Source organism: Pseudofrankia asymbiotica (assembly GCF_001983105.1).
GTDB classification, from domain to species: domain Bacteria; phylum Actinomycetota; class Actinomycetes; order Frankiales; family Frankiaceae; genus Pseudofrankia; species Pseudofrankia asymbiotica.
Genome location: NZ_MOMC01000024.1, coordinates 1 through 57,671, shown reverse-complemented (window position 1 = coordinate 57,671; position 57,671 = coordinate 1). Strand labels below are relative to the sequence as shown.

At 72.5% G+C, this 57,671-nt stretch carries 39 protein-coding genes, 1 tRNA gene and 1 pseudogene (1 of these 41 running past the window's edge); 20 read left to right on the top strand and 21 right to left on the bottom strand.

Annotated elements, in window-relative coordinates; genetic code table 11:
• Both BL253_RS12895 and ahcY read left to right on the top strand, forming a co-directional pair.
• Positions 1-1,931, top strand: the 3' portion of a protein-coding gene (locus BL253_RS12895; RefSeq protein ID WP_076816688.1) for an efflux RND transporter permease subunit. The gene continues 622 nt to the left of window position 1, outside the view; the window shows 1,931 of its 2,553 coding nt (coding positions 623-2,553); the start codon falls outside the window, past its left edge; it ends in the stop codon at positions 1,929-1,931.
• A 164-nt stretch (positions 1,932-2,095) separates the two neighbouring features.
• Positions 2,096-3,532 carry an adenosylhomocysteinase gene (ahcY, locus tag BL253_RS12890; protein ID WP_076816686.1) on the top strand — a complete coding sequence of 479 codons (1,437 nt, stop codon included), beginning with the start codon at positions 2,096-2,098 and terminating at the stop codon, positions 3,530-3,532.
• Between the two features lie 109 nt (positions 3,533-3,641).
• Here the strand turns inward: ahcY and BL253_RS12885 are convergent, their stop codons facing one another.
• Positions 3,642-3,842 (bottom strand): DUF1918 domain-containing protein, encoded by a 201-nt coding sequence (locus BL253_RS12885; RefSeq protein ID WP_076816684.1) that lies wholly within the window; start codon positions 3,840-3,842, stop codon positions 3,642-3,644.
• A 709-nt stretch (positions 3,843-4,551) separates the two neighbouring features.
• On the opposite strand from BL253_RS12885, the gene BL253_RS12880 reads away from it, so the two are divergent.
• Positions 4,552-5,691, top strand: coding sequence for a phosphatase PAP2 family protein (locus tag BL253_RS12880; protein ID WP_420801652.1), 1,140 nt, complete (start codon positions 4,552-4,554; stop codon positions 5,689-5,691).
• Positions 5,692-6,098: 407 nt separating this feature from the next.
• Here BL253_RS12880 and BL253_RS12875 read toward each other — a convergent pair whose 3' ends face one another.
• On the bottom strand, positions 6,099-7,319 hold the full coding sequence (locus BL253_RS12875) for an acetyl-CoA C-acetyltransferase (RefSeq protein ID WP_076816681.1): 1,221 nt from the start codon (positions 7,317-7,319) through the stop codon (positions 6,099-6,101).
• 400 nt (positions 7,320-7,719) lie between these two features.
• On the opposite strand from BL253_RS12875, the gene BL253_RS12870 reads away from it, so the two are divergent.
• The gene (locus BL253_RS12870; RefSeq protein WP_076816843.1) at positions 7,720-9,903 is read left to right on the top strand and encodes a C2 family cysteine protease; all 2,184 of its coding nucleotides are present in this window, start codon (positions 7,720-7,722) and stop codon (positions 9,901-9,903) included.
• 365 nt (positions 9,904-10,268) lie between these two features.
• Here BL253_RS12870 and BL253_RS12865 read toward each other — a convergent pair whose 3' ends face one another.
• Complete coding sequence (locus BL253_RS12865; protein ID WP_076816679.1) at positions 10,269-11,033, bottom strand: alpha-ketoglutarate-dependent dioxygenase AlkB; 765 nt, start codon at positions 11,031-11,033, stop codon at positions 10,269-10,271.
• A 576-nt stretch (positions 11,034-11,609) separates the two neighbouring features.
• Between BL253_RS12865 and BL253_RS12860 the strand changes: the two genes are divergently transcribed.
• Both BL253_RS12860 and BL253_RS12855 read left to right on the top strand, forming a co-directional pair.
• Positions 11,610-13,379, top strand: coding sequence for a hypothetical protein (locus tag BL253_RS12860; RefSeq protein WP_131831486.1), 1,770 nt, complete (start codon positions 11,610-11,612; stop codon positions 13,377-13,379).
• 52 nt (positions 13,380-13,431) lie between these two features.
• Complete coding sequence (locus tag BL253_RS12855; protein WP_116438852.1) at positions 13,432-15,354, top strand: FAD-dependent oxidoreductase; 1,923 nt, start codon at positions 13,432-13,434, stop codon at positions 15,352-15,354.
• A gap of 93 nt (positions 15,355-15,447) precedes the next feature.
• On the opposite strand, the gene BL253_RS12850 is transcribed toward BL253_RS12855, so the two are convergent.
• A complete protein-coding gene (locus BL253_RS12850; protein WP_131831485.1) occupies positions 15,448-16,932 on the bottom strand; it encodes a hypothetical protein in 1,485 nt (494 codons plus the stop codon).
• An 818-nt stretch (positions 16,933-17,750) separates the two neighbouring features.
• On the opposite strand from BL253_RS12850, the gene BL253_RS12845 reads away from it, so the two are divergent.
• Both BL253_RS12845 and BL253_RS43695 read left to right on the top strand, forming a co-directional pair.
• Positions 17,751-18,278 carry a peptidylprolyl isomerase gene (locus BL253_RS12845; protein ID WP_076816674.1) on the top strand — a complete coding sequence of 176 codons (528 nt, stop codon included), beginning with the start codon at positions 17,751-17,753 and terminating at the stop codon, positions 18,276-18,278.
• A gap of 209 nt (positions 18,279-18,487) precedes the next feature.
• Complete coding sequence (locus BL253_RS43695) at positions 18,488-19,750, top strand: rhomboid family intramembrane serine protease (protein WP_081438276.1); 1,263 nt, start codon at positions 18,488-18,490, stop codon at positions 19,748-19,750.
• Between the two features lie 84 nt (positions 19,751-19,834).
• Here the strand turns inward: BL253_RS43695 and BL253_RS12835 are convergent, their stop codons facing one another.
• Positions 19,835-20,965: an SAM-dependent methyltransferase gene (locus tag BL253_RS12835; protein WP_076816838.1), complete on the bottom strand. Its 1,131-nt coding sequence runs from the start codon at positions 20,963-20,965 to the stop codon at positions 19,835-19,837.
• A gap of 665 nt (positions 20,966-21,630) precedes the next feature.
• On the opposite strand from BL253_RS12835, the gene BL253_RS12830 reads away from it, so the two are divergent.
• Entirely contained in the window at positions 21,631-23,535 is a 1,905-nt protein-coding gene (locus BL253_RS12830; RefSeq protein ID WP_076816836.1) for a glycoside hydrolase family 15 protein, read from the top strand.
• Between the two features lie 303 nt (positions 23,536-23,838).
• Positions 23,839-24,216, top strand: a complete 378-nt coding sequence (locus BL253_RS12825; protein WP_076816672.1) for a hypothetical protein — start codon at positions 23,839-23,841, stop codon at positions 24,214-24,216.
• 151 nt (positions 24,217-24,367) lie between these two features.
• On the opposite strand, the gene BL253_RS12820 is transcribed toward BL253_RS12825, so the two are convergent.
• On the bottom strand, positions 24,368-24,631 hold the full coding sequence (locus tag BL253_RS12820) for a cell division protein CrgA (protein ID WP_071053310.1): 264 nt from the start codon (positions 24,629-24,631) through the stop codon (positions 24,368-24,370).
• 306 nt (positions 24,632-24,937) lie between these two features.
• Here BL253_RS12820 and BL253_RS12815 point away from each other — a divergent pair, with 306 nt between their 5' ends.
• A complete protein-coding gene (locus BL253_RS12815; protein WP_076816670.1) occupies positions 24,938-25,741 on the top strand; it encodes a DUF881 domain-containing protein in 804 nt (267 codons plus the stop codon).
• A gap of 113 nt (positions 25,742-25,854) precedes the next feature.
• On the opposite strand, the gene BL253_RS12810 is transcribed toward BL253_RS12815, so the two are convergent.
• From BL253_RS12810 to BL253_RS12775, 8 genes are all read right to left on the bottom strand, one after another.
• Positions 25,855-26,505 (bottom strand): aminodeoxychorismate/anthranilate synthase component II, encoded by a 651-nt coding sequence (locus BL253_RS12810; RefSeq protein WP_076816834.1) that lies wholly within the window; start codon positions 26,503-26,505, stop codon positions 25,855-25,857.
• 97 nt (positions 26,506-26,602) lie between these two features.
• Positions 26,603-28,729, bottom strand: a complete 2,127-nt coding sequence (pknB, locus tag BL253_RS12805; RefSeq protein ID WP_076816669.1) for a Stk1 family PASTA domain-containing Ser/Thr kinase — start codon at positions 28,727-28,729, stop codon at positions 26,603-26,605.
• On the bottom strand, positions 28,722-30,467 hold the full coding sequence (locus tag BL253_RS12800; RefSeq protein WP_076816667.1) for a serine/threonine-protein kinase: 1,746 nt from the start codon (positions 30,465-30,467) through the stop codon (positions 28,722-28,724). The genes pknB and BL253_RS12800 overlap by 8 nt, the downstream gene beginning before the upstream one ends.
• Entirely contained in the window at positions 30,464-31,915 is a 1,452-nt protein-coding gene (locus tag BL253_RS12795) for a peptidoglycan D,D-transpeptidase FtsI family protein (protein ID WP_076816665.1), read from the bottom strand. Before BL253_RS12795 ends, BL253_RS12800 begins: the two co-directional genes overlap by 4 nt.
• A 46-nt stretch (positions 31,916-31,961) precedes the next feature.
• Positions 31,962-33,620 carry an FtsW/RodA/SpoVE family cell cycle protein gene (locus BL253_RS12790; protein WP_076816663.1) on the bottom strand — a complete coding sequence of 553 codons (1,659 nt, stop codon included), beginning with the start codon at positions 33,618-33,620 and terminating at the stop codon, positions 31,962-31,964.
• Complete coding sequence (locus tag BL253_RS12785) at positions 33,617-34,990, bottom strand: PP2C family protein-serine/threonine phosphatase (protein ID WP_076816662.1); 1,374 nt, start codon at positions 34,988-34,990, stop codon at positions 33,617-33,619. Before BL253_RS12785 ends, BL253_RS12790 begins: the two co-directional genes overlap by 4 nt.
• Positions 34,987-35,535 carry an FHA domain-containing protein FhaB/FipA gene (locus tag BL253_RS12780; protein WP_076816660.1) on the bottom strand — a complete coding sequence of 183 codons (549 nt, stop codon included), beginning with the start codon at positions 35,533-35,535 and terminating at the stop codon, positions 34,987-34,989. The genes BL253_RS12785 and BL253_RS12780 overlap by 4 nt, the downstream gene beginning before the upstream one ends.
• Positions 35,536-35,541: 6 nt before the next feature.
• The gene (locus BL253_RS12775) at positions 35,542-37,161 is read right to left on the bottom strand and encodes an FhaA domain-containing protein (RefSeq protein WP_076816658.1); all 1,620 of its coding nucleotides are present in this window, start codon (positions 37,159-37,161) and stop codon (positions 35,542-35,544) included.
• A gap of 511 nt (positions 37,162-37,672) precedes the next feature.
• Between BL253_RS12775 and BL253_RS12770 the strand changes: the two genes are divergently transcribed.
• A tRNA-Leu gene (locus tag BL253_RS12770) sits at positions 37,673-37,755 on the top strand.
• Between the two features lie 1,243 nt (positions 37,756-38,998).
• Here BL253_RS12770 and BL253_RS12765 read toward each other — a convergent pair.
• Positions 38,999-39,751, bottom strand: a complete 753-nt coding sequence (locus BL253_RS12765; RefSeq protein ID WP_076816656.1) for an HNH endonuclease family protein — start codon at positions 39,749-39,751, stop codon at positions 38,999-39,001.
• A 248-nt stretch (positions 39,752-39,999) separates the two neighbouring features.
• Here BL253_RS12765 and BL253_RS12760 point away from each other — a divergent pair, with 248 nt between their 5' ends.
• Positions 40,000-40,641, top strand: a complete 642-nt coding sequence (locus BL253_RS12760) for a TetR/AcrR family transcriptional regulator (RefSeq protein WP_241834741.1) — start codon at positions 40,000-40,002, stop codon at positions 40,639-40,641.
• Between the two features lie 68 nt (positions 40,642-40,709).
• On the opposite strand, the gene BL253_RS12755 is transcribed toward BL253_RS12760, so the two are convergent.
• Both BL253_RS12755 and BL253_RS12750 read right to left on the bottom strand, forming a co-directional pair.
• Positions 40,710-41,054: a rhodanese-like domain-containing protein gene (locus BL253_RS12755; RefSeq protein WP_076816653.1), complete on the bottom strand. Its 345-nt coding sequence runs from the start codon at positions 41,052-41,054 to the stop codon at positions 40,710-40,712.
• Between the two features lie 104 nt (positions 41,055-41,158).
• Entirely contained in the window at positions 41,159-42,037 is an 879-nt protein-coding gene (locus BL253_RS12750; RefSeq protein ID WP_076816651.1) for a DNA-formamidopyrimidine glycosylase family protein, read from the bottom strand.
• Positions 42,038-42,594: 557 nt separating this feature from the next.
• On the opposite strand from BL253_RS12750, the gene BL253_RS12740 reads away from it, so the two are divergent.
• The 3 genes from BL253_RS12740 (at position 42,595) to BL253_RS12730 (ending at position 46,575) form a co-directional block, all read left to right on the top strand.
• Entirely contained in the window at positions 42,595-44,433 is a 1,839-nt protein-coding gene (locus tag BL253_RS12740; protein WP_076816647.1) for a serine/threonine-protein kinase, read from the top strand.
• Positions 44,434-44,507: 74 nt separating this feature from the next.
• Complete coding sequence (gene larE, locus BL253_RS12735; RefSeq protein ID WP_081438263.1) at positions 44,508-45,944, top strand: ATP-dependent sacrificial sulfur transferase LarE; 1,437 nt, start codon at positions 44,508-44,510, stop codon at positions 45,942-45,944.
• 235 nt (positions 45,945-46,179) lie between these two features.
• The gene (locus BL253_RS12730; protein WP_076816645.1) at positions 46,180-46,575 is read left to right on the top strand and encodes a cold-shock protein; all 396 of its coding nucleotides are present in this window, start codon (positions 46,180-46,182) and stop codon (positions 46,573-46,575) included.
• A 54-nt stretch (positions 46,576-46,629) separates the two neighbouring features.
• Here the strand turns inward: BL253_RS12730 and BL253_RS12725 are convergent, their stop codons facing one another.
• The 3 genes from BL253_RS12725 to BL253_RS43690 all read right to left on the bottom strand — a co-directional run bounded on the left by BL253_RS12725 (position 46,630) and on the right by BL253_RS43690 (position 50,886).
• Positions 46,630-47,571: a 1,4-dihydroxy-6-naphtoate synthase gene (locus BL253_RS12725; RefSeq protein WP_076816830.1), complete on the bottom strand. Its 942-nt coding sequence runs from the start codon at positions 47,569-47,571 to the stop codon at positions 46,630-46,632.
• 135 nt (positions 47,572-47,706) lie between these two features.
• The gene (mqnB, locus tag BL253_RS12720; protein WP_076816643.1) at positions 47,707-48,606 is read right to left on the bottom strand and encodes a futalosine hydrolase; all 900 of its coding nucleotides are present in this window, start codon (positions 48,604-48,606) and stop codon (positions 47,707-47,709) included.
• A gap of 741 nt (positions 48,607-49,347) precedes the next feature.
• Complete coding sequence (locus tag BL253_RS43690) at positions 49,348-50,886, bottom strand: DUF3027 domain-containing protein (protein WP_076816642.1); 1,539 nt, start codon at positions 50,884-50,886, stop codon at positions 49,348-49,350.
• Positions 50,887-51,015: 129 nt separating this feature from the next.
• Here BL253_RS43690 and BL253_RS12710 point away from each other — a divergent pair, with 129 nt between their 5' ends.
• On the top strand, positions 51,016-52,626 hold the full coding sequence (locus BL253_RS12710) for an MFS transporter (RefSeq protein ID WP_076816640.1): 1,611 nt from the start codon (positions 51,016-51,018) through the stop codon (positions 52,624-52,626).
• A 138-nt stretch (positions 52,627-52,764) separates the two neighbouring features.
• Here BL253_RS12710 and BL253_RS12705 read toward each other — a convergent pair whose 3' ends face one another.
• Positions 52,765-53,796, bottom strand: coding sequence for an ABC transporter substrate-binding protein (locus tag BL253_RS12705; RefSeq protein ID WP_241834740.1), 1,032 nt, complete (start codon positions 53,794-53,796; stop codon positions 52,765-52,767).
• Positions 53,797-54,164: 368 nt separating this feature from the next.
• On the opposite strand from BL253_RS12705, the gene larB reads away from it, so the two are divergent.
• The 3 genes and pseudogenes from larB to BL253_RS12690 form a co-directional block, all read left to right on the top strand.
• Positions 54,165-55,082 (top strand): nickel pincer cofactor biosynthesis protein LarB, encoded by a 918-nt coding sequence (larB, locus tag BL253_RS12700; RefSeq protein ID WP_076816638.1) that lies wholly within the window; start codon positions 54,165-54,167, stop codon positions 55,080-55,082.
• Positions 55,079-56,677, top strand: a complete 1,599-nt coding sequence (larC, locus tag BL253_RS12695; protein ID WP_076816636.1) for a nickel pincer cofactor biosynthesis protein LarC — start codon at positions 55,079-55,081, stop codon at positions 56,675-56,677. Before larB ends, larC begins: the two co-directional genes overlap by 4 nt.
• A 410-nt stretch (positions 56,678-57,087) precedes the next feature.
• A pseudogene (locus BL253_RS12690) lies at positions 57,088-57,671 on the top strand (hypothetical protein); the annotation flags it as partial.

Below are 57,671 nucleotides of genomic sequence, written 5' to 3'. Positions count from 1 at the left end.
GCGGCAAGGTCCGTACCTCGCTGCTGCCGTTCTTCCCGAACGATGACAACGCCCAGATGGTCGTGCGGCTCGCCGGCAACGCGGACATCAAGACCGCGGGCGGCGCGGCCACCCTCGTAGAGGACGCGATGGGGGCGCGGCACTTCGACAACGCGCACGTCGTAACTACGGGCGCCACGGTGCTGCTGCGCGACATCAACGACTACCTGCGCGGAGGGTTCCTCACCCTCGGCGCGATCGCCGCGGCGCTGATGATCGGCCTGCTGCTGGTGGCGTTCGCCGTGCGCTGGCGGCTGCTGCCGCTGGGCGTCGTCGTCATCGGCCAGGTCTGGGCGTTCGGCCTCGCGGGTTACGTGGGCCTACCGCTGAACGTCGTGACGATCAGCGGACTGCCCGTACTGCTCGGCGTGGGCATCGACTTCGCCGTCCAGCTGCACAGCCGGGTCGAGGAGGAGGCGCAGCTCGACCGGGCCGACAACCCGGTCGCCGAGGCGCTGCGCCGGCTGGTGCCGGGCCTGGCGCTCGCGACCGTCGCCGCCGTCGTCGCCTTCCTCGCGCTGGAGTTCAGCGCGGTGCCGATGATCCGCGACTTCGGCACGCTGCTGGCCATCGGCCTCCCGGTGATCGTCATCGCGACCATCCTGCTCACGTCCGCGTCGCTGGCGTGGCGCGAGCAGCGCAGCCCGACGCCCGCCAAGGACTACACTCGCGGGCCGCTGGGGCGCGCCACTGTCACGCTCGGCTCGCTCCCGCGCGCCGCGGCCATTCCCCTGGTCGTCATCGCGATCGCGCTGTTCGCCGGTGGCGCGGCCACCGAGGRCAAGCTCAAGGTGYAGACGGACCCGCAGAAGTGGGTCAACCAGAACAGCCAGGTCGTCAAGGACCTCGACTACCTGAGCGACCACACGGGCACGACCAGCGAGCTCGGCGTCTTCATCCAGTCGAACAACGTCTTCGACGACCAGACGGTGGCCTTCGTCGACGGCCTTGCCCGCGAGCAGCTCGCGAAGCACCACGAGGACCTCACCAACGCCTCGAGCCTGGTCACGACCGTCGGCTTCCTGCTCGACGTCCCGGGCGCGAAGACGGTGCCGCCGACCGGCGAGGACGTCCGCGCCGCCTACCGGGTCGCCCCCGAGGCGATCAAGCGCAGCACGGTGAACCTCGCCAGCGCGAACGGCGACGCCGGCGCGCTCAACCTGATCTTCCAGACCGGTCCGCGCACGCTGGAGCAGCGCGCGGTCGTCGTCAAGGACATCAGGGCGACGGTGAACCCGCCGGAGGGCGTGCGCGCCACTCCGTCAGGTCTCGCGGTGGTCGGCACCGGGCTGCTGGACAACATCAACGAGAACCGGGTCGAGCTCACCTACTACGCGCTGCTGGGCGTCTTCCTGGTGCTGCTGCTGCGTTACCGCGGACCGGTCAAGGCGCTGCTGTCGGTGGTGCCGGTCCTGATCGCGGTGGGGCTCACCACGCTGATCGCCTGGCTGTCCGGTCTGGAGCTCTCGCCGCTGACCGTCGTCAGTGGCCCGCTGGTCATCGCGCTGTGCACCGAGTTCACGACGCTGATCGTGCAGCGTCATCTCGAGGAGCGGGCCCGCGGGCGCTCACCCCGCGCGGCGGTCGACGAGGCGGCGGCGCGCACAGGGCGGGCGTTCCTCGTGTCGGCGGCCGCGGCCGTCATCGGCGTCGTGGTGCTGGCGTTCAGCTCGTTGCCGCTGCTGCGGGACTTCGGCCTGCTCGTCGCGCTCAACGTGGCGGTGGCGTTGCTGTCCGCCCTGGTCGTGCTCCCGCCGCTGCTGGTGTGGATGGACGACCGCGGCTGGGTCTACCGGCCCAGGGGCACCGGCCCGCGGGTGCCGGACCAGCCACCGACAGGCGGCGAGACCCTGACGCAGGGTTCGCCGGTCGCCGGGGACGCGCGCTCCTAGGCGGGTCTGAGCGGCGAATGTGAGGCGAGGCGCCGCGCGCCCGAGGGCGTGGCGCCCAGTGCCACCCAGTACCGTATGCGGTACGGCACGGGCACGGTTTACCCGCGCTCGCGCGCGCCCTGACTCCCGGAGTCAGGGCGCGCTTCGAGCGCTGAAGGAGAGAGATGAGCTTCGACTTCAAGGTCGCGGACCTTGCGCTGGCCGAGTTCGGCCGCAAGGAGATCCGACTGGCCGAGCACGAGATGCCGGGCTTGATGGCGACCCGTGCCGAATACGCCGCGAGCCAGCCGCTCAAGGGCGCGCGGATCATGGGATCGCTGCACATGACGATCCAGACCGCCGTGCTCATCGAGACGCTCGTCGCGCTCGGCGCCGACGTCCGCTGGGTCTCGTGCAACATCTTCTCCACCCAGGACCATGCCGCCGCCGCGGTCGTCGTCGGCGCGAACGGGACCAAGGACGCTCCGGCGGGTGTGCCGGTGTTCGCCTGGAAGGGCGAGACGCTGGAGGAGTACTGGTGGTGCACCGACCAGGCGCTGGCCTGGCCGGACGGCGGTGCCCCCAACATGATCCTCGACGACGGCGGTGACGCGACGCTGCTCGTCCACAAGGGCGCCGAGTTCGAGAAGGCGGGCGCCGTGCCGGCGACCGACCCCTCGGACTCCGAGGAGTACGCGATCGTCCTCGACACGCTGCGCAGCACGATCGCCGCGAAGCCCGGCCGCTGGACCGCGGCCGCCGAGGCGATCAAGGGCGTCACCGAGGAGACCACCACCGGCGTGCATCGCCTCTACGAGATGCACAAGGGCGGCTCGCTGCTCTTCCCGGCGATCAACGTCAACGACTCGGTCACCAAGAGCAAGTTCGACAACAAGTACGGCTGCCGCCACTCCGTCATCGACGGCCTCAACCGGGCGACCGACGTGCTCATCGGCGGCAAGGTCGCGGTCGTCGCCGGTTACGGCGACGTCGGCAAGGGCTGCGCGGACGCGCTGCGTGGCCAGGGCGCCCGGGTCATCGTCACCGAGATCGACCCGATCTGCGCGCTGCAGGCCGCGATGGACGGCTACCAGGTCACCGTGCTCGAGGACGTCGTCAAGATCGCCGACATCTTCGTCTCGACCACCGGTAACYTCAACATCATCACCGCCGACCACATGGCGTCGATGAAGCACCAGGCGATCGTGTCCAACATCGGCCACTTCGACAACGAGATCGACATGGCCGGCCTGGGCAAGATCGCGGGCATCGAGAAGATCAACATCAAGCCGCAGRTCGACGAGTGGGTCTTCCCGGACGGCCACTCGGTCATCGTGCTGGCCGAGGGCCGGCTGATGAACCTCGGCTGCGCCACCGGCCACCCGAGCTTCGTGATGTCGAACAGCTTCACCAACCAGGTGATCGCGCAGATCGAGCTGTTCACGAAGACCGACCAGTACCCGATCGGCGTCTACACGCTGCTCAAGCACCTCGACGAGAAGGTCGCCCGGCTGCACCTGGACGCCCTCGGCGTGAAGCTCACCAAGCTCACCAAGGCCCAGGCGGAGTACATCGGCGTCGACGTCGACGGCCCCTACAAGGCCGACCACTACCGTTATTGATCGCTGGTCGGCCGCCGTCACCGACGGCGGCCGACAAGCCGCACGACACGAGGGCCGCTCCCGCTACCGGGAGCGGCCCTCGCCGCGTGCGGGCCACGCTGGCTGGTTCTCAGACGCCGGCGTGCTGGGAGGCGAAGAGCTCCAGGACCGAGTCGGGGCCCGGGAAGAACATCACCTCGTGGCCGTCGTCCCAGCGGATCATGTAGGGCGGCCCGTTCTCGCCGCGGACGTCCAGGATGACTCCGTGCCGTTCGGGCTGGCCGACGATGCGGCTGTGGACGCATACGCGGTCGCCGGTCTTCGCGTGCATCGCGATCCTCCTCGGCTTTGGCGGTGAACGGTGTCCGTTCGGGCGATCACGACAAATAGTTACCCCGATGTTTCTTTAAGTAACGTCCGCGCGGCGGCAGGTGGGAAGGGGCGTGGACACTGTCCCTTCTGGGCGGTATGTCGATCCGACGCTCGTAGGTCGTGGCGTGGCCTACCCGTCGCCCTTTGCCGCAGGGCCGGGTCGTTATGTCACTCGCCGTGCCGATGATCGGGGTGTCGTCGTGGCATGGAGTGCTGGTCCACCTGTCTCTGGGCGTCAGCTGGTGCGTGGGYACGGCCGGAGGATGGCCGCTGGATGGCCGGTCGGTGACGGACATGGCCGCGAGTAGATGAACGTTCAGGACATCTGGTGGAAATAGTTGCCCCACGTTTGCTGTTGAGTCATGTCGATCCGGCGGTGAGCGACGCGAACATCGTTACGTATTGTGTTCGCATCGTTCGCTTTTGTTGTCATTGTCGAATGGCGAGGCGTGGATGACACCGTTGCTCGACCGATATGTGTCGATTCAACTCCTGAGTGTTACTCCGTCGGCGTCGTTTCGTCGCATAGGGCGACCAGCTGGTTCGACTCGGAGCCGAGAGATGTGTCACCAACCCACCTGTTGTGCTTACCTGTCGGTTAGTAGGACGGTGTAGAGCGGGTCCCCAGGGGGGTGGGGAGGTGTTCTGATGCGTAGGGGTGCGATGTGGTGAGCATTCCGTGTCCATCTGGCCCGCGAGCGGGTGATGGCGTTCGGTTCCGCGGGCCGGCCGAGGTTGTCGGCTCCGAGCGTCCCCCGCCATCGCGAGCGCGCCGCGCGTTCCTGACGTCCTTCTACTTTCTCGGCCAGATCGCCCTGCTGGGCGGGCTGTTCATGGTCTACCGGCTGGGCAGGACCCTGGCGGACGSCCGGCGGGTCGAGGCGCTGCGGCACGCGCTGGCGGTCTGGCACTTCGAGCGGCTGCTGGACCTGCCCGACGAGTCATCGATCCAGCGGCTCGCGCTGCGCTCCACCGATCTGCTGGAGTTCGCGAACCGCTTCTACATAACTGTGCACTTCCCGGCCGCCATCGCGTTCCTGCTCTGGGTCATGATTTTCCAGCGGACGCACTGGCGGCGGGTACGGAATGTGATCATGCTGTCGACGGGTGTCGCGCTCGTGATCCACATTTTCTACCCGCTGGCCCCGCCGCGGTTCCTGCCGGCCGTGAGCCCGAACATCCCCTTCGTCGACACCGGCGTCGTGATCGGCCCCTCGGCCTACAACGAGGTGGGTGCCGCTCAGGCGAACCAGTACGCGGCTATGCCGAGCCTGCATATCGGCTGGGCGATCCTGGAGGCCTGGGGAGTCATCACGATCCTGCGTTGGCGGGCGCGCTGGCTCGCCGTCGCCCACCCGGTCGTCACCGCGCTCGTCGTCGTGATCACGGCGAACCACTACTGGCTCGACGGCCTGATCGGCGGCGGCCTGGTCTGGGGCGCCATCGTCCTGACCCGGCAGCCTCGCTGGGACCGCATCACCACGGTCACCCTCGCCCCAGCCCGACGCGTCCGCGCCGCGCTGCGCTACCGCCAGCCGGCCGAACACCCGCCGGCTGGTCCGCCGTCGCTCGACCTGGTGCCCGCCATGGCGAGACCGGTCCCGCCGGCCCGTCAGGCGAGCAGCGGCACCGCCCCCTTCGCCCTCGCGCAGGCATCGGCCAGGATGCGGGCCAACCCCCAACCCGAGACCACCGAGAACAACCCGCAAACCAGTTCAGAGTCGGCCGCCCCAGCCCCAGCCCCAGCCCCCGCCCCCGCCCCCGCGCCCCGCCACGAGCGAAGCGACGCGACTCCCGGACCCCTCTAGAGGAGCAGGCCCGGAGTCTGGGCGAGTTGTGGTAGTCCACAGCCCGAGCTTCGAGGGCCCTGTCGCCACGCGAGACCCAAAAGCCCTCTGGACCGACCCGAGTCATGCCCTCCGGGGCCTGGCTCTCATCCGCCCATGGGGAGTGGTGGCCAGAACGACGGTCTTCGCCCCCACGGGCCATGGCCAGATCCCCTGGGGCACGACGGGCCAGGTCGGCCGGTCCCTGATCGTCCAACCCGCACCGGGAGCGAAGCGGCGGCTATGCGAACGCCGCGGCTTCGGGTTGGTGACGCCACAGCGGAGGTCGCCGCAGCGCCCGTGAGCGGAGGAGGACGGCGCGCGGAGGTCTCGTCCGCAGCGAAGCAAGGACGGGGCCGGAGCACGCCGCCCGGACGGAGCCGAACCAGCTAACTCAGCCGTTCCACGATCATCGCCATGCCCTGGCCACCACCGACGCACATGGTCTCGAGGCCGATGGTCTTGTCCTTGGTGCGCAGGCCATTGAGGAGCGTGGTCAGGATGCGGGCGCCGGTCGAGCCGAACGGGTGGCCGAGCGCGATGGCGCCGCCGTGCACGTTGAGCTTGTCGAAGTCGATGCCGAGTTCGCGAGCCGACGGCACGACCTGGGCGGCGAACGCCTCGTTGATCTCGACGAGGTCGATGTCGTCGATCGTCATGCCAGCGCGGCCAAGCACCTGGCGCACCGCCCCGATCGGCCCAAGGCCCATGACCTCCGGCGACAGGCCGGTCACGCCCGTCGCCACGATCCGGGCCAGGGGGGTCAGGCCGAGCTCGCGGGCCCTGGTGTCGCTCATGACGACCACCGCGGCGGCGCCGTCGTTGAGCGGGCAGGCGTTGCCGGCGGTCACCGTGCCGTCGGGGCGGAAGACCGGCTTCAGGCCGGCGAGCGCCTCGAGGGTGGTGCTCGGCCGCGGGCCGTCGTCCGCCCGGACGACCGTGCCGTCCGGCAGGGTGACCGGAATGATCTCCCGTTCGAAGAACCCGTCCGCGATGGCCTTGGCTGTGTTCTGCTGGGAGCGCAGCGCGAACTCGTCCTGGTCGGCCCGGGTGAGCCCGGTGTGCTGGACGACATTCTCGGCCGTCTGGCCCATCGCGATGTAGATGTCCGGTAGCACCCCGTCGATGCGCGGGTCGGTCCAGCTGGGGGCGCCGCCTTCGGCGCGGGCCTTCGTGCGGGCCTCGGCGTCGGCGTAGAGCGGGTTGTGGGTGTCGGGCAGGCCGTCGGCGTTGCCCTTCACGAACCGGCTGACCGTCTCGACGCCGGCCGAGATGAAGACGTCGCCCTCACCCGCCCTGATCGCGTGGAAGGCCATCCGGGTGGTCTGCAGCGACGAGGAGCAGTAGCGGTTCACCGTGGTTCCGGGCAGGAAGTCCATGCCCAGCTCGACGGCGACCGCGCGCGCCATGTTGAAGCCCTGTTCACCGGCCGGCTGTGCGCAGCCGAGCATGAGGTCGTCGATCGCCGTGGGATCGAGCTCGGGCAGCTTGTCGAGGACAGCCCGCACGAYGGTCGCGGCCAGGTCGTCCGGGCGCAGATCCTTGAGTGATCCCTTGTATGCACGGCCGATCGGGGACCGGCCGGTGGCGACGATGACGGCCTCGGGCACGTTGGGCTCCTTCCACGGTGTCCGGGCGTAGGGGCCGCACGGCCCGCCCCGGTGCTCTCCCGTAACGGCCCTGCCGGGCTCGCCCCGCGCCGGCCGGAACGGGCCTTCGCCGGGCAACGGGCACCTCGCCCAAGCTAGCGCAGTTCGCCCTCTCGAGCCCGCTATCCAACCCGGTCGTGATCATGCGGCCTCGCGACATCACCTCCACCGTGTCCTAGCCTGACCTCGATCGGCACAGCATGATCATTCCGCATGGTCACACCGACCGGCGCGTGGCGTGTGCGTCGTTGTCGACGTCATGCCGATGGCGTGGGCCGCGGGCCGGCGGCCATGGCCGTGCGGCCACCAGGAGGTCGGTGAGGCGATGCCTTCCGGATACGCGATGCCTTCCGGGTACGCGATGTCTTCCCTGTACGAGAGTGCCCTGGAACGGCGCGCTCCGGCCGCGCTCGGGAGCGCGGCCGCCGAGCTGCGGGCCGCGGCGGTCGAGCTGCGTGGGCTCGCCGTGACAGCCTCCGGCCTGCTTGGCCCCGTGCTGAGCCTGGACACCCCCGAGACCTGGTCGTCGCCGTGGCAGCGGCGCGCGACGGCGCGGGTCGACGGCTGGCTGCGAGCGCTGGGCGGCGGTGTCGAGGCGATGGCCGCCCGTGCCCGCTGGTACATCCGGGTCGCCGACGCGTTCGAGGCCGCCGCCGCGGTGGGGCCCACCGTCGCGGGAGCCGGCGGCGCGGCGGGAGCCGGCGGCGCGGCGGGAGCCGGTGGCGCGGCGGGGGAGGGCAACGCGGGCGGCGGGGCCGCCCCGCCGGGGGCTCCAGACGTCGGGCTCGTGCCACGCCTGCCGGAGATGCCTCCCGGCTGGGACATTCCCGACGCGGCACTGCTGCGCGAGCTGGCCACCGGCAGCGGTACCGGCACAGGTACAGGCTCGGCGGACCCGTTCCTTGCCGGGCCGCTGGGTGCCGGCGGCTGGCGGACCAGGCGCGCCTCGCCCTCGGCGGACGTCTGGGCCGGCGCGGGCGCCGCCGGCCGCGGCGTGGATGGCGGCGCCCGCGCCGGCGACCTGGGCGGAGGTGGTCCGGTCTCCCTTGACCTCGGCCCGCTCGGCGCGCTGGCCGGCAGGCTGCGCGCCGCGGGCACCGCCGCGGCCGAGCTCGCCACCGCCGTCGGGCGGACGGACGAGACAGCCCTGGACACGGTGGTCGCCGTTCTCGGCGCGGCGGCCGCGGCGACGGGTGGCGGCCTCGCCCAGGCACTGGGCGCCGCCGCGTCCGCGAGTCCGCCGGGCGCCTTGCGGCTGGCCGGCCTGCCCATGACGACCGACGTGCTCCGGCTGGGCGCGCACGCCGTCGCGGCCGGTGGGCCAGATCTCGCCGCGGCGATCGAGCGCCGAACGGCTCACTTCGTGGCGGCCGAGGAGGCGGTGCGGGCCGGCGGGGTGCTGATCGACCCGCGCGCCTGGTTCGACGACGCTCCGCCGCCGAGCCTCGGCTGGATCAGGACGACCGCCGCCGGGCTCGTCGCCCTGGTCGGGACCGACCCCGGCGCGCTGTCCGCCGCGGACATGCGGGAGGTCGGCCGGCGGCTGGCGGCCCTGCCACCGGCCGTCCGCGAGGCGGTGATCAGCCGGCTGCGTGGTCAGCCGTTACAGGTGCTGACCGGAGCGCTCACCCGTCTGCTGCGCCACGTGGCCGCCCGGTCGGACGACGAGCTCGAGGCCCTGGCCGCGGTGCCGGACCTGCTGCTGGCGAGCGCGCCGGCCGTCATGCTCACCGAGCTCGTCCGCCTGCTGCCCGACCTCGAACCGGCCCCTCCCGAGACCGGGACCCCGAGCTCCGACGGCGTGGATGAGGCGAACCGTGCCGACCCGGTCGTCCGGGACGGTGTCAGCACCTCCGACGTCGGCCAGGGCGGCCTCGGTGACTGCTATCTCGCCGCGGCGCTCATCGGTCTGGCCCGGCAGCGTCCCGACCTGCTCATCGAGGGAATCCGGGAGAACCCGAACGGCACGCTCACCGTCACCTTCTACCGCGACGGCCGGCCCTTCCCTGTCACCGTGACGCGCGCGCTTCCCGGCCTGCCCGCCGGTGACGCCGCCGGCGGAGCGGGCGGCGCCGGGGCCGGGGCCGGCGGCGCGCGGCCGGTGCCCACGATGGCCGCGTTCGACCTCGCCGGGCGGCCGGAGCTGTGGGCCGCCGTTTATGAGAAGGCCTATGCCCGGCTCAACGGTGGCTACGACGCGATCAACGGCGGCGATCCCGGCGTGGCCGCGACCGACCTCACCGGACACGCCCATCGCGCGGTGCCGCCGGGCTCCATCAGCGTCGCGGACGTCGCGTCGCGGCTGGCCGTGGGCGACGTGATCACGGTCTCCACCCGGCCGGGCGCGGCGGACAAGCCACCGGCCGGGTCGGCGGTCGGTCTTGCGGGGCAGCACGCCTATACGGTTCTGGCCGCGGACGTCGCGGGTGGACGGCTGCTGCTGCGCAACCCGTGGAGCAGCCCCGGCGAGGAGTTGACCCGCTGGTATCGCTGGGACGACCTGCGKCCCTGCCTCCGGGCAGTCATCCTGACCCCGACGTCCTGACGCGGGCCGCTCCAGCGCCGCTCTGGACCGCGGTTGAGGCGGGGGCTTCGGGGATCTGGGGCTTGGACAACCCGTTCGGGGCGAGGGATCTCGCCTGGATGTTGTTGGAACCCGCCTCAGGGCGTCAGCCGCGCCTCGTCATGGGCTCGCGCGCGTTGTTCGCGTATGCCTGTTGGGCATATATGTCCGCTGATTGTGACCGTGGTGACGCGGCCGCGTCGTGGCGAGCGCGCGACGAGCGCCAGGTGCGCGCTCGCCGGCCCTCTCGATCACCGCTCGCCCCACCGAAGGTCGAGCGCTCCTCTACCGCTCGCCTACCGCTCGCCATGGTTTCACTCGTCAGTGGTTCGTCGCGTGCGTCCCGCTCAGCGGCCGAAGTGCCGGGCGGCCGCGTAGCCGGCGCCCTGCAGTGGCCTGCCAGTGCGGGACGTCCATCGCCACTGCACCGAGATCCGGCCGCCGACGTGACCGGCGACCCTGGGCACGCCGTGCAGCCAGTCCGCCTGGGCACGCCCACCCAGCACGAGCAGGTCGCCCGGGCCGGGCGCGAGATCGAGCAGGCCGGTGGCGTCGCTCGGGTCGTTCAGGATGCGGCGGCCCGGGGCGAGCCGCACCGGCTTCACGGTCCACGGCCGGCGGGCTCCCAGCGTGAGAATCGCGATCACGGTGTCGTCGAGCCACCGCAGCTCCTTGTCGCGGTGTACCGCCACCGAGTCCGCGCCGTCGCGGTAGTAGGACATGCCGTAGCCGTCGAACTCGATGCCGTAGCGCCGCCGCAACGCCGCATGCGCGGCCGTCAGCTCGGGGACGGGCGGCGGCCGGCCCGCGTCGTACCAGGCACTCAGCCGCGGCGGGACCACGTATTTCTCGTAGCGCCACATCGCGCCGGCCCGCCACTGCGTGGCGTCGCGGACCCGCTGGAAAAGCTCGCCCGCGCCCGGCAGCCAGCCGCGACCGACGTCCACCCAGGATGTCCGGTCGAGCCAGTGCCGCTCGAGAGGAACCGCCGCCAGCGCACGGGCGAGGGCGGGGACGTCGACCCGATCGGCTGGTGGCGAGACATCGCCCGCGGCGGCTGGGCCCGCGGCGGCTGGGCCCTCGCCGGCCTGGCCGGCCTGCTCGGCGGACATGGCCCGACGCTACCGGGGATCTCCGACACCTTCCGGCGGTTGCGGCCTTGTCGTCATCGCGGATCTCGTCGGTCTGGCCGCCCATCGGCCCGCGTGCGGTCGAAGGACGCGGGGCCGTCGTAGGTGGATGGTTGCGGCCGGGTGGGCTGTCGGTGGGTCGGCGTTTCCCGGCGTCGGTTCTCGTCGGGCGGGGGGCGGACTGACCGTCGGCTGGACCCGTCGCGAGTGCATCRCTGACGCGCATAAGCGCTGGTCAAGCGCTCTCGAAGCGCTCACGCAGGCATGTTGCCGTTATGTGTGCCCCTTGGCCGCGCTCCTCTTACCGCCGCGCCAGCGCGGGGTAACGTTCGTCAACCGGCATAGCCAGCCAGCGCGTCGCACAGACCGCCGACATCCGACACCGACCCGAACCGACCCAGAGTCCCTCGGCCCGGCCCTTCACCGACTCGCCGGCCCGATGTTCATTTCGCCACGCGGCCAGCAGCTCCGTCTGGGTTTCTCGGTCCCACCACCCGGTGGGCCGCGGTGACCGGAGCTTCGCCCGAGACCAGCACGCAGGAAGGGAGGCGAGACTCCGTGGCAACCGACTCGATGCGTCAGCTCCCGCTTCCCGGAGTTCTCGTCCTGGTCTCCACGCCGCCCACCGGCGCGATCGTCGCCGACAACGTGGGTTGGCAGCGTGCCGTCGCGCAGGCGGCGCTCGCGCCCGCGGCCAAGCTGGTCGCACTCATCCTTGCGAGTCACGTCGAACCGGCCAGCGGGACCGATCCGGAGCTGCCAGCGGGTTCCGCCGTGTGCGCGCCCGGCCTGCGGGTGCTGGTGACGCAGACCAAGTACAGCCGCACCCACGTGCAGCGTCAGCTCGCGCTGTTGCGCAGGCTGGGCTGGCTCACCTCGGTGGGCCGGCCCGCCGCCGGCCGTCCGGCGCGGTTCGTGCTGACACTGCCGCGGGACGTCGCCCGTTCCGCCGGAGTGGGACTGGCCACGCCGTCCGCCCAGGCCCAGGACGCCGCTCGCGCCACCACGGCCATGGGCGCCCCGGCCGCCACCGCGGACCCGGCGGAACGGGCGCACGGCCGGCTCGCGGCCGTGGGCGCCACCGAAAACGCGACGGATGCCCCGACCTCTGCCGGCGCGGCCCGTCAGGACGTGCCCGACGAGGTGGCCGCGGTCGCCGAGGCCGACGCCGAGCTGGCGCCCGCCGCGGCCGGCGCTGGCGGCGGCGCGGCCACCGCCGGCGGACACCTGCGCCGCCGGGCGGGCGGCCGTGGCCGACCGGCCCGGCCGGCTACGACGGAGCGAGGGCGGGCCAGGATCGCCGGCACGCTGACGCGCCCCGGCGCGCGGCCTGGTGCGCCGGGCTCCCGTCTGGAGTTCACCGAGGACGCGGATGCGCTGCCATCCAACGTCATGCCCGACCCCTTCAGCCTGCTGACCGGCTCCGTCGGCCATCGGGCGGCGCCGCGCTGGTCGCCGTTGCCCACGCTCCCTGTCGCCACCCGACCTGCGCGGCCCGCCTCGTCGCCTGGTGCCGGTTATGGCGGGGGCTCGGCGGTCTGGTTCGCCGCGAGCCCGGATGCCCCACCCACGAACGCGAACGCCGGATACGCCAGGTATGCGGGGTATCCGGGGCCTGAGGGCGTCGTGCCCGAGAGTGTCGAGTCCGGGGACGTTGTTCCCGCGGACGCGCGGCCCGGGGGCGTCGCATCCGGGCCGGTGGCCGGAGATTCGTCGCCTTCCGCCAGCGAGCCGGCGGGCGGGCCGCCCTCGGCGGACGCGAAGCCGGCGACCGGGCCATCCTCGGATTCACCCGCGCCCTCGGACCCGCCTGTGCCCTCGGGCCTACCTGTGCCGGTGGAGCCGCCCGCACCGGTGGAGCCGCCCGCACCCGCGGAGCCGGTGGTCCAGGCGCCGCGCGATCCTCTGGCCGAGGCGGCGGACCAGCTGGTCGGCACCCTGGCCAGCGCGATGCGCTGTGAACCGGAGGTCTTCGCCGAGTGCGTGGGCCAGCTCACCGACATCCTCCACGAGGGCGGCTGGTCACCGCCCACACTCGCCACCCACCTCGTCCACCTGGTGGTCGGCGGGGTGAAGGTCGGTTCCGACAGCCCCGCCGACGGCCTCACCTGGCGGCTGAAGCATCTGCCGAGAACCAGTGGCGAATGCCCCTGTAGCGCCTGCCGGTCCTGGCGCACGGCCGAATCCGAGCCACCTGCCGCGTCTGGTCCGCCCGGTGCCGGTGGGGACGGGGCGGCGCCCGCGCCGCCCGGCCTGGCCGAGATCGAGCGGGCCGCCGCCGTCGGCGCCGAGCAGGCGGCTTTGCTCGCCCGAGCGCGCGCCTCCTGACCCAACGGCCCGCTCACCTGCCGGATACCGGGGCGGGCGGGATGATGGAGCCATGGGCAACACCAGCTCAGATACCGAGTTCAACGGGGCCAGCGGTCTCGATGTGGACGTCCTGGTCGTCGGGAGCGGGTTCGGCGGCAGCGTGACCGCCCTGCGCCTGGCCGAGAAGGGCTACCGCGTCACGGTCGTCGAGGCCGGCCGCCGTTACAGCGCACCTCCCGAGGCCTCCGGCACCGCGAAGAAGGAGCATGTTCGCGCTGCCCTCGGCGAGGCATCTCCCGAAGCCTCCGGCACGCAGAAGGAAGCGCGTTCTCGTCGTGGCGCGGTCGCGCCACTGCCTCGGACCAGCATGGACATCCGTCGCTACCTCTGGATGCCATGGCTTGGCTGTCACGGCATCCAGAAGATCACCCTGCTTGGTCGAGTGCTGGTGCTCTCGGGCGCCGCCGTCGGCGGTGGCTCGATGGTCTACGCGAACACGCTGTACCGCCCGCTGGAGCCGTTCTACGCCGACCCGCAGTGGGCGGGCCTGGCCGACTGGCGRGCCGAGCTCGCGCCGTACTACGACCAGGCCGAACGGATGCTCGGCGTCGTCCACAACCCGACGACCACATACGCCGACAAGGTGTTCCGGACGGTCGCCGAGGAGATGGGCGTCGGCGACACGTTCCAGCTCGCCGACGTCGGCGTGTACTTCGGACCCGAGGGGCGGCCGGCGCCGGGCGAGCCCGCCGAGGACCCGTACTTCGGCGGCGCGGGCCCGCGGCGGGTGGGCTGCGTGCAGTGCGGCGAGTGCATGAGCGGCTGCCGGCACGAGGCGAAGAACACCCTCGACCGCAACTATCTGTACCTGGCGGAGCGCCTCGGCGTCACGGTCGTCGCCGACACCACCATCCGCTCGGTGACGCCGCTGCCGGGCGGCGGCTACGAGGTCGTCGGCGAGCCGACCGGCGCCTGGCCGGCGGTCACTCCGTGGGGCCGGGTGAGGGCCCGGGGGCGCCAGCGCCGCTGGCGAGCCGGGCAGGTGGTGTTCGCCGCCGGCGCGCTCGGCACCCAGCAGCTACTGCACGCGATGCGAGCCGGCGGCCAGCTGCCCGGCCTGTCCGAACGCCTCGGCCACCTGACCAGGACGAACTCGGAGGCCATCCTCGGGGCGGTGAGGACGCGCCCCGACGAGCGGATCACCCGTGGCGTCGCGATCACGTCGAGCTTCTACCCGGATCCGCACACGCACGTCGAGCCGGTCCGCTACGGCCGGGGGAGCAACCTGCTCGCGCCGCTCGCCTCCACGATGACCGACGGTGGCGGGCGGGTGCCGCGGTGGGCGCGGTTCCTCGGTGCCTGCCTGCGCCGGCCGCACCTGGCCGTCGCGGCCTGCCTGCCGTGGCGCTGGTCGGAGCGGGCGATGATCGTCCTGGTGATGCAGTCCCAGGACAACTCGCTGGTCGTGCGCCGCCGGCGCGGCCCGTTCGGGACGAGCTGGCTGACCAGCCGCCAGGGCCACGGTGAGCCGAACCCGACCTGGATCCCAGCGGGCAACGACGCGACCAGGCGGATCGCCGCCGAGATCGGCGGGCATCCGGCCGGCTCGATCACCGAGGTCGCGAACATCCCGCTGACGGCGCACATTCTCGGCGGAGCGCCCATCGGGGAGAACCCGGAGCGCGGCGTCGTCGATGCCTACCAGCGGGTGTTCGGGCATCCCGGGCTGCACGTGGCGGACGGCGCCGCCGTCTGCGCGAACCTGGGTGTGAATCCGTCGCTGACCATCACCGCGCAGGCGGAGCGCGCGATGTCCTTCTGGCCCAACAAGGGCGACTCCGACCCACGTCCCCCGTTGGGCGCGCCCTACCGCCGGATCGACCCGGTGGCGCCGCGTCATCCCGCCGTTCCGGCGTTCGCCCCCGCCGCCTACCGGATTGGCGGCCTGCCGGTCGTCGCCGTCACCCACGTCCCAGACGCTGAAGGGCGCTGACGCCGGCCGTACGTACCGGGAGGGACCCGCGCGGCGTCGACCGCGCGGGTCCCTCCCCATCACCTGGCCGACAGGGCGCGAAGCACCCCGGCCTTAGAAACGACGGGCCGTCGAGGGGTCGCTCATCGTGTCGACGCCGGGCATCTCCTCGATCCGGCCGGAGGTGGCGTCGCTCGCCATCCGCTCCGAGAGCCGGTCGGTGCCCGGGAACCCGCCAGGGGTCGTCGGCATCGGCCGCTGACCGGCCTGCTCCTCGCGCGACGTGGCCGGCTGGCCGGCTCCCCGCTGTCCCAGGTACCGGCGAGCGGCCACGGCGGCGCCGGCGCCCGCTCCCGCCAGGAGCAGCAGGCCCACCCCGCGCCGACGGCGCTGGTGCGACTGGGCCATCCGGTGCTCGGCCCGGGTGAGGTGCTGCTCCAGCAGGCGCTGGGCGCGGTCGGCCTGCACCGTCGCCTTCTGCTCCGACTTGCGCGCGCGGCGCGAGTGGCTGTGCCGCATGGCCCGCTCGCTGGCCTCGTAGGCACGCTGGGTACGGTCATCGGCCGCGGACTGGGCCTTCTCGATCCGCCGCTGGTGCCGCTTGGACACGCCGCGCACCCGCTCCTGCCCGCCGCTGAGCTCCTCCCAGGAGAGCCCCTCCGGAATGGCCCACCGCGCCGGCTCGCCGCCCCGCTCCCGCGACGCCACGTCGCCGAAGCGGGCCCGCTCGCCCCGCTCGCCCCGCTCGCCCCGCTCGCCCCGCTCCTCGCCCCACTCGCCGCGCCGGCCCGCGCCCCGACCCCGGCCGCTGGGCTGCTCGCGGCGCTGCCCGCGTTCCCCCGAGAACCGCTCCTGGCGGCCCTCCTCGCCCCACGCCTGGCCGCGCCCGGCCAGGCGGCCAGACCGTCCCTCGACGCGCCCGGCGATCTCCTCGCCGGGCGCCATGGTCTCCCGCCGTCGTCCCAGCCAACCGCGACCACCCCGCGCCGCCGCGTCAAGCTCGCCCCACGGCCGCTGGCCGGGCGTCTCCCACGACGGCCGGTCGTGCTGCTCGTCCCAGGACCGCCCACGCTCGCGCCTCGGCCGCTCGCCGAGCCGGCTCGCCGCCCAGCCCAGGTCGGCGTCGGAGCGCTCCGACATCCGGTCGGACCGCTCCGACATGCGGGTGGAGGCGTCGGACATCCGGTGAGCCAGCGTGCTGCTGGCGTCCCGGGTCGCGGAGGCCGCCGACTGGCTGGCGCGGGCGGCGAGTCCCGCCGCGCCGGTGACCGCCGAGCCGGCCCTGCCCGCGGCGCCTCGCGCGGCCGTCTGGAGGCCGGCCTGCCACTCCTGCCCGCCGTCGCCGAAGGCCGCGCGGATCCCCGCGTGGCCGGGAGCGCCCGAGCCGGCACCGCCGAACAACTGCGACGTGCCGAGCAGGCCCGAGATCGGCCCGCCGCCGTCGTGGCCGCGGCCGGATCGCTGCTCGACCACGCCGCCAGGACGCAGGCGGCGCATGACGCCGCCGCGGTCCTGGCCGCGTGCGTCCCGGCCTCGCCTCGTGTCGCCCGGCGCCGCCCCGGTGACGCGCGAGAGCCGGTTCCGCAAACTGCTACCCATCGGTCTCCCTCTCCTGGCGTTGCCTCATGGCGTGGTGGGACGAGCCGACCCCTGCCTGCCCGCCGCCTGGTCTCCGCCGGTCCGCGTGACGGATCGAGTGGGCCGGCGCGGTGACCAGAGCGCGGGGCCGGCGATGTCTGCCCCGGGGATCCCCCCGACCGCCGCCACACATCACCTTCACTCTGTGTAGTGCTGGTAGCACTCTCGCGCCTGGGGCTGCCCTTGTCGCGGCGAGGCGCTGGGCGCGCTCGCCGGGTGTCGGGCGCTGGGCGCCCTCCCCACGTGGTAACGGGTACTGGCATATGAGGGTGGTCGCGCTGGGGATGGGCAGACGAGATGGCTGGGTTGGTGCCGCGCTGATGCGCCGTCACCATCGGTGGCTTGGTTGCGCACATTGGTCGCGAGAACGGCATCGCGACCGCCGACGGCCTGGCGCCGTGGCCAGTGGGATGTCTGTCGGGCGCTCGGCCCCTTCCAGCTGTCACACCGCGGGTGCGTGAGCGGCACATACGATCGTCGTCAGTGCGGCCGGTTCGGGGCGGCCGCGCCGGGGCGACGCAGGGCCGGCGGGTTCGTTGACGTCTGGTCGGCCTGCCCCGCGCCCGCGAGCTTCGCCGGCGGGCGAGCCTCGCTGCCGAGCCCCGCGCCCGGCTGAGCCGAGCCAAGCCGACACAAGGGAGCCGCGGTCCCGAGGGAAGCGCGCCACGCGCCGCCGGAACGCCACGCGGCGCGCAGTCGTCTTCCGGATGGGTATGCGGCCGGTGACGCCAATCCGACGCGGGCCAGGCGGCCCGCGGACACGAAGAGAAGAGAGACACATGGCCGAGGAGCTGTACGCGACGCTGCGGACGACTCAGGGCGACATCGAGATCCGGCTGTTCCCGGATCACGCTCCGAAGACGGTTCGCAACTTCGTCGGTCTCGCCACCGGCGAGCAGGACTGGACCGACCCGAGCACGGGTGAGAAGAAGACCGGCACCCCGCTCTACAGCGGCACGATCTTCCACCGCGTCATCCCGAACTTCATGCTCCAGGGTGGCGACCCGCTGGGCAACGGCCGCGGCGGCCCGGGCTACAAGTTCGCCGACGAGTTCCACCCGGACCTGTCGTTCGACCGGCCGTACCTGCTGGCCATGGCGAACGCCGGCCCCGGCACGAACGGCTCGCAGTTCTTCATCACCGTCGCCGCGACCGACTGGCTGAACCGCAAGCACACCATCTTCGGTGAGGTCACCCGGGGCACCGACGTCGTCGACGCGATCGCCAAGGTCCCGACCGGTCAGCAGGACCGGCCGCGCACCGACGTGGTGATCGAGGAGATCGCCGTCGAGCGTCGCCCCGCCTAGCTGGCCGTACCGCCCGGGAGGCGTGGCCGTGACCATGTCCACGCCTCCCTGGTGCCGACCTCGGCCGGAGGCGTTCGTCGACGTCGCCGACGGCGGCGTGACGATGACCGGGCCTCGCACGTCTGGAGGCTCGAGCTGGACAGTGTGGACAGGCCGAAGGACTCGGACGGACAGGGACGCGGGCCAGCTGGCCCGGAGGGGGTGGCGTGGTGACCGCGCAGGGCACCGAGCCCGAGCCGGCGACCGGCTCGGGGCTGGCGGCGTCGGGCGCCGGCGACGCGGGGCCCGGGCAGGGCGCGCCGGCCGCGGACGGCGAGCGCTCCCCTTGGGCTCGTCCCGCCGACGCGGGGGAGCCGTCGGCGGGGGCCTCGTCCGCGCCGGCCTCCCCGGTCGCGTCACCCAGGCCGGATGGCTCGGCCGACGCCGGCCGGCAGCCTCATGCGGCGGACGATGCCAGGCCGCCGGGCGGCCTGCCGCCTGGGCACGCCGGCTGGGCGCCGCCACCCGCGCCACAGCTCCCCCGGATGTCCTGGGGCGCGCCGCGGGTTGACGATGCCCCGATGCGGGGGGCCGACCGGGACGCGCGGCCCGCCGGCGACGGCGGCGCCGGTCAGGGATCGGGCCCCGAAACGCCCGGGCAGCAGACGCGTTGCTACCGCCACCCGCAGCGGGACGCGTATGTCGTCTGCCAGCGCTGCGGCCGGCCGATCTGCCCGGACTGCATGCGCCCGGCCTCGGTCGGCTTCCACTGCCCGGAGGAGGAAGGCTCGGCGAAGCAGGCGCCGCGCACCGAGCTCGGCAGCCGCACCCAGGCGTCGCCGGGCCTGGTCACGAAGATCCTGATGGGTCTGTGTCTCGTCGCGTACGTGCTACAGGGCCTGCCGGGGCTGACAAGCTCCAACCGGGCCAACCGGTTCACCGTGGACTACTCGCTKCTCGGTTTCAAGATCGCAGAGAACCACGAGTACTACCGCCTGGTCACCGCCGCGTTCCTGCACGGYAGCCTCCTGCACATCCTGTTCAACATGTACGCGCTGTTCCTGCTCGGAATGCAGCTCGAGGCGATCCTCGGCCGGGTACGGTACCTGGCGCTGTTCTTCGCCTGCGCGATCGGCGGTAACACATTCAGTTACCTGATGTCCGGGGAGCAGACGTTCTCCTACGGCGCGTCCACGGCGATCTTCGGATTCTTCGCCGCCTACTACCTGATCGCGCGTCGGATGCGGCTGAACACCAACCAGATCCTCATCGTCGTCGGGATCAACCTGATACTCACGTTCACGATCTCCGGCATTGACAAATGGGGACATCTCGGTGGTCTCGGCACCGGACTGCTGCTGGGCCTGCTCTACGCCTACGTTCCCTCGCGGCGCGTGGTTCTGCAGGCGGTCGGCACCGGCGCCGTCGTGGCCCTGMTGTTGGCCGCCGCGGTCCTGAACTCCCAGAGCCTGACGTCCCTTACCGGCAGCTGATCTTCGGCCGGCCGGTGAGGGCTGCCAGCGCCAGCCGCGTCGACAGCAGCCACGTCGATGCCAGCCGCGCCGATGCCAACCGCGTCAGTGCCAGCCGATCGAGGCGTAGACGGGCAGCCGGCCGATGTGAGGGCGGGAGCGCTCATCCGGCGCGTGCCACTCCTCGGCCGGGACCAGGCCCGGCTCGATCGGCTCCCAGGTACTGACCAGACTGACGGTCTGCGCGTGCGGTCGAGGACAGCCAGGCAGGCCGGCCCGCGCGAGCACCCCGCGCAGCCCGCGCGCGGAGCTCTCGTCGCAGAGCTGGGAGAAGATCAGCAGGCTGCCCCGGGCGGTGGCCTCCCGGTAGCCGAGCAGCATGCCGCGCGGGTCCTCGTGGTCGGCGATCTGTGGCAGCCCGGGCACGGCGACGAGGGCGAGCGGGCGGGTGACGTCCAGCCGGGCACGTACGCCCGGGTGCGCCAGCACCTCCGCCGGCTGGGTGATGTCGGCCCGCACGACGGCGGCCTGCTCCGTCGGCACGTCGCGCGTCGAGCGGATCGCCGTCAGCGGGCTCGGATCGACGTAGACCGTCTGGCTTTCCGGCGCCACCGAGCAGGCGATCTCGTGAACCGGGCCGGCGGTCTGCGTGCCGCAGCCGAGGGCGAGGAACTGGTTCACCCCGTTGCGGGCGGCGAACCGCACGGCCCGGACGAGGAACTCCTTGGACGCCCGCGCCGCGGCGGGCGCCTCCGGCCACTCCAGCAGGATCCGCAGCGCCCAGCGCCGGTCCGCGCGGCGATGGGAGGTGCCACCGAGCAGCGCGTCGTAGATGCCGCCCGGGGTGGGGAGCTCGTTCAGGTCTCCCTCGGGGTGGAACTCCGGTGGGATCGGGACGGTGAGGCCGCCGTCCGGGCCGGTCTGCTCGACCGGGCGCGGCGGTCCGACGGGCCGGAGCGGCTCGCCCTGCTCGCGCCGCCGGAACGGGCCCGACGCGTCGATGATGTTCGAGATCCGCGGCGGGCCGGCCGGGCCGCGGGGTTCGACCGTCCGCGCCGCGCCGCCTGACCTGAGCGTGCCGACGGCCGGGAAGTCCCCCTGTCGTGCCGGTTGGGCCGCGCGGACTGGGCCGTCACCCAGGCCCCGTTCCCGGCCGCTGGGGCGCGCTGGGAGCGACGCGGCTATGGGCATGCTGCCGCCGTGCCTTCTGGCGAGCATGGGCCCGGTGGACGTCATGTCGTCACCTTTCACTACCTGCGGGTCGGCGCCCACCGGCCGGGGCGGTGGACGCCGTGGTCGGATCCTCCGGTCGCCGACGGCGGGCACGCGGGCCACGGGACGAACCCGGACAGCGGCCGACCAACGGCGTGACCAGCGGGCTGAGGCTCGCTGGCACAACCGGACACGGACCGGCGGCGTTCGGGGCACGGGTCCGAACGTCGCCGGGACTGCGGACGCACGGCCAGTGATGGCCGCGGGAAAAGCCGGCCGCTGACCTCATGCTTAGGCTGGAATGAGCGTGATGCTGGCATTCCTTCCACCTCTGCGGAGGTCGACCCATCGGTGCAGCCGAGCATGCGGTCCCTCACCGTGCGCGGGGACAGATTATCCGCGTGTCTCACCGCCGTGAATAAGGGCTTACCCCCGACCTGGATGCCAGTTTTCTCGGCAAAGCCGCCCGGAATCGCCCGGGTCGCGGGAGCCGCCGCCGGCCATGGCCCGTGTGATTACTATKCGCTCTCATCGCCGATACAATGAGCGATGGTTCTGGGGTCGCTGAGGCCCTGGTAGCGGACGGGCCGCGGGGACCGGCGACGGGCCAGGCAGTGGGCGGGCCGCGCGAGGCACAGGGCTCTTCCCCGGCGCCCCCCCGCGGGCCCAGGAAAGACGAGGTGGTCGCGGTGGCACACTCACCGACACGTCGGCTCGGGGGCAGCCCATTCCCGCCGATCGCCGAGTACGCGTTCCTGTCGGACTGCGAGACGTCGTGTCTGGTGGCCCCCAGCGGCAACGTCGAGTGGATGTGCGTGCCGCGGCCGGACGCCCCCAGCGTGTTCGGCTCGATCCTGGACCGCTCGGCCGGTGGGTTCCGGTTCGGTCCTGAACGGATCATGATTCCGGCCGGCCGGCGCTACCTGCCGGGAACCAACGTCATGGAGACGACCTGGCAGACGCCGAACGGCTGGCTGATCGTCACCGACTGTCTGGTCGTCGGCCGCTGGCACCGCACCGCGGCCCGGTCCAAGACGCTGCGGCGCACCCCGATGGACTGGGACGCCGAGCACGTGCTGCTGCGCACGGCGCGCTGCGAGCATGGCGAGGTCGATCTGAGCCTCGTCTGCGAGCCGAACTTCGACTACGGCCGCCAGCCCGAGTCCTGGGAGTACGAGGGCGACGGCTACTCGTCCGGCGTCATCTCCAACGCCCACACCGGCCTCACGCTGCGGCTGCGCACCGACCTGCGGCTCGGCTTCGACGGCCGACGCGCCCTGGTGCGCACCACCCTCAAGGAGGGCGACACGGCGTTCGTGGCGCTCACCTGGCGGGCGCAGGAGCCGATGCTGCCCGGGACCTACGCGCAGGCCATGGCGGCCGTCGAGTCCACCACCGAGTTCTGGCGGCAGTGGCTCTCGCGCGGCATGTTCCCCGACCATCCCTGGCGGCGGCACCTGCAGCGCAGCGCGCTCGCGCTCAAGGGCCTCACCTACGCCCCCACCGGCGCGCTGCTCGCGGCCGCGACCACCTCGCTGCCCGAGACTCCCCAGGGCCAGCGCAACTGGGACTACCGGTACAGCTGGATCCGCGACTCGACGTTCGCGCTGTGGGGCCTCTACACGCTCGGGCTCGACTACGAGGCGAACGACTTCTTCTCGTTTATCGCCGATGTCTGCGAGGAGAACGGTGACATCCAGGTGATGTATCGGGTCGGCGGCGAGTCCGACCTGCAGGAGCGGGTTCTCGGGCACCTGTCCGGCTACGACGGGGCCACCCCGGTGCGCGTCGGGAACGACGCCTACAAGCAGCGTCAGCACGACRTGTGGGGCACCGTGCTCGACTCGGTCTACCTGCACACCAAGTCGCGGGACTACCTCTCCGAGCGGCTGTGGCCGGTGCTCGCTCGGCTCGTCGAGTCCGCGGCCGCCCACTGGCGGGAGCCGGACCGCGGCATCTGGGAGGTCCGCGGCGAGCCCAGGCACTTCACCACGTCGAAGGTCATGTGCTGGGTCGCGCTCGACCGGGGCCGCCGGCTCGCCCAGATGCGCGGCGACGTGAAGTCCGCGGCCCGCTGGAAGACCATCGCCGAGGAGATCCACGCCGACGTCTGCGCCCACGGTGTCGACGATCGAGGCGTGTTCACCCAGTACTACGGGTCGAAGTCGCTCGACGCGTCCGCCCTGCTCGTGCCGCTGCTCGGCTTCCTGCCCTCCTCCGACGACCGGGTCAAGGCCACGGTGCTGGCGATCGCCGACGAGCTGACCGTCGACGGCCTCGTGCTGCGTTACCGCACGGACGAGACCGACGACGGCGTGGGCGGCGAGGAGGGCGCCTTCCTGATCTGCTCGTTCTGGCTGGTGTCCGCGCTCGTGGAGATCGGCGAGCTGCACCGCGCCCGGCAGCTGTGCGAGCGCCTGCTGTCCATGGCGAGCCCCCTGGACCTGTTCGCCGAGGAGGTCGACCCGGCGACCGGCCGCCATCTGGGCAACTTCCCCCAGGCCTTCACCCACCTGGCACTGATCACCGCGGTCATGTACGTCATCCGCGCCGAGGACGCCGAGGCCTACGCCCGCCCTTCTCCGTCCACCTGACAGGTGTGTCAACCAGCCCCGGACTGGTGACGTTCCAGCGGCACGCAACCGAGCTGGGCGCGGAGGCGCGCCGCGCGGAGGCCCGGCCATGGAGCGAAGCGAACATGGTCGGGCCGCAGCGAGGTCGCCGGAGCGCCCGTGAGCGCAGGAGGACACGGCGCGGAGGTCCCGTGGGAGCGAAGCGAGTACGGGGCCGTAGCGCCGTGCCCGGACGGAGCGAACCAGAGACACAGGTCCGGACCGGCATAGCGCACCAGACGCGCCGATTACCGCGTACGGCCGCGCTGCTTCTAGCATGGGGTTGTGGCGAAGGTGGAGGTCGCGGGCGGTCGGGTCGAGGTCGTGCTCAGCCAGAAGGAGCGGCTCGCGGCGCTGCGGGGGGACGTGTCGGCCGCGCTCGGGGAGATCGTCGACGTGCGGGTCTCGCCGCACCCGTTCGGCGAGCTGCGCGGCATCCGTGCCCCCGGGACGGGGGTGCCCGGCGTGATCGCGATCGGCACCTGGCGCCATCGCGGCGGCAAGGACTTCGTCGCCATCTACCGCGGCCGGCCAGCGGTCGTCGTGACGCTCGCCCCCGACAGCGAGTTCGAGCGCTTCATCATCGGTGTCGAGGACCCRGACGAGACCGTGGCCGGGATCCTCGCCCACCTTCCGCGCGGCCTGACCACATCGGGTAGCTAGTTCGCTACTTTGCGTTCCGTTGTTATGGTGGACCTCTATCCACACATGTGGACAACGGTTGTGGATAAATCTCAGCCGTGCAACTTCGCCGACGGCGCCACGACCAGCCGGGTCGTGGCGCCGGGCATTTCCAGGTGTCGCGCGAGGGCGACTAGTGCCACTGGGTGGCCACGCCCAGGCCAATTACCACAAAACCGAATCCGATCAGGATGTTCCAGCCGCCCAGCGACTCCATCCCCAGGACGCCGCCGTTGGAGAAGTAGTACGTCAGCAGGTAGGCGATCCCGATCAGGAAGAACGCCAGGATCATCCCGCCGAACCAGCGTGGCGAGGGCGCCCGGCGCTTCGCGGCGACGGTCGTGGTGGGACGGGCCGAGGTGGACTTCTTCGGCTTGCGACGTCGCGACTCGGGCACGGAAGATTCTCCTCGTCGGGGGCTACACAAACACTGCGAGAAGGCTACCCTCCCACCCCCGCTGATTGGCTATGTAAGGGCTTGGCCGCTATCGGCGCCTTCGGTGTCGCCAACGCGAGGGAGCGAATCCGGGCGCTCGCCGGACCGGCCGCCGGAACCTGGGCCTGGCCTGGGCCCCCGAAGGCACCCGGTCGGGAACCTGGCGCCGACCAGGCCGGAAAGGGCGTGGCGGCCGGCGAGGGAAGGACGCTCCGTACCGGCCGGCAAGATGGACGCGAGTGTCCTCACCGTAGGAGGGTGACGCGTGTGCGGTGGACGGCGTGGCGGGTGGACCGGCCATACCCGCCGGGTGCCCGCCCACGGCGCCGGCTGGCGGGGATGCTCGGCGCCGTGTTCGCCGGTCTCGTCGTCGCGCTCGCGGCGGTGACCGCGGGCGGGGACGGCGGGAGCGCGTCCGTCCGCGCCGATCCGCGCCCCTACGGCGCCGGTCTCGCCGGCCTCGCCGACGTCGTCGCCGCCGACCGGGCGGGTGTCGACCGGGCTCGTGGGCGGCTCGCCCAGCTGCGCGCGGCCGGCCCGGACGCGCCGCCCACCGCCGTCGCTCCCTCCAGCGCCGCACGGGCGCCTTCGGCCGGCGCGCTGGAACAGGCGGGGCTCGCCGAGACCCACGGAGCGGCGGTGACGGTGACGCTGGACGACACCCCGAGGGAGCGGCGCGCCGGGCCCTTCCCGCCCGGGTTGCGCCCGCCCGTCGCGGACGACCTCGTCGTGCACCAGCAGGATGTGCAGGCGGTGGTCAACGCGCTCTGGGCCGGCGGCGCTCGGGCCATGACGATCATGGGGAAACGGGTGACCGCGCGCACCGCGGTCCGGTGCGTCGGGAACACGCTGCGGCTGGAGGACGGCGTCTACGCCCCGCCGTTCGTGATCTCGGCGATCGGCGATCAGCACCGACTCGGCACCGCCCTTGAGGACGATCCCGACGTGGTGCTGTACCGCCAGTACGTCGACGCCTATGGCCTCGGCTACGACGTCAGGATGGTCCCGAACGCCACCTTCCCCGCCGCGAGCCTGCCCAGCGCCCGCTACGCCACCCCGCTGCCCGGCTGACCCGGCGACCGCCGCGCCCATCCGTCGCGTGATCGCCGGCTGTGCCCTCTGATGGTCGTGAAACGGCGATTACGACCACCCGAGGGCTGAAACCGTGATCATGTCTGGCGGGTTCAGGCGAAGKCGGCCTGGCGCAGGGTCTCGACCTCGGTGGACAGGGCGGGGGCCAGCCGGCGGGCGGCGCCGCCGTCGCCGCAGGACTCGAGCCAGCGGGCGAGCATCAGGTGGCCGCCCTGGGTGAGCACCGACTCGGGGTGGAACTGGACGCCCTCGATCGGCAGCGTCCGGTGCCGCATGGCCATCACGACACCGCTCTCCGTCCGGGCGGTCACCTCGATCTCCGGCGGCAGGGTGGACTCCTCCACCGCGAGCGAGTGGTAGCGGGTCGCGATGAACGGGCTCGGCAGGTCCGCGAGCACCCCGGCGCCGTCGTGGTGGACGACCGAGGTCTTGCCGTGCAGCAGCTCGGGCGCGCGGTCGACGGTCGCGCCGAACGCGACCCCGATCGCCTGGTGCCCGAGGCAGACGCCGAAGACGGGCAGGCCGGCCGACCCGGCGGCCATCACCATCGGGATGGTGGCGCCCGCCGCCTCCGGCGTGCCCGGACCGGGGGAGAGCAGCACGCCGTCCACCCCGAGCCCGCCGATGAGCTCCGGCTCCACCTCGTCGTTGCGGAGCACCAGGCACTCGGCCTCGAGCTGCCCCAGGTACTGGACGAGGTTGAAGACGAACGAGTCGTAGTTGTCGACGACCAGGATGCGCATGCCGTTCCCGCCTCCCACTTGTCTTCCGGGTATCCCGGTGGCTCGGCCAGGGTTCAGTCAGGGCCGAGCCACCGAGGCGGTCAGTGCCTTGTTGTCGCTACTGGTTCCCGCCAGGGCCGGGCTCGGTGGTGGGTGCCCCGGTGCCGCCCTCGGGCGTGGTGGGCGGCGGCTCGGTGGTCGGCGGTCCGCTGGTGGGTGGCTTGGAGCTCGGCTTGACCGTCGGCGAGGGCGTCTCGGTGGGGGCCGGCTGCCCCGCGACTACCAGACTGATCGTGTCGCCGCGGTTGACGGCCACGTTCTTCGGGTTCTGGTCGAGGACGGTGCCCTGCGGCTGGTCGGCGAGGGCCCGCTCGCTGACCGTGTACTTGAGCCCGAGCTTGTCCAGTTCAGCCTGGGCGGTGGCGACCGGCTGGCCTATGTAGCTACCGACGTTGACCTTCGAGCTGACCACCCAGACCGTGATCTTGCTGCCCGGGGAGGCCGACTGGCCGCCCGCCGGGTCGGTCTTCTCCACCGTGCCCGGGTTGTGGGTGGCCTGGCCGACGAAGTCCTCGACGTCAGGCTTGAAGCCCGCGTCTGTCAGGGTGCCCACCGCGTCGTTCTTGCTCATGCCGGTTACGTTCGGGATGACCTTCGCGTCCGGCAGGATCGCGACTGTAAGGGTGATCTTCGCCGTCTTGTCGATCTTGCTGCCCTCGGCCGGGTCGACGTCGATGACGGGCCGTTCCACGTCCTTCGGGGCGTCGGCGGTCTTGACCTCTTCGATCGTGATGTTGGTGAACTCCAACGCTTTCAGTCGGTCCTCCACCACCGTCTGTGCTTGGCCCTTCAGGCCCTGCGGGATCGTCGCCTGGCCGGTGCTCGCCGTGTCGCCGTCATCGCCCTTGTCGTTGCCGACCAGCGACGTCGCCACCAGCGAGACGACGACGAAGGTGAGCACGACCGCGAGCCCGGCGAGCACCCACTTCCATGCGTTGGAGCCGCGCTGGGGCCCAGGCGCGGCCGGGCCGCCTCCCGTGCCGTAGCGGTCGGGCGTGCCGGGGGCGCCGGCCCGGTCGAACTCGTCGTCGTAGCGGCCGCCGTAGTTGCCGATCCGCGTGTGCTGGTCGTCGTCGTAGCCGTCGTCGTAGCCGCCGGTCGGGTAGGGGCCGGTCTGGTCGTCGTAGCCCGTGTCGCGGTAGCCCGTCTGGCGATARCCGGTGTCGCGGTAGCCCGTGTCGCCATAACGGGAGCCGCCGCCGGTGGTGCCGCCCCGGTAGTCGTCGCCGTAGCCGCCCGGGGCCAGCTGGGTGGCCGCCGCGGAGGCCCCGCCAACCCCGCCGGCGGTCGGCCGCGGTGAGGGCAGCTGGGCGAAGACGCGCCGGCCGGCGATCGCGCGCTCGAGGTCGTCGCGCATCTCCCCGGCGGTCGCGTACCGGTCGTCCGGCTCCTTCTCGAGCGCCTTGAGCGTGACCGCGTCCGCCGTGGCGGACAGCTGCGGGTTGCGCCGCGACGGCGGGTCGGGCAGCTCCCGGACGTGCTGGTAGGCGACGGCGACCGGGTTGTCGCCACGGAACGGCGGCTCGCCGGTGATCAGCTCGTAGAGCAGCACGCCGGTGGAGTAGACGTCGCTGCGCGCGTCGACCTTGGCGCCGCGTGCCTGTTCCGGGGAGAGGTACTGGGCGGTGCCGATGACGGCCTGCGTGGCCGTCATCGTCGACGAGGTCGCGTTGTTGGCCTTGGCGATGCCGAAGTCCATCACCTTGATCGAGCCGTCCGGGCTGAGCATCACGTTCGCCGGCTTGACGTCCCGGTGGATGATGCCCAGGCGGTGGCTGTAGTCGAGCGCGGCGCAGATGTCGGACGTGATCTCCATCGCCCGGCGCTCGGGGAACGGCCCCTCCTGCTGGAGCACCTCCCGCAGCGTGCGCCCCTCGATGAACTCCATGACGATGTACGGCAGATGGACGCCGTTGATGACGTCCTCGCCGGTGTCGTAGGTCGACACGATCGCCGGGTGGTTGAGACCCGCGGCGGACTGCGCCTCCCGCTGGAAGCGCTTGAGGAAGTTCGGGTCGCGTGCGAGGTCCGAGCGCAGCACCTTGACGGCGACGTCCCGGCCCAGGCGGATGTCGCGGCCGCGGTAGACCTCGGCCATGCCGCCGTAGCCGATGCCGGCACCCAGCTCGTACCGGCCACCGACGAGCCGTGGCTCTGTTCCGTACATCTCTGTCACATCAGACACCAGCCATTCCCTCCCCGACGACGATCCCACCACCACCGGGACCGGTCGTCACCGCCTGTGTGACGGAGGCCGCCGCATGCGAGGAAGGACTCGAGCTGGCGAGGGAGCGCGTGATGAGCGCGGTGACAGCCACTGTGATCAGCAGCAGGACGATCAGTACCGGCAGGGTGAGCCGTCGGCGTCGCCCGTCGGCGGCTCCGGCGCGTCCGGCGCCGGCCCGTCCGGCGGCGGCCCGCCGGCTCGCCGCCCGGCCTGGCTGCCAGCCGCCCGGCTCGGCGTCCTCGACGTCGGCCACGGCGGGGCGTGACGCCGCCAGCCCGGTCTCGGCCAGCTGGTCGTCGGACTCCCAGGAACCGGCGGCGGTCGGCTGGTAGGCCGTCGGGGACGGCTGGTAGGCGCTGTGCCCTGGCTGTTCCTGCTGGTAGGCGGCCGGCTGGTAGCCGGTGGCGCCCTGCTGGTAACCGGTCCCGCCGCGCGGCTGGTAGCCACCGCCCGGCTGGTAGGCGGTCGCCCCAGGCTGGTAGCCCGGCGCGCCCTGCTGGTAGGCCGTGGCGCCCGGCTGGTAGCCGGTGGCGCCGGGCTGGTGCGTCGTCGCCGGGCTGGGAGTGCCGCGTCCGGGCCCTCCGGCGCCGGCGTGACCGCCCTGGGCCACGGGTGCCGCGACGGGGTAGCCGGGGCGCGCGGCGCCGGGGTAGGCCGCCGAGTCTCCGGCGGGAACGCCGGCGGGGCTGTCGGCCACCCAGGAGGGCGTCCTGGTCCGGCCGCGCGGTGGCGGCCCCGAGGGGCCGGGGTGGCGCGCCGTCATGTCGGGGCTCACGCCGGCGCCGGGGGTCCAGCGCGGCTCGGAGGCGAACACCTCGCGGCGGATGCCGGCGGCGCTGCGCGCGAACGCGCCGGCGGACGACGGCCGGCGTGCCGGGTTCTTCGCCATCGCCTGCTCGACCAGCGCGCGCACCTGGTAGGGCACGTCGTTCGGCAGCGGCGGCGGCGTGTCCTGCTGGTGCGCCATGACCACGACGATCGGGTTGCGGTCGTCGAACGGCCTGCGCCCGGCCAGGCACTCGTAGGCGACCACACCCAGCGAGTACACGTCGCTGGCCGGGGTGACCGGGCGCCCGGACGCCTGCTCGGGCGAGACGTAGTACGCCGTGCCCATCATGATCCCRGTCGCGGTCAGCGGGGCCGCGTCGACGGCCCGCGCGATCCCGAAGTCGGTGACCTTGACCGCGCCGTCGGTGCGGATCAGCAGGTTGCCCGGCTTGATGTCGCGGTGCACGATGCCGAGCGCGTGCGCGGCCTCCAGCGCGTCCGCCGACTGCCCGAGGACGTCGAGCATCCGCTCGGGCGAGAGCCGTTTCTCCCGGTGCAGGACCGCCGACAGTGGCTCGCCCTCGACCAGCTCCATCACCAGGTAGGCGGTCGGATGGTCGTCGACGGTCGCGACCTCGCCGTAGTCGTAGACGGAGGCGATGCCCGGGTGCGAGAGCCGGGCGGCATGGCGGGCCTCGCCGCGGAAGCGGACGAGAAAGGACTCGTCGCTGGCGTACTCCGGGCGCAGCAGCTTGACCGCGACCGGCCGGCCGAGGGTCTGGTCGACGCCCCGCCATACCTCGCCCATGCCGCCGGTGGCGATCCGGCCGTCGAGGCGGTAGCGGTTGTCGAGCACGGTGTTCGGCGGAACTGCTCCGGCGAACGGCTGGGCTGGCTGATGGGTGGGCTGACCCGACGGGTTGTTCATCCTCGAACGTCCAATGCGGTCTGCATGACCTTCTGCGCGATCGGGGCAGCGATGGCACCGCCGGTCCCGACTTCTCCGCCGCCGTCCTCGACGACGACCGCGATGGCGATGGTGGGGTTGTCGGCTGGGGCGAAACCAACGAACCACGCGTGTGGCGGCTCGTTCGCCCCATGTTCGGCGGTACCGGTCTTCCCTGCCACCGACACGCCGCTGATCTGTGCTTTCCGGCCAGTACCCGACGTGACCACGGACTTCATCATGGTAGTCAGCTGGTCGGCCACCTGAGAGTTGATGGGCTGGCCAAGTTCCTTCGGTTCGGTCTGGGCGATCCGCTTGAGGTCAGGTCCCTGAAGTTCCTGCACGACGAACGGCTTCATCATCCGCCCGTCGTTCGCGATCGCCGCGACCACCTGTGCCATCTGCAGCGGGGTGACCCGCACGTTGAACTGGCCGATCGCGGACTGCGCGGTCTCCGGCTTGTCCAGGGAGCTCGGGAAGACGCTCTTGGCCTGTGGCAGCTCGAACTTGTCGATCGTGGTGTCGAAGCCGAACGCGTCGGCCTGTTCCCGCAGCTTGTCACCGCCGAGGTCCATGCCGAGCTGCGCGAACGCGGTGTTGCAGGAGATCGCCAGGGCGTGGATCAGCGTGTCGGTCTGGCCGTTGCCGCACCGCTCGCCGCCGAAGTTCGGCAGCTCGACGGTGCTCTGCGGCAGCGGCAGCCGGTCCGGCGCCGGGATCACCGAATCCGGGTTGTAGTTCCCGGTGGAGAGGGCCGCGGCGGCGGTAATGATCTTAAAGGTGGAGCCGGGCGGGTAGGTCTGCTGCGCGGCCCGGTTCAGCAACGGCTCGTTGTCGTCTCCGCTGAGGGTGTTGTACTGCTGCTGGACGGTGTTCACGTCGTGACCGGCCAGCGAGTTCGGGTCGTACRTCGGCGCCGTCACCATGGCGAGGACCGCGCCGGTGCGCGGGTCGAGCGCGACCACCGCGCCCTTGCGGCCCGCCAGCGCCTGCGAGGCGGCCTGCTGGACCGCCGGGTCGATCGTGGTGACCACCGCGCCGCCCTTGCGTTCCGAGCCGGAGAACAACGAGCTCACCCGGCTGGCCAGCAGCCGGTCGTCGTCACCGCTGAGGAACAGGTTCTCCGACCGTTCCAACCCGGTCGYGCTGTAGAGCGTGTAGTAGCCGGTCAGCGGCGCGTAGAGCGGGCCGTCCGCGTACTGACGCAGGTACTTGAACTCGTCGTCCACCGGCGTCGACGAGGCGATCGTGGTGGAGCCGGCGAGGATCATCCCGCGCTGGCGGTCCAGGCGCGCGGCGATCTCACGGCTGTTCGTGGGCTCCTGCTTGAGGCTGCGCTGCTCGCCGACCTGCACCCAGTTCGCGTTGACCAGCAGGCCGGCGAACAGCGCGCCGCAGACCAGCATGACCCGTCGGATCGGCCGGTTCATGTGCGCGGCACGCTGGTCCGGACCGGACCGGCGCGCGTCGCCGGGACTACTCGGCTGGCTCATGGGTCTCCTGGGTCTCCGGAACCTCGACCCTGCGGACGATCTCGGTCTGGACGTTCGCGATCTGCTCGGGCTCGACCTCCAGGACCTCCTGCGCCTCCGCCTGACGGCGGCGGACCGTGTCGCTGATCCGCAGCAGCAGGGCGATGATCGCGGCGTTCGCGACCAGCGACGACCCACCGTAGGAGACGAACGGCAGCGTGACACCGGTCAACGGGATCAGCCGCATCACGCCGCCGACCTGCACGAAGACCTGGATGCCCAGCGTCGCGGCCAGCGCGGTGGCGAGCAGCTTGCCGAACGGGTCCGGGGCGGTCAGCGCGATCCGCATCCCGCGCACGACGATCAGCAGGTACATCAGCAGGATCGCCATGACCCCGGTCAGCCCCAGCTCCTCGCCGAGGCTGGCCATGATGAAGTCGGTGTTCGCGAACGGCACCTTGTTCGGATGGCCCCGGCCGAGGCCGGTGCCGGTGATCCCGCCCGCGGCGAAGCCGTAGAGGCCCTGTACCAGCTGGTAGGACTTGTTGCTCGGGTTCGACCCGTCGAACGCGTGCAGCCAGATGTCCACCCGCACCTGTACGTGGCTGAACAGGTGGTAGGCGGCGAGGGCCGCGGCGATGAACAGGCCGAGGCCCACGACGACGAACCGGGCCCGTTCGCTGGCCACGTAGAGGACGACCAGGAACATCCCGAAGAACAGCAGCGACGAACCCAGGTCGCGCTCGACGACCAGCACGCCGAGCCCGGCGACCCAGGTGAGGATCGCCGGCACGTAGAAGCGCGGCCCCTTCGACCACACCCGGCTGATGACGCCGGTGTACGTGCCGCTCGAGTCGCCGGTGTCGGCCGGCGCCGCCGGCGCGCCCGCGCCGTGCGCCCCCGGCCGCAGCCGCCTGATCGCGCCGGTGAGGGCGGCGGCGGCGTTGCCCGCCGAGCGCCCGCGTGCCTTCGTCACCACGTGCGCCGACATCAGCGCGCCGAAGGTCCGCAGGTAGCCGGCGAAGAAGATGGCCAGCAGGATCTTCGAGATCTCGCTCGGCTGGAAGGAGAACGGGCCGACCTGCAGCCACAGCCTGGCGCCGTTGATCGTCGCGCCGATGCCCGGCAGCGCCGGCAGACACAGGAAGACCAGGCCGGCCAGGCCCGCGGTGAACGTGTAGCGGGCGAGCGTGCTGTGGTTGCGTATGAGCGCCAGCACCAGCGCGAACACGATGACGGACAGCGCCGTCCAGATGACCTGGGTGTGTGCCGCGCTGGGCGGGATCGCGCGGCCGGCCTGCTTCGCGGCGTCCTCCCTGGCCAGGTCCAGCCGGTAGATCATGACGAGCCCGAGCCCGTTGAGAGCCGCGCACAGCGRCATCAGCAGCGGATCGGCGGCCGCCGCGAACCGGCGCATCGCCAGGTGCACGACGCCCCACAACGCGAAGAACCCGATCGCGTACGTGGCGATGTGATACGTCAGATGACCATCATGTGCGATCGTCAGCGCCGACAGCGCCGCGGTCGTCAGGATGCCCGCGCCCACCAGCAGAACCAGCTCGCTCCGCCGATACGGGGGTAGTTCTACCCCCTGCGGCGAAGGGACCGGGGCGAAGGCGGACGTGAGGCTCTCGGACCATTGCCGGCGAGGCGGCCGTGTCATGGGAACGTGACGGGTGCGCTGCTCTGGCAGGAGGCCGGGTTGGCGGCGCAGGCGGACGCCGAGGCCGCCGCCGCGCCTGGGTCCGGGATACCCGGGGTGGTCGAGGACGCGCTCGGGCTCGGGCTCGGCGTCGGCGTCGTCGGCCTGGTGGACACGGTGTCCCGGACCTTCTTCAGCCCGCGGGCCTTGGCCTGCGCGTCCGCGAAGTCATCCGCCCGCACCCCGTCCTGCACGTCGCTGCGATACGGCTCCGCGATATCGGAGATCGGGCCGTAGGTGCCACCCTTGACGTGGGCCAACATGCCCAGGCTCGGGATGCCCTGAAAGACCGCGACCTCGCCGTCGTGGACGCCGACGTAGTACTGGTCGCGCATCCACGCGTAGCCCGCCACCGCGGTGACGACCAGCAGCACGACGACCGTCACGCCGACGAAGATGAGACGCCGCCCGCCTCGGCCCCGCCCCGCCCCCTCGGCGAAGTCGTCGGCGGACAACCCACCGCGCTGGGCGCCCCGCCCGATCCGCGCGGCCTTGGCGGCCGCCGAGTCGGTGTCCGGGTTGCGCGGGTTCGGACCGACCCGTGCGGCGGTGGCGCCCGGGACCGTGCCCTTCTCCGCGGCGGCGCCGGCGACCAGCGCGCCCTCCATCAGCTCGTCGTCGTCGACGACGTCCGCGACGACCACGGTGATGTTGTCCGGACCGCCGCCCTTCAGCGCCAGCTCGACCAGGCGGTCCACGGCGTCCCGCGGGGTTGTCCCGAGCAGGGCCTCGAGGATCGTCTCGCCGCTGACGACGCCGGACAGGCCGTCGCTGCACAGCAGGTAGCGGTCACCGACCCGGACCTGGCGCACGGAGAGATCCGGCTCGACCTCCCGGCCGTCGAGCGCACGCATGAGCAGCGAGCGCTGCGGATGGGTGTTCGCCTGCTCCGGGGTTATCCGGCCCTGGTCGACGAGGTCCTGCACCAGCGTGTGGTCGTGCGTGACCTGGCTGAGCACCTCGTCGCGCAGGAGGTAGCAGCGGGAGTCCCCGACGTGCAGCACGCCGAGCTGGTCACCGGAGGCGAGCAGCGCGGTGACCGTGGTGCCCATCCCGTCGAGCGTCCCGTCCCGGGCAGCCATCGCGCGCAGCTGCGCGTTGGCGTCGTGCATCGCGGCGACGAGGGCCTCAAGGAGGTCGTCGTCGTCGATCTCGGTATCCAGGTCGGCGAGCGCGGAGATGACCGTCGAGCTCGCCACCTCACCGGCGGCGTGACCACCCATGCCGTCGGCGACGGCAAGCAGGTAGGGACCGGCGTAGGCCGAGTCCTCGTTTCCCTCTCGGACGTGGCCGACGTCCGAGCGGATCGCGTAGTGAAGCCGAAGGCTCACCGGCGGAACTCCAGGACCGTCTTGCCGATCCTGACCGGCGCGCCGAGGGATACCGGCATGGGCGTGGTCACTTTCGTGTGTTCGAGAAACGTTCCATTGGTGGAGTTGAGATCTTCGACGAACCACCGCCCGTCGTGAGGGACGAGTCTCGCATGTCGACCGGACGCGAAGTCATCGTCGAGAACCAACGTCGAGTCCGGCGCGCGTCCGATGGTGATCGGTTCGCCGGTCAGTGGGATCACCGTGCCCGCGAGGGGGCCCTTTGTGACCACGAGCTTGCTTGGCGGGTATGCATTGGGTGCGTTCAGTGCTGGCGGGGCCTGTATGCCCGCCCGTGGCCCCGCCACTCGCGGCCTCGCCGACCTTCGCGGAGCGGGGCCACGGCCGCCCGGCGCGCTCGCGCCACGCCGTGCCTGTCGGCGCGTCGGACCGAGCAGGTCCGCCCGCACGGCGCGGACCGCCAACAGGACAAACGCCCAGAGCAACGTCAGGTAACCGATTTTCACCAGCAGCAGGACGAGCTCGTTCGGCTGGGATGGGTCCATCAGGCTTTACCAGCTCCGGTCGCTCGGAGGGGGTGGGCCGGGCCGACGTCGTTGGTCGTCGGGCCGAGGACGAGCAGGGGTCCGGCTGGGCAGTTCGGTGTCGGCATCGTAGATCTCGTCGGGAACACGGTCATCGCGACCACCGCGGCCGGCCCCACCTCGGTCGGCCGGGGGGCCGCCGAAACCGTTCGTCCCCCGCGGCATACCGGGACGTTCAGCACTGGGACGTTCAGCACCGGGGCGTTCAGTGCTGGACCGCTCAGAACCATAGCGTTCAGAACCAGGGCGTCCACGGGGACGCCCGTCGGCACGATGACCAGCGCCATAACTGTCTTCCCGATCAGGGTACAGATCGGCGTCCGCATCCTGACGGGAGCGGGCATCCCGGGCATCCCGGGCGGCGCGCGGGTCACGCCCGCCGCCATCTCGATACTGCTCGTTACGCGGACTTGACGAGGTTCCGCCAGCGTCCTCGCGAAGGCGCTCGCCCCGCGGCGGAGAGCTGGAGCGGTCGGCATATGGATCTGGCCGATCTGGCCGATCCGGCCGGACAGGCCGCACAGGCCGGACGGGCCGCACAGGTCGGACGGACCGTTCCGGCCGGGCCACCGCCGGTGGCACCGGGGGCGGTGGCGGCGTCGGTGCGTCCTGGTACGGCTCCCCGCGGGGGTTGGAACGGTCTCGATACGGCTCGCCGGGTGGCTGGGCGCGATCCCGGTCCGCGTACGGGTCGGGCCGGCCGGCCGGCGGCGCGTCCCGGTAAGGCTCCRCGCGCGGGTTGGAACGGTCCGCGTAGGGCGGCTCGGGCCGGCGGTCCCGTTCACGGGGGCGATACGGCTCCTGGCCGCCGGGGCGGCGGGGAGGATCCGCCGGTGGCGGCGTCGACATCCGAGCCGGCCGCGCGTCCTCCCGCACGAACGTGATCAGCGCGTTGCCGAGCTCGATCAGATCCCCGTTGACCAGCTTCACCTGTGTCGCCGGACGGCCGTTCACGATGCTGCCGTTCGTCGAACCGGCGTCGACATAGAGGAAATGGCCGTCCGGCATGGCTCGGATCTCGCCGTGCTGGCGTGACACCCCGGTGTCCGTAAGCCGGATGTCGCATTCCACACTGCGGCCGATCAGCGTCGACTCACCTGTCAACGCGTACTGCCGCTCCGCCCCCGGCGGCGCGTCCTTGCTCGTGATCATCAGATGGGGGGTGCCAGGTGTCGCGCGCGGGCCGCCGCCACGCGGGCCGGCGACAGCCCCCGGATCGGCCGAGGCCACGCTGCTGCGGATCCGGAACACGCCGACGTCGAGGTCCTGCGCCTCCGACAGCTTCACGCTCAACGGCCCGACGAACGTGTACCGCTGCTCGGCGGCGTGCTCACGGACCATCTCCGCCAGCTCGTCACACAGCGCCCGGGTGTAAGGCGCCAGACGCGTATAGTCCCCGCTCGCCAGCTCCACCGCGAACTGGTTCGGCACCAGCACCCGGTTCGAACTGATCGCCCGCCGGTCGTCGGTCTCCCGCGCCAGAGCACCCGCGATCTCGACCGGTTCGACGCCGCCCTTGAAGACCTTCGCGAACGCGCCCTCCACGAGGCCGCCCAGGCGGCGTTCGAAGCGCTGCAGCACGCCCATGCCCGACCTCCCTTCGCCCGATCTGTGGATCGTATGACGGAGGCGTGAGAACACCCCCGTCGTCGGGTGTCGAGCGCCCGACGGGACTGGTTACAGGTCAGTGTGTGGCGGGGCCGGTCGTGGTCTGGGGCCGGGGTGGTGGCCGGCCTGTTCGGCGGGGGACGCTGGTTGGCGAGGGACGCTATCGGACGATGTGCCGGGTGCCACCGGCTTCGGGTGCTTCGCGCGGGTTGTCTCGTCCATACCCCGCCGGCCTCGATGTCATAGGTCCGAGTCACAGGTCCGTCTCGGAGCGCACAGTCCGCCTCTGGCGGTCGGCTCGACGGCCGCGCCGGCTCACTGGCCGCGCCGGCTCGCCGACGCTGTCGGCCCGAGCCCAGCCGCCCGCGCCATACAGCCTGACCCGCAGCCAGTCCCGGGCACGCGCGCGGCACCCGACGGCGAAGACGGCCCACGTCTACGCCGCACGCCGACGTGGTACGGTAGCTCCGGTCACGAGATAAGACCACTCGGGCGAGTGGCGGAATRGCAGACGCGCACGGTTCAGGTCCGTGTGTCCGAAAGGACGTGGGGGTTCAACTCCCCCCTCGCCCACGCGATCGGGGGATCCCTGTTCGCAAATCCTTTGGATTTGCTCCCGGGCTCCCGCGTTATATTGCTCCGGGGCCGAGCCCCGGTCCCCGCGGCAGGGAGGGCTTCGCCCCCCTGCACCCCCCGGTTCGCTTTGGTTGGGTTTCGTTTTCTGGTTGCGTGTGACTTTTTCGCGGTGATCGGGTTGCGTTTTTGGTTGCGATGGGGTTTTTTCTCAGGGTTTGCCTAATTGTAGTTGGCGGTTTTCCGGGAATGTTTTTAGGTCTTCCTGGTGATGGTAATTTAAGGTTTGAGTTTTGTTGGGGTATTTTTTCTTGATGTGTTGATCGCGTGGATTCGGGGCTTGCGGTTAGAGGTGGGGGTGCCGGGTGCCGGTCCTGGTGGATGGTGCCGGATTTTTGGGTGGAACGTCCGCGGTCGTCGTGGGCAGTGCGTCGAGCTGGGGCTTCGCCTCCGCAGTCCCCCGCTGGCAGAGGTGGCTCGGAGGGCTGGCAAGGGTAGCTCGGAGGGCTGGGTGGAGAAGGCGGGCCTGCCTGGATGCCGTTTTCATCGTGGGTGGGTGACCGGCCGTGGTTGGCGTGGCGGCAGAGGAGGGGCCGGGGGGTCGCTCCGTGTTCGTCCCAGGCTGGCGGGAGGCCAGGGCCGGCTTGTGGTTCCTGACCCTGCCGAGGCGCTGAACCGAACCGAGCGTCGGGGGTGCGTCCGGATAGGCGACGTCGATCTCCGGCCGGCGGACTGCAGGGGTCGGACCAGGCCGCGCCGTCTGAGCGCCAGCGGCCAGTGACGTTCGGTTCGGAGCCGTTTTTCTCTTCGACCAGTGTGGGGTTTCGTTTCCGGTCCAGGCCCGGTTGCCGAGATGGGCACCAGTTGGCGCGTCTATTCATGGTACGGGACTGGAGCCGCTGTCGGTGAAGCGAGGCGGCGGCGGGGATGGCGGGCGATGGAGCATCCGCCGCGGTTTCCGGTATCTGAGTGTGATTACCGGGGATTGTGGCGGGCCGCGCTTGAATCGAATGATGGCCGATCGGGCAAGGGCCGCTGGCGGTGACCACCGGCGCCTCGCGGGCCGTCCGTGTGACGCTCGGCGCACCTCACCGGCATCCCCCGTGGTGAGCCGGACGCCCCTGCCCGGAAACCAAGTGGGAGCAGAGTTCCTGCCGGATCGCGAGGCGATCTGGGAGGTCAGGCTCCGCGCCCGATGGTGGTGCCCGGGTGCGGGCGCGGAGCGTCCGGCAACGGGAGCGCCTTACTCGCCGAGTTCGGGTTGGGTGGGGCAGGTAGAGAGGACGCCGCGCATGGCGTCAGCCTCGGCCTGGGTGACCCAAAGGTGGTAGCGGGCCTTCAGCCCGACCTGACGGGCGACGTAGCTGCACTGGTAGCCCTTGGCGGGCGGGAGCCACTCGCTCGCGTCCTGGTCGCTCTTCTCGATGTTCGTCGGGCCGTCGACGGCGAGCAGGTTCTGCGGGTCGTTGGCGAACGCCTCCCGCGTGTCGTCGGTCCAGGCATACGCGCCGGTGCGCCAGGCGTCGGCGAGCGCGACGACGTGATCGATCTGTACCGCCGAGGAGTCCTTGCCTCGGTTGAAGCGGATGGTCCGGTTGGTGTACGGGTCGGCCAGCTCGCCGCTGAGGACGAGGCAGTCATCCTTGCCGACCGTGACCGAGCGCAGGTCGCGGTGCAGGATGTCGTTGCGGGTGTCGCAGCTGTTGTGGTCGACGTCCTTCCAGGCGGTGCCGAACTCGTCGCGCTGGTACTTCTTCTCGGTGCTCAGTGGCTGGACCTGCAAGGTGGCCAGCACCGCCAGCGCCGAGCCGTCCCCGGCCGGGGCGCCCCCGCCCTGCGTCGGCGCGCCGACCGCCGGGGTGGGTGAGGCGCTCGTGAGATCGTCGACGGCCTGCTGGACCCCGTCGCACGAGGTCAACAGCATCGCGGCGACCACACTGGCCACCAATGGCATGGCGGCCGCCAAGCTCACTCGTCGCGACACCAACTTGCTCATCTACGCCCGCCTGTCCTTTGTCCGCCGCCACTGCGGCTGCCACCCGATCGTCCGTGGGCAGTCCGCCTCGTCGGTCCAGTTTTCCGGGTAGCCGACGAGACGTACGAGCCGCCCCCCACCATGCACTTTGGCACCTCCGCCACCGGTTGCGCCCCACGAATTCTGGCGCGTGATCGAACGGGCCGATCCCGCCGGCTTCAGGCCCTTACAGTGGCCACATGCACGTGGGGGGCTCACAGGTGGTCAAAGTGGTTGTGCCGGGCCGGCCGTTGCGCCGCGACGCGGAACGGAACCGGGAGCGCATCCTACGGGCGGCCCGCGAACTGTTCGTCGAGCAGGGCCTGACTGTGGGCGTGGACGAGATAGCGCGCCGTGCCGGGGTCGGCATGGGAACGCTGTACCGCCGGTTCCCGAACAAGGACGCGCTCGTCGAGGAGACGCTCGTGACGGCGGTCGCGCGGGTGCGCGAACTGGCCGCCGGCGCCCTTGAGGCGCAGCCTCCTGGGCGGGCATTGCGCGAGTTTCTGGTGACCGGGCTGAGCGACGACGCCTGCCGATGGGCATTCGTCTCCCGCCGGCTCTGGACCGGACGTACCCGCGCGGCTGTCTTCGACGAGGTGGTGCCGCTGATTGGGGAGATGTTCGCCGATGCTCAGCGCGTCGGATTGCTGCGCGCGGATGTGGTGCTCGCGGACCTGATCGTGCTGCTACGCGCGTTGCGGGTGATTCTCGAACTCACGGACGCGTCGGCCGAGGGCACCTGGCGCCGCTACGTCGACCTGATGCTCGACGCGCTGCGTCCCAGCGACCACAACAGCCGCCTCGACGACCCACCGGTCTCGCTCGCCCAGCTGGCCGGCGCGCCCCTGACCACCGTCGAGCGGGGGTGAGCCGCCCGCGCGGACCAAGCGCGGGCACCGCCGCCAGCGGGCCGTCCGCGCGGCGGGCAGGCCGCCGTCTACAGGACGAAGGGTGGGACGGACGTGTCTGCCGTCATCGGGCGGCCGAGCGCGGCCCAGGCCATCATGCCGCCCTCGAGATTGTGGGCGTCCCAGCCGCCGTCCACCAGGTAGGCGGTGACCCTGGCCGAGCGGTTCCCGGAGCGACAGACCGCGATCACGCGCGCCGAGCGCGGGACCTCGTCGAGACGGCCGGTGAGTTGCCCCATCGGGATGTGGGCCGCTCCGTCGATGTGGCCGGCCGCCCACTCCTCCGGCTCCCGCACGTCGAGCAGGAACAGCTCGTCCGGGGTTGCCGGTGGAATGTCTGCGACCGTGACGGTCGGCACCTGGTCAGATCCCACGCCGCCATCCTCGCACCCCACCCCGGCGATCCCGCGACTGGGCCAGACCGCCGCGCGCCGCGCCACCGTCCCGCCGCGGGCGCGGGGAAGCGCCCCGGCCCTCGCTACTTGAGGAGGCGCGACATGCGGCGGTCGGCGAGGACCCGGCCGCCCGTCTGGCAGGTGGGGCAGTACTGCAGGCTCCGGTCCGCGAAGGAGACCTGGCGCACGGTGTCGCCGCACCGTGGGCAGGCCTGCCCGGTACGGCCGTGGACGGCCAGGTTCGCCTTCTTCTCCGCCTTCAGGTCGGCGGCAGCCAGGCCGCCGGCCGCCTCGACCGCCGCGCGCAGCACCCCGACCAGCGCGGCGTGCAGCGCCGAGACCTGCTCGGCGCCGAGACCGCTCGCCGGCGCGAACGGCGAGAGCCGCGCCGCCCACAGCGCCTCGTCGGAATAGGCGTTACCCACGCCGGCGAGCACCGACTGGTCGGTGAGAACCCCTTTGGTCTGGGCGCGCCCCGCGGCGGTGAGCAGCTCCGCGAGCGCCTCGACGGTGAACGCGTCGTCGAACGGGTCGATCCCGAGCCGGGCGACGCCCGGCACCTCGGCCGGGTCACGCACCAGGTAGACGGCGAGGCGTTTCTGGGTACCCGCCTCGGTCAGGTCGAAGCCGGACCCATCGGTGAACACCAGCCGGAAGGCGAGACCCCCGCGGCCGCCCCGGCCCGGCGCGGCCGGTTGGTTCTCCTTCCAGCGCAGCCAGCCGGCCCTGGACAGGTGGGCGACCAGGTCGAGCCGCTCGCCGCCCGCCGCGGCGAAGACCAGATCCAGGAACTTCCCGTGCCGGGCGGCATCGACCAGGGCCGCGCCCAGCAGGTCACCCGGCCCCGGAGAAACGGTGCGTAGCGCGTTGATCGCGACCGGCTCCGCCCGCGCGACCACCTTGCCGACCGCGCGTTCCCTCAGGACCGACGCGAGCGCTTCCATCTCCGGCAGCTCCGGCATGGGACCAGTGTCCCCTACCGCATGCGATCGTGGAGGTATGACAGCTGGCGGTTCGCTCCATGACGGCCTGGCGGACGGCCCGTGGCTGAACTGTCCCTGGTGCTCGGGGATCGTCCCGCTGGCTCACCTCGTTCCTTCTGACGAGGAACCGGGAACCGTGGTGGCCGTCTGCGACGACTGCGGTCGCCGTGTCTCGTTCCTCCCGCCAGAGGAACCCGACAGGCAGTCGCCCGATCTGCCGGCATCCTGAGTCCGTCTTCGGGTTTGTGCGAAGTCGTCGTTGTCGCCACCRCCGAGGGGCGGCCGAACCGGAGTCGCGGGCTGAACGTACAGAGGCTGTGTAGCGACGAGGAAACGGCGGAAAAGGACGGGACGGAGTGTCGGCTACCCGAACGCGGGGGGGCGGAGAACCGGGGTGATGAGAGAGACTGCGGCTGGCAGGCCGCGCCGGGTCGCATGGTGCTCACTGGCAGGCGACGGGGCGAGGCGGATGCGAGAACAGGCGGGACGACGGCGAGGGTGACCGGGGTCATCGGGCCAGGAGACCGGGGGCGCGGGTGACGGAGGACGTGGCGGGCGCGGCGCGACGCCCGGCCTCCGGGGTGCCGGGCGAGCAGCTCGCCGCGCACGACCCGCGCCGGATCGGCCCGTATGCGCTGCTCAGCCGCCTGGGGACCGGCGGGATGGGGACGGTCTACCTCGGCCGGGGGCCGGCCGGCCGGCTGGTCGCGGTGAAGGTCATCCGGCCGGACCTGGCCGCGGACGAGGAGTTCCGCCGCCGGTTCCGCCAGGAGGTGGCCGCCGCCCGCCTGGTCGCCCCGTTCTGCACCGCCGAGGTGCTCGACGCCGACCCCGACGCGGCCGCGCCATACCTGGTGACCGAGTTCATCGACGGCCTGCGCCTGGACCAGGCGATCGCCAGGGGCGGCCCGCTCCTGTCGTCGACACTGACGGGCCTCGCGGTCGGGGTGGCCACCGCGCTGACCGCGATCCACCGGGCCGGGCTGATCCACCGTGACCTCAAGCCGAGCAACGTGCTGCTGTCCCTCTCCGGTCCCCGGGTCATCGACTTCGGCATCGCCCAGGCGGTGGCGGCGGACAGCAAGGCCAAGCCGACGTCGTGGGGGTTCGGCTCGGCGGGCTGGATGGCGCCCGAGCAGATCAACGGGCACGCGATCGGGCCGGCCGCGGACGTGTTCACCTGGGGCATCCTCATGGCCTACGCCGGAACCGGCCAGCACCCGTTCGGCGAGGGGAAGGACATCGACCTCGCCTACCGGACCGTCTCCGCCGAACCCGACCTGACCGGTCTCGCGCCGCCGCTGTACGGCCTGGTCGCGGCGGCGCTCGCGAAGGACCCCGACGCCCGCCCCAGCGCCCGTGACCTGCTGCTGGCCCTCGTCGAGACGGGCCCGAGCGGCGGCGGGGGCCTCGCCCCCGGGGAGGAGCTGCTGGGGCTCGCCGCGGACCGGGCGGACGTGATGGCCGGGCCCGTCATGGCCGAGCTGACCGGTCCCGACCAGGGCGGCGACGGCCGGCCGCGACCGCTGCCCAGGACGAGGGTCGCGCCGGCCGGCTATGGCGCCACCAGCCACGCCCCGGGGGCCCAGCGCCCCGAATCTCCCAGATCGGCTGCGCAGGCTCCGCGGATCCGGCAGGAACCCCGGGCGGCGCGGGGCGCGGCACCGGGATACGTCCCGCCTGACCGGGGCCAGGCCGCCTACCCTGGCGCCCCCGGAGGGATCGTGTCGCCACGGCGGCCGTCGACCCCCGCGGCGGGGGAACGGCACTGGCCTGTGGGCGGCCAGCCCGGCGGCAGGGGACCGGGCGGTCCGCTGCCGGGTGGGCGGCGCGGGCCTGGCAGCCGTGGGAGTCGGATCGGACTCTGGCTCACGGTCGTGCTGCTCGTCCTGGGAGCGGCGGCTATCGCCGCGATCGCGCTGAACCCGGGAACGTCCAGCGAGACTGGTTCTGGTCCGTCCGGGACGACGCCAGCGGCATCCGCGACGCCGAAGCCCACCGAGCCTGTCTACCGCGACGGTTCGCTGGAGTTCACGATCAAGGATCTGCGCTGCGGCGTGACCGAGATCGGCGTGCTCATCAAGAAGCATCCGGACGGGCAGTACTGCCTGGTCAAGGTGACGGTCCACAACACCGGGAACACCCCGCGCGGCCTCGTGGCCAACCAGCAGTTCATGTACGACCAGAGCGGCGGCAGGCACGAGGCCTACTCCGGCTCCCGCTGGTATTTCCCGTTGGATTCCCTCTGGAATTCGATCAAGGCGGGCGACGACGTCAGCGGCACGCTCGTGTTCGACATCCCGTCGGGCGCCCATCCATCGCGTCTCGAACTGCACGACGGGCTTCTCGGCGATGGCGTGACCATCCAGCTCTGACGCCGGAGGCCGCCGGGCCCCGCTCGGTCTCCGCTGAGCCACCGTCGGGGCAGAGCGGTCGTTACGCTCGGGGGGTGTCAGACGGTGCGCCTGCTGCTTCTTCCTCGCTGGTTGTCGGATTCGATCTCGACCTGACGCTGTTGGACGCGCGCCGCGGCATCGCGGCGACATATGTCGAGCTCTCGGCGCGTACCGGCGTCTCGGTGGACGCGGAGCTGGCCGTCGGTCGGCTGGGCCCACCGCTGGAGGACGAACTCGCGAACTGGTTTCCGCCCGGCGAGATCGAGGCGATGGCCGCGTTGTACCGCGAGCTGTACGCGGTGCATGCGATCCCGGTGTCCGAGCGGATGCCGGGCGCCACGGAGGCCGTCGAGGCGGTACGCCGGGAGGGCGGCCGGGTGGTGGTGGTCACCGCCAAGAACGAGCCGCAGGCGCGGGCCAGCCTTGCCGCGATCGGAATCGAGCCGGATGTCGTGATTGGCAACCGGTACGCAAGCACCAAGGGTGACGCGATCCGTGAACACGGCGTCGACATCTTCGTCGGCGACCATGAGGGCGACATGATCGGGGCTCGTGCCGGGGGCGCGCTGGCCATCGGGCTGACCACCGGGCCGCACGACGCGGGCAGCCTCGCCGCCGCGGGTGCCGACGTGGTGCTGGGCGCGCTCGCCGAGTTTCCCGACTGGCTGGCCGGCGCGGTGCTCGACCGGCGGCTCGCTGCCCTGTCCGCGCGGCTGACCGACCTCGGCTCGGTGCTCGTCGCCTTCTCCGGCGGCGCCGACTCCGCCTTCCTGCTCGCCTGGGCGGCCCGCGTGCTCGGCCCGGACGCCGTCGTCGCCGCGACCGCCGTCTCGCCGTCGCTGCCGGCTGCGGAGCTCGACGGGGCGCGCGCGCTCGCCGAAGCCCTGGGCGTGCGGCACGTGCTCCCCGCGACCGACGAGCAGTCCCGGCCTGGCTACCGGGCGAACGGGGCCGACCGGTGCTACTTCTGCAAGGCGGAGCTCACCGAGACCCTCGCGCCGTTCGCGGCCGAGCTGGGCCTCGCGCACGTCGTCACCGGGACCAACGCCGACGACGCGGTCGCCGGGTTCCGTCCCGGCATCCGGGCGGCGGCCGAGCGCGGGGCCGCCACCCCACTGCTCGACGCCGGTCTGACGAAGCGCCAGGTGCGTGCCGCCTCGCGCCGGATCGGGCTCGTCACCGCCGACAAGCCGGCCGCCGCCTGCCTCGCCAGCCGGATCGCCTATGGCATCGAGGTGACGCCCCGGCGGCTCGCGCGGGTCGAGCGAGCCGAGGGTGCGCTGCGGCTCGCGCTGGCGGAGGCCGGGCTCGACTGCCGCGACCTGCGGGTGCGTGACCTGGGCGATCGCGCGCGGATCGAGGTGGACGCCGGCCTCGTGGCGGCGCTCGCCGGCCGGCCGGACCTGGTCGGCGTCGTGGAGGGTTTCCCCGCCGTCGAGGTCGACCCGCGTGGCTTCCGCTCAGGCGCCATGAACGAGCTGCTGTCCTGACCGCCGGCTCCTGGCTGCTGTCCTCGAGCCGGGGCGACCGGGCGGTGGCCGACCGGTGGGAGAAGGAATCTCTGCGCCCGAAGGCCGCTCGCCCTATAGCCTGATGACCGTCGTTGGCTGGTCGAGCCGCCCCGGTTTCCCTGGGGCGAAGGCTGGCGAAGGCGCGGTCAAGTACGTATGGCCGCGCCTTCTTTGGCCCTGTTCCATCCCGTCGTGTCGCAGAACGAGGTCGCCCGTGCCCACCGGCAAGGTCAAATGGTATGACGTCGACAAAGGATTCGGCTTTCTAAGCCGTGACGACGGCGGCGACGTGTTCGTCCACAAGGATGCTCTTCCACCCGGTGTCGAGAAGCTCCGTGCGGGCGACCGCGTCGAGTTCGGCATCGCCGCCGGCCGCAAGGGCGACCAGGCCCTGTCGCTCCGGGTGCTCGCCGCGCCCCCCTCGGTCGCGAAGGCGGCGGCACAGGCCGCCCGGCGCAGCCCCGACGAGCTGCACAGCATGGTCGAGGACATGATCAAGATGCTCGACGAGGTCCAGCGGGACCTGCGGCGAGGCCGCCACCCCGACCRCCGCGTCGCCCAGCGCGTCGCCAAGGTCGTCCACGCCGTCGCGAACGAGCTCGAGGCCTAGAACGCCGCGACGGTCAGGGGCCGCGCGAGGTCAGGAACAGGGCTGACCAGGTCCTCAGCTGGTCAGACGGCGGGTGAGGCGGGGGACGAGGCCCTCGGCGGCGGCTCGGCCGAGGAGCTCCTCGACGGCGGCGTAACCCTCGTCACCGAGGTCGAGACTGAAGTCGTTGACGTAGAGGTTGATGTGCGCCTGGGTGACCTCCGGCGCCAGCTCCTGGGAGTGCGCGAGCACCCAGTCGGCGGACGCCGTCCGGTCGGCGAAGGCGGCCGCGACGCTGTCCCTGACGGCGGCGCCCAGGTCGCCGGCGGCGGCCGGCAGGTCCCGGCGGGCGAGGATCGCGCCGAGCGGGATCGGTAGGCCGGTGGTTCCCTCCCACCAGTCGCCGAGGTCGGCCACCGACACCAGGCCGTAGGACGGGTAGGTGAAACGGGACTCGTGGATCACCAGGCCCGCGTCGTAGCGGYCGTCACGGACCGCGGGCATGATCTGGTCGAACGGGAGCACGTCGATCGAGGCGACGTCGACGCCGGCCGCCCATAGCCGGAACAGCAGGTATGCGGTGGTGCGGGTGCCGGGGATGGCCACCTTCGCGCCACGCAGGATCCCCGGCTCCGCCGCGCCTGGCGTCCCGTCACCGCCCGGACCGTCACCGCTCGAGCCGCCGCCGGCGGCGCGGGCGGGGGCCGTGAGGACGAGTGGGCCACAGCCACGGCCGAGCGCGCCGCCCGACGGCAGGAGCCGGTAACCGTCGAGCAGCCACGGCAGCGCCGCATAGGACACCTTCACCAGGTCGTCCAGGCCGTCGGCCGCCYGGGCGTTGAGCACGTCGATGTCGGCGAACGTCACCGACACCGGCGGCGTTCCCGCCACCAGGCCGTGCGCCAACGCATGGAACACGAACGTGTCGTTCGGGCACGGCGAGATCGCCAGGCTCAGCGGCGCCAGGCCCTGAGGCCAGGCGGTCGGGCCCGACAGGGTCGTCTCGGTTGCCGTCATGAGGTGCATTGTCTCTGGTTCGCTCAAGCGGCACGCACCCACGCTGGCGCGGAGGCGCGCCTCCGCGGAGGCATCCCTACGAGCGCAGCGATGTGGGGGTGCCGGAGCGTGCCGCCCGGATGGAGCGAACCAGGATTACAGCGCCTGCAGCAGACCCTCGGGGTGGGCGACCAGTGCGCCCGCGGCGGTGCGCAGGCTGGCGAGCGCGCCCGACATGTTCCAAGTGCTCCGGTCGCGCCGGCCCACCTGGTTGCTGATCGCGCGGATCTCACCTACGGGCACCCCGAAGGCCGCGGCGGCGACGCCGACCGCGTAGCCCTCCATGCCCTCCGCGACCGGGTCCAGGCGGGCGGTGAGGGTTGCCGCGCGCAGCTCGGTGCCGGTGACGGTGGCGACGGTGAGCACCGGGCCGGTGGCCACCCGCCGTCCGGTCAGCCCGAGCACCGTGCGCAGTCGTTCCACCAGCTCGGGGTCCGGGACGATCGTGGAAGAGCCGAGATCCAGGTCGTCCAGGGTGAGGAACTTGCCGTCGACGGACGAGCTGGTGGTACGCGGCAGCGGCGGCGCGCCGGTGCTGTGGAAGCCGAGGCTGCGGTCCATCTCGTGGATCTGGCCCTGCGGCTCGCGCAGGTCGTCGAGGCCGGACTCGGCGCCCAGATCGGCGGCGACCAGCCGCCCGGCGACCACCAGGTCGCCGATCTCGGCCCAGCCGCGGAACCCGCCACCAACCCCCATCGACAGGACGAGGGTGAACGGGTCGCCCGCCGCCTGCGCGACCGCGAGCGCCACCGCCGTGCCAGCCGCGGCCGCGGGCCCGCCGGTGCCGGCGGCGAGCACCGTCACCGGGCCGCGGCGGCGCCCGACGTAGGGGCCAAGGGTGGACGTGGTCAGCAGCTGGCGGTCCCAGTCGGGCGAGACAGGCGCGCTCGGCGCCTCGTTGGAACGTCCGCGGGAGCGCGACCAGCTACCCATCAGGCCCGCGCACACCGCGTCCGCCTCCGCCTGCACAGCAGTGACGATCAGGGTGCGGCTCATCGGCGTGTCCGAGGCATGGTTCCTGGCTTTCGTATCGCTGTTACGTTGCGTCGCAAACTTGTTACGTTGAGGTATGTAGTCGGTCCTGCCCTGTTGGTTCCTTCTCGGTCCGGGGGCCGTCTGGTGGCCCGAGGTCGGTTCCGTGCGCCATCGAAGGAATCCGCGGACCCGCCGGGAAGCGCCACCATGTCGCACGGCGCGGTAACAGCACGGGGTTTCCAAGGAGGGCAAACAGGACTTTGCTGACGGACCTTAGCATCGCCGTCGACGGTGCGTGGCGGGGCGCGGGGGTGTTTCCGCTCCCCGCATCGTCACCCGCGCAGGCTGCCCACCTGCGCGAACACGTCGTCACCACCCGCTCATGCCGCGAACGCGGTCACGCGCCAAGCCAAAGGTCCCGACGAGCGAAGCGAGGTACTCCCGAGCTGACAGCTTCGGCTTGGTGACGTTCAGCGGTGGGTGACCGTGCTGGGCGCGGAGGCGCGCCTCGCGGAGGCCTGGCCATGGAGCGAAGCGATCGTGGCCGGGCCGCAGCGAGGTCGCCGGAGCGCCCGTGAGCGTAGGAGGACGGCGCGCGGAGGTCCCTTGGGAGCGAAGCGAGTAAGGGGCCGGAGCGCGCCGCCCGGACGGAGCGAACCGGCAACGACCTTCCCGACCGCCCCGCTCCGGGTCTCTGCCCTGCCTCAGATCCAGCCTCGGGCCGGAGCGCCGCGCCCGGACGGAGCGAGCCGGAGATACAGCTCAGGCGTGGCCGTAGGGTTCCGGGTGGCCGGCGTGGCCGACGGTGGCGTGACCGGTGCCGGCGGCGTCCTGGCTCGTGCCGCCCGCCGTCGCGCCGACCAGTTCGACGTCCGTGGGCTCCAGGTCCGACGGGTCCTCGTCGAAGGGAACCGGCTCGGGATGCGCTGACGGCGCGACCAGGGCCTCGGAGTGGGCGCCGCAGCCGTGATCGATGGACGTCACCTTGGCGTCGTCCGGCGCCAGCTCGTTCGCGCACACACCGAACAGACGGCCGAGACCGCCAGCCAACCGGACGTGGAAGCCGCAGGTGAGGCAGGTCGCCGGTGCGACCTTCGCCACGTGGGCGTCCGGGCCGGGCTCCCCGGCGTACCAACGTGTGCTGGCCTCCTCGCGACCGAAGGTGGACAGCACCCGCGGCCGGCCGAGGCCGAGCTCCAGGAAGGCGTCGGTGTCGGCGAACTCCTCGACATCGCTGCGGCGCAGTGCCAGGCGAGGGTCATCGACGGCGGTCGGCAGTAGATCCCCGACGCCGACGTCACCCGGGCGCAGCCGCTGCGACCATGGCACCCACGGCGGCGCGAGCAGCGCGCCCTCGCCGGGCATCAGCACCACGTCGTCGACGGTCACCCTGCGGACCCGCGGTGCCCTCGCGGTGACGACGGCCCACACCCAGCCCCGGTACGCGGGCGTCAGGCAGGCGAACCGGTGCAGCACGAGCCGTTCGCCTTCGGCCTCGACGCCGAGGTGCTCGCCGACCGCGTCCGCGCCGCCCGCCTCCTCGATGGCCGCCTCGCGCGCGATGTCGACCGCGGCCGCGCAGACCGGGTCGGGCCCTCGGGCGGCCCGTGCCGCGCGGCCACGGCCGACCTCGTCGACCGTCTCGTCGTCGTCTGCCGCGGCTCGGGTCTTGGTCTCGGCGGCGGACTCCGGTCCGGCCACCGTCGCCGTCTCCGAGACCGTCGCGGTCTCGGCCGGCGTCACAGGCTCGGGCGGCGTTGCCGCCTCCGAAATCGTCAGAGGCTCGGGCGGCGCTTCGACCTCGGCCGTCGGTGCGGGGGTTGGTTCCGGTTCGGGTTCGACGATGGCCGCCGCGACCGGTTCGGGCTGCGCGGCGGCCTCAGCGGTGTCAGCGGCCTCGGTGTTCACCGCGTTCGCCGCGTCCACAGCCGGCTCCGGCGGCGCTCCGGCCGCCAGCGTGCCCCACTCAGCCGGAGCCTGGTCCGCGGTTGGCTGCTCGACCGGGGGGGCCTCCAGGGCTGGGGCCTCCAGAGTCGGGGCCTCAACGGCCGGGGGCTCGGCGGCCGGGACCTCGGGAACCGAGGGATCCCCCGTCAGTGCCTCGGCCGGGAAGGCGGAGGGAGCGGCCGTCGCGGCGGCATCGCCGGTGAGCGCGCCCGGGGCCTGCCCGTCGGCGGCGGGGTCTGGCGTCCCGGTCGCGTCCGACGTATCCGGCGGCGCGGCCTCAGGCGTAGCCGAAACCGCCTCCGGCGTCACCGGGGGTGCGCTTGCCTGGTTGTCAGCGCCTGTCACGTCGTCCACGGATACATTCTCGCCTAGTCGTGACCAGTACGCCCGGCGTGGTCGTGGCCCGGTGGCTGTTTCGCGGGCACACTCGGCAGGGTGGGCACTGGCGGGATCGGCCGAACGGTGGGAAAGGCCCGCGCCGGGATGGGCACGGGCATCACGCGGCTGCGCGCGTCGACAAGACGCGATGGCGCGGACCGGTCAGGGCTCGCCGCCCTCCTCGACCTGTCCGTGATCAATGCCGCGGGCGACGCGCTGGTCACCGTGGTGCTGGCCGGGGCGCTGTTCTTCTCCGTCCCGACGGGTGAGGCTCGTTCCAAGGTCGCCCTCTACCTGCTGATCACGATGGTCCCGTTCGTGCTGCTCGCGCCCGTGATCGGGCCAGTTCTCGACCGGTTCTCCTACGGGAGGCGCTCGGCGCTCGCCGCGCTCTGTCTCGGGCGCGCGATGCTCGCCTGGCAGCTGGCCACCTCGCTGACCGGGATCGGGGTCTACCCGCTCGCGCTCGGCCTGCTCATGCTCTCCCGGGCGTTCGGGGTCGCGCGCAGCGCGGTCATCCCGCGGGTGGCACCCCCTGAACTGACACTCGTCAAGGTCAACTCGCGGCTGTCGATGGTCAACATCGTCGCCGGCACCATCGCCGCCCCCGTCGGCCTGGGCATCGCGCACATCCCCTACGTCGGCTACCCATGGGTGCTGCGGGTCTGCGCGGTGCTCTACCTGGCCGGCGTTCCCTACGCCTTCAAGCTGCCGAAGAGGGTCGACTCGAGCGAGGGYGAACGCCGGCTGCGAGACGTGGTCGCGTCCGCGACGGGGCCGCGGATCCCCGTGCCCGCCGGACCGGGAAAGAAGCGGAGCCGGGCGGCTAGGGCGCGCGCCGCGGTCAGGACGGTGCTCGGGGCGTCGCCGGCGGCGCTGCGCTCGACCCTGGTGCTGCGCACGATCGTGGGATTCCTGACCTTCTACCTGGCCTTCCTGCTGCGCGCCGAGGGCGGTACCTCGCTGTGGCTCGGCGTGCTGGCCGCCGCGGCGGCCGTCGGCAGCGGCCTGGGTGTCGTCATCGGCGGGCGGCTCGGCCGGCGCCGCCCCGAGCGCCTCCTGACGCTCGCGCTGCTGCTCACGACCGGCAGCTGCGCGCTGGCGGCGGCCACCTACGCGAAGCTCACGGCGCTGCTCGCCGCGCTGCTGGCGATGCTGGCCGCCTCGATGGCCAAGCTCGCCCTGGACGCGATCATCCAGCGGGACACCGCTGACGACGTGCGCAACTCGGCGTTCGCCCGCTCGGAGACCGTCCTGCAGCTCGGCTGGGTCGGTGGCGGAGCGGTCGGGCTGATAGAGATGCCCGGCCCGCTGGGCTTCGTCCTGGCCGCCGTGGCGGCCGGCGTGACCGTGTTCGGCCAGGCACGGGAGCTAAGCCGGGCCCGCGCGGCCCGCCGAGCCGGGGCCGCCGAGCCGGAGACGGCGCCTGGCTGGCCCACAGATCCGTCCTGGTCAGCCGAGCCGTCCTGGCGGGCCGACCCGGCCGTCCTTCCGACGATGATGCCGCCGCCCGGCGACCAGCCGCCGCCGGCCGCCTGGTCACCGACCGTCGCTTCGCCGATGGACGGCGACCCGGACGTCACCCTGCCAGCCCGCCGCAGGCGGTGGGGGCCGCGCGTCAGCGCCCGGCCGAGCGGTCCTGAGCAGGACCCGGACGCGACCCTCCCGCGAGACCAGGAACGGCGGCACCCATCGGTGCCGCCGCCCAGGACCTGACGTTCACTCCCACGGGAACAAGCCTGGGGCCGGGCGGGAAGGTCGACATGGCCCGCTCCGTGCGGGCACGGCGCTCCGGCCCCTTGCGCGCCTGGCGGCTCGCAAGAGACCTCCGCGCCCGGACGGAGCGAACCAGTGTTACAGCAGGTTCTTGCTCTTCAGGTACTCCTTGGCGACGTCGGAGCTGCGCTCCCGGTCGGAGTCGACCTTCTTGTTCAGGTCGGCGAGGTCGGCCGTGGTCAGCACCGGCGCCAGTGCGTTCAGCGCCGCGGTGATCTCCGGCGAGAGCGACTTCGTGTTGACGATCGGAACCAGGTTGTCGGCGTTCTGCAGCTTCTTGTCGTCGTCGAGCACGACCAGGTCGTAGTCGTCGACGGTGGCGTCCGTGGTCAGCACCAGGCCGAGCTGGGCATCGGTGCCGTCCTTGACCGCGGACTTCGTCTGGGCCGTGTCGACGCCGGTCTCGAGGATGCCGGAGACCTTGATGTTGTAGGTCTTCTCCAGACCAGGCTGGCAGAACGGCCGGGTGGCGCACTCGGGACCGGCGGCGATCTTCACCTCGAGGCCGCTGGCGCCCAGGTCCGACAGCGTCTTGAGGCTGTTCTTGGTCGCGAAGTCCTTGCTGACGGCGAACGCGTTCTGGTCGACGGCGTCCGCCGGGTCCAGCGCGGTCAGGCCCTTGCCGGTGGCGAGCTTGCGCAGCGCCGCGACCGACGCGTCCAGGTCCGACGACGAGACCGACGCCGCGTCCTTGCCGTTGACCAGCGTGTTGAGCAGGTCGGCGTAGGTGGCGACGTACTGCGGCATGACGTCGATCTGGCCGCTCTCCAGCGACGACTGGGCGATCTCGGTGCTCTGCACAGAGGTGCGGTCCACCTTGTAGCCGGCCTTGGTGAGCAGCTCGCCGTACATGTCGGCGAGGATCTTGCTCTCGGTGAAGCCGGCGTCGGCGATCGTCAGGGTCCCCTTGGGGGCACCGGTGGTGCTGCCGGAGCTGGTCGGCCCGGAGTCGTCGGAGCCGCCGCAGGCGGCCGCGCCGAGGGTGACCGCGAGCACGGCCGCGACGCCGACAGCGCGTGGCCCGATGCCGCGGCCGAGAAGCCGGCCCAGGCGTGGGCGGCCGCGGCGCCGCGGCCGGGGATCTTCGGCGAACTGTGTTGTTTCTGCCACAGGTAACTCTCCTGGGTATGGGGCGCCCTGTGCCCTGCCTGGCATGCCGGTGGCTGGCCAGGACTCGTCATAGTGGGAGCGTGCCGCACAACGTTCCGCATCACGGTGTCCGGCAGACCGGGGCAACGCAACCAGATGCTGCCTATTCCCGGTGTAAAACCACAGAACTGTAATCCTCGTGTAATAGAAGCGAGCGCGGTCGCGGTGCGCGGACGAACGGTGGTGAGGAGTAGCCACCGGGTGAGGGCAGGCGGTCAGCTCCCGTCCGTGCCAGCCGCCGGCCGCCGGCCGCCGGCGAGCGAACGTACGATCGGGCGCCGAGCAGGCAGCGGCGGACCGGCGGATCGGCGGAGGTGAGACTGGCACCGATGGACACAGAGCAGCTGCGAACCCTGTTGACCGAGGTGGCCGCCGGCCGGGTCGACACGGACGAGGCGATGGCCCGGCTCGCGGCCGGGCCGCTCGGCGACGGCGCGGGTTTCGTCGACCTTGGGTACGCGCGGGTCGACACCCACCGCGGCGTGCGTACCGGCGACCCGGAGGTCGTCTACGCGGCCGGCAAGACGGCGGCCGAGACGGTGGGGATCGTGACCGCGCTGCGCGCGGCGAGCGGCGACGGCCGCCCGACCCTGGTCACCAGGGCCGGCAGGGAGACGGTCGACGCCCTGCTCGCCCGCTGGCCGGACGCCACGGCGACCGACCCGGCCCGCCCGCTCACGACCGTCGCCGTCGGCCAGCTGCCGCCGGCGCGCGGCCGGGTCGTCGTCGTCTGCGCGGGCACCTCCGACGCGCCGGTCGCCGACGAGGCCGCCCTGACGGCGGCGGCCAGCGGCGCGGGCGTCGAGACGCTGCGCGACGTCGGCGTGGCCGGGCTGCACCGGCTGCTCGCGGTGCGCGACGTGCTCGCGAGCGTCGACTGCCTCGTGGTGGTCGCCGGGATGGAGGGCGCACTGCCCAGCGTCATCGGCGGCCTGGTCGGGGTGCCACTCATCGCCGTGCCCACCAGCGTCGGGTACGGCGCCGCGTTCGGCGGGATCGCGGCGTTGCTCGGGATGCTGACCGCATGCGCGCCGGGGATCGCCGTCTGCAACATCGACAACGGTTTCGGCGCCGGTCTGTTCGCCGCGCGCGTCGCCCGCGCCGCCGCCATCGCCCGCGCCGCGAACGTTGTCACCGCTGGCGCCTCCGCTGAGGCCGCCGGCGTCGAGGCCGCCGCCGGCGGTAGCGAGCCGGGGGGCACGGTCGCCGCCGCCCCGGTGCCGGCGGGCACGGTCGGACCGCGGTGACGCGACGGGTTGGCTGGCTGGACCTGTCCTGCGGCGCGAGCGGCGACATGCTGCTGGGCGCCCTGGTCGGCGCCGGGGTGCCGCTCGACGTCATCGCCACCGCCGTCGACACGCTCGGGTTGCCCGTCCGGTTCGAGGTCCGCCAGGTACGGCGCGCGGGCCTCGCCGCGACCAAGGTCGACGTCGTCGCGCCCGCGGGCGACGCCGTCCGCACCTGGGCGGACATCCGCGCGCTGCTCGCCGGCGCGCCCCTGGCAGAGCCGGTGAGGGACCGCGCGACGGCCATCTTCGCCGCGCTCGCGGCGGCCGAGGCGCGGGTGCATGGCATCGCGCCGGACGAGGTCCACTTCCACGAGGTCGGCGCGCTGGACGCCATCGCCGACGTGGTGGGTGCCAGCGCCGGCCTCGCCCACCTCGCGCTGGACGAGCTGGTGGCCACGCCGGTAGCGCTCGGCGGGGGGCGGGCGATGACAGCGCACGGCGTGCTGCCGGTTCCCGTGCCGGCCGTGCTGGAGCTGCTGCGAGCCGCCGGCGCGCCGGCCGCCGGTGGCCCGGCCCAGGTCGAGCTGTGCACGCCGACCGGCGCCGCGATCGTCGTCACGGCGGCGACCGGCTACGGCCAGCTGCCGCCGCTGCGCGTCACCGCCGTCGGCGCGGGGGCCGGCACCCGGGACCTGCCCGGCCGCCCCAACATCGTCCGCGTCGTGGTCGGAGAGGCGCTCGAGAACGCGGACGGCGGCCGTGGCCGGCAGGGCGGTGGCTCCTCCGGCGCGCCCGTGGTGCCGCCATCCACCGGTCGGGCGCATGACGGCCACTCGCGCGGTGATCACGATCATGGCGGCCACTCACATGGCGGCCACTCACATGGCGGCCATTCGCATGATGGCCACTCGCACGGACGCGATCATGAAAGTCCCGCCCCTCCCGCGCCGGAGATGGCGGACCAGGCCGCCGGGATAGCCGACCACAGCGGACCCTGGGGACTGGCCGAGTCAGGCCGACCCGGCGAACCGGGTGATCTCGTCGCGACCGACGAACTGGTGCTCGAGGCCAACGTCGACGATCTCGACCCGCGGGTCTGGCCGTCGGTGCTCGCGGCGCTGCTCGCGGCAGGCGCCGTGGACGCGTGGCTCACCCCGATCCTGATGAAGAAGGGCCGCCCGGCGCACACCCTGCGCGCGCTGGTGCCAGTCGCGGCGGCGCCCGCCGTGCGGGCCGCCGTCTTCGCGCACACCTCGACCCTGGGGCTGCGTGAGACGGCGGTGCGCAAGCACGCCCTGGCCCGCGGCGTGCGTGTCGTCGAGGTCGCCGGCCACGCGATCCGGGTCAAGGTCTCGCCCGGTCTCCCCAGCGCTCGCGCCGGCGACCACGGGGCCGGGAGTCAAGACACCGGTGGCCAAGACGCCGGAAGCCGGAGCGCCGGGAACCAGGGTGCCGGAGGCGTGGCCCAGCCTGAGTGGGAGGACGTGGCGCTGGTCGCGGACCGGCTCGGCTGGCCGGCCCGCCGGGTGCTCGCGGCGGCGAACGCGCTCGCGCACCGCGGCGAGTGGTCGGATGTCTCCGCGCCCGCCGACGGTGGCCCCGCACCGACCTGACCGGCGCTCCCCGACCTGACCGGCGCTCCCCGACCTGACCGGCGCTCCCCGACCTGAACGTGCGCCCGCCGCGCTGTGGTTCGGCGTTGGCGTGGGGCGAGCCGGTGGCGATCTCCACGGACAGGTGGGCATGGGTGAGCCGTGAGAGGGTACTGGCGGCGGGACAAGAAGAAGTCGCGGTCGAGGCCGCGGCGCGCTAAGCCCCTCGGGTAGGCCCGCCAGAGTGTGGCATGGGACTATGGGGTGGGTGCTTATAGTGATCTTTGGCCATTTCCGCGCCATGGGCTAGCCCACCGGTGTTCTAGTCCTCGGTGTGTCGAGCCCCCGACGGAAGGGGTTCCTGTGGACCGAACGGGCGCCAGGCCGGATCGTGAGTGTCCCGCCCATGGCGGGGCGGACCGGGCGGGATCATGAGGAGCGACGCGGACATCGACGCCGGCGACGGGTATCCCTCGCGGTACGCCGGTCAGCCGCGCGTGGACGTCGCCAGGGCGCCCGCGGGCGCGAACCGTCTCGACCCCACGGCGCTTCCCTTCGCCGACGGATACCTGGGCCGGGCCGCCGCCGGCGAGCCCATCGGTGAGCGAGGCGTCGGCGGTGCCGGCGCGTATGGTGCCGGCGGCCCTCCGGGGACCCGGCCGGCCGGGCGCCTGCCGGGCGTGGGCATGCCGGGCCAGCCCCCACCGCCCCCACCGGTTCCACCGCCCGGCGGAGAGAACCCGCGGTACGGCGCGCCGGCCGGTCCCGGCCCGGCCGTGCCTGGCGGCGCCCCGGACGGGCGGTACCCGCCGTCGCGCGCCGCCTTCGGGCAGGCACCGGCGGCACCGGGCGGGCATAACGGGTTCGGCGCCCCCGGCGCTTTCGACGCTTCGAACGGATTCGACGCGTCACACGGTCGTGGCGCCGCGAACGGATACGGCGCCGCGAACGGATACGGCGCCGCGAACGGATACGGCGCCGCGAACGGATACGGCGCCGCGAACGGATACGGCGC

What these genes read in the sequence shown, in the direction of transcription:
- BL253_RS12885 (WP_076816684.1), bottom strand. Translation starts at nt 3,842, where the DNA reads ATGCACGCGAAGACCGGCGACCGCGTATGCGTCCACAGCCGCATCGTC.
- BL253_RS12865 (WP_076816679.1), bottom strand. Translation starts at nt 11,033, where the DNA reads ATGTCCGCCGAGCAGGCCGGCCAGGCCGGCGAGGGCCCAGCCGCCGCG.
- BL253_RS12850 (WP_131831485.1), bottom strand. Translation starts at nt 16,932, where the DNA reads ATGGGTAGCAGTTTGCGGAACCGGCTCTCGCGCGTCACCGGGGCGGCG.
- BL253_RS12845 (WP_076816674.1), top strand. Translation starts at nt 17,751, where the DNA reads ATGGCCGAGGAGCTGTACGCGACGCTGCGGACGACTCAGGGCGACATC.
- BL253_RS12835 (WP_076816838.1), bottom strand. Translation starts at nt 20,965, where the DNA reads ATGACGTCCACCGGGCCCATGCTCGCCAGAAGGCACGGCGGCAGCATG.
- BL253_RS12780 (WP_076816660.1), bottom strand. Translation starts at nt 35,535, where the DNA reads ATGGACCCATCCCAGCCGAACGAGCTCGTCCTGCTGCTGGTGAAAATC.
- BL253_RS12765 (WP_076816656.1), bottom strand. Translation starts at nt 39,751, where the DNA reads ATGAGCAAGTTGGTGTCGCGACGAGTGAGCTTGGCGGCCGCCATGCCA.
- BL253_RS12750 (WP_076816651.1), bottom strand. Translation starts at nt 42,037, where the DNA reads ATGCCGGAGCTGCCGGAGATGGAAGCGCTCGCGTCGGTCCTGAGGGAA.
- mqnB (WP_076816643.1), bottom strand. Translation starts at nt 48,606, where the DNA reads ATGAGCCGCACCCTGATCGTCACTGCTGTGCAGGCGGAGGCGGACGCG.
- larB (WP_076816638.1), top strand. Translation starts at nt 54,165, where the DNA reads ATGGACACAGAGCAGCTGCGAACCCTGTTGACCGAGGTGGCCGCCGGC.